Annotated in this window: 58 protein-coding genes (1 of these 58 running past the window's edge); 32 read left to right on the plus strand and 26 right to left on the minus strand. The window is 42.2% G+C overall.

What is annotated here, in order from left to right; all coding sequences use genetic code 11:
- The 3 genes from RJ01_RS10615 to RJ01_RS10625 all read right to left on the minus strand — a co-directional run.
- On the minus strand, positions 1 to 257 hold a 257-nt coding region (locus tag RJ01_RS10615), incomplete at its 3' end, for a KGG domain-containing protein (RefSeq protein WP_034171090.1).
- Positions 258 to 796: 539 nt separating this feature from the next.
- A complete protein-coding gene (gene coq7 / locus RJ01_RS10620) occupies positions 797 to 1432 on the minus strand; it encodes a 2-polyprenyl-3-methyl-6-methoxy-1,4-benzoquinone monooxygenase (protein ID WP_005235962.1) in 636 nt (211 codons plus the stop codon).
- A gap of 3 nt (positions 1433 to 1435) precedes the next feature.
- Positions 1436 to 2755, minus strand: coding sequence for an MFS transporter (locus RJ01_RS10625; protein WP_034171047.1), 1320 nt, complete (start codon positions 2753 to 2755; stop codon positions 1436 to 1438).
- Positions 2756 to 2929: 174 nt separating this feature from the next.
- On the opposite strand from RJ01_RS10625, the gene RJ01_RS10630 reads away from it, so the two are divergent.
- Positions 2930 to 5686: an autotransporter assembly complex family protein gene (locus RJ01_RS10630; RefSeq protein WP_034171048.1), complete on the plus strand. Its 2757-nt coding sequence runs from the start codon at positions 2930 to 2932 to the stop codon at positions 5684 to 5686.
- Between the two features lie 38 nt (positions 5687 to 5724).
- A complete protein-coding gene (locus RJ01_RS10635) occupies positions 5725 to 10248 on the plus strand; it encodes a translocation/assembly module TamB domain-containing protein (RefSeq protein ID WP_034171049.1) in 4524 nt (1507 codons plus the stop codon).
- Positions 10249 to 10356: 108 nt separating this feature from the next.
- On the opposite strand, the gene xseB is transcribed toward RJ01_RS10635, so the two are convergent.
- Together xseB and xseA are read right to left on the minus strand one after the other, a co-directional pair.
- Positions 10357 to 10551 (minus strand): exodeoxyribonuclease VII small subunit, encoded by a 195-nt coding sequence (xseB, locus tag RJ01_RS10640; protein WP_005235956.1) that lies wholly within the window; start codon positions 10549 to 10551, stop codon positions 10357 to 10359.
- Positions 10541 to 11812 (minus strand): exodeoxyribonuclease VII large subunit, encoded by a 1272-nt coding sequence (gene xseA, locus RJ01_RS10645; protein WP_034171050.1) that lies wholly within the window; start codon positions 11810 to 11812, stop codon positions 10541 to 10543. Before xseA ends, xseB begins: the two co-directional genes overlap by 11 nt.
- Before the next feature lie 454 nt (positions 11813 to 12266).
- Here xseA and RJ01_RS10650 point away from each other — a divergent pair, with 454 nt between their 5' ends.
- From RJ01_RS10650 to gltS, 8 genes are all read left to right on the plus strand, one after another.
- Positions 12267 to 12713 carry an I78 family peptidase inhibitor gene (locus tag RJ01_RS10650; protein WP_034171051.1) on the plus strand — a complete coding sequence of 149 codons (447 nt, stop codon included), beginning with the start codon at positions 12267 to 12269 and terminating at the stop codon, positions 12711 to 12713.
- Positions 12714 to 12825: 112 nt separating this feature from the next.
- Positions 12826 to 13185 carry a hypothetical protein gene (locus RJ01_RS10655; protein ID WP_004783806.1) on the plus strand — a complete coding sequence of 120 codons (360 nt, stop codon included), beginning with the start codon at positions 12826 to 12828 and terminating at the stop codon, positions 13183 to 13185.
- 213 nt (positions 13186 to 13398) lie between these two features.
- Positions 13399 to 13668 carry a hypothetical protein gene (locus RJ01_RS10660; protein ID WP_005235947.1) on the plus strand — a complete coding sequence of 90 codons (270 nt, stop codon included), beginning with the start codon at positions 13399 to 13401 and terminating at the stop codon, positions 13666 to 13668.
- Between the two features lie 297 nt (positions 13669 to 13965).
- Positions 13966 to 16605 carry a bifunctional aconitate hydratase 2/2-methylisocitrate dehydratase gene (locus RJ01_RS10665; RefSeq protein ID WP_034171052.1) on the plus strand — a complete coding sequence of 880 codons (2640 nt, stop codon included), beginning with the start codon at positions 13966 to 13968 and terminating at the stop codon, positions 16603 to 16605.
- A 63-nt stretch (positions 16606 to 16668) separates the two neighbouring features.
- A complete protein-coding gene (locus RJ01_RS10670; RefSeq protein ID WP_034171053.1) occupies positions 16669 to 17661 on the plus strand; it encodes a restriction endonuclease in 993 nt (330 codons plus the stop codon).
- 28 nt (positions 17662 to 17689) lie between these two features.
- A complete protein-coding gene (locus RJ01_RS10675) occupies positions 17690 to 18484 on the plus strand; it encodes a hypothetical protein (protein ID WP_034171054.1) in 795 nt (264 codons plus the stop codon).
- A gap of 6 nt (positions 18485 to 18490) precedes the next feature.
- A complete protein-coding gene (locus RJ01_RS10680; protein ID WP_034171055.1) occupies positions 18491 to 18712 on the plus strand; it encodes a hypothetical protein in 222 nt (73 codons plus the stop codon).
- 124 nt (positions 18713 to 18836) lie between these two features.
- Positions 18837 to 20060, plus strand: a complete 1224-nt coding sequence (gene gltS, locus RJ01_RS10685; RefSeq protein WP_004783788.1) for a sodium/glutamate symporter — start codon at positions 18837 to 18839, stop codon at positions 20058 to 20060.
- 152 nt (positions 20061 to 20212) lie between these two features.
- Here gltS and RJ01_RS10690 read toward each other — a convergent pair whose 3' ends face one another.
- On the minus strand, positions 20213 to 21079 hold the full coding sequence (locus RJ01_RS10690; protein WP_034171056.1) for an alpha/beta fold hydrolase: 867 nt from the start codon (positions 21077 to 21079) through the stop codon (positions 20213 to 20215).
- A 116-nt stretch (positions 21080 to 21195) separates the two neighbouring features.
- On the opposite strand from RJ01_RS10690, the gene RJ01_RS10695 reads away from it, so the two are divergent.
- Positions 21196 to 21654: a hypothetical protein gene (locus RJ01_RS10695; protein WP_034171057.1), complete on the plus strand. Its 459-nt coding sequence runs from the start codon at positions 21196 to 21198 to the stop codon at positions 21652 to 21654.
- A gap of 107 nt (positions 21655 to 21761) precedes the next feature.
- Here the strand turns inward: RJ01_RS10695 and RJ01_RS10700 are convergent, their stop codons facing one another.
- Positions 21762 to 21977, minus strand: a complete 216-nt coding sequence (locus RJ01_RS10700; RefSeq protein ID WP_004783783.1) for a hypothetical protein — start codon at positions 21975 to 21977, stop codon at positions 21762 to 21764.
- A gap of 591 nt (positions 21978 to 22568) precedes the next feature.
- Positions 22569 to 23855: a branched-chain amino acid transport system II carrier protein gene (brnQ, locus tag RJ01_RS10705; protein ID WP_034171058.1), complete on the minus strand. Its 1287-nt coding sequence runs from the start codon at positions 23853 to 23855 to the stop codon at positions 22569 to 22571.
- A 352-nt stretch (positions 23856 to 24207) separates the two neighbouring features.
- Between brnQ and map the strand changes: the two genes are divergently transcribed.
- A complete protein-coding gene (gene map, locus RJ01_RS10710) occupies positions 24208 to 25002 on the plus strand; it encodes a type I methionyl aminopeptidase (protein WP_004783779.1) in 795 nt (264 codons plus the stop codon).
- Positions 25003 to 25296: 294 nt separating this feature from the next.
- On the opposite strand, the gene RJ01_RS10715 is transcribed toward map, so the two are convergent.
- The 4 genes from RJ01_RS10715 to RJ01_RS10730 form a co-directional block, all read right to left on the minus strand.
- The gene (locus RJ01_RS10715) at positions 25297 to 26196 is read right to left on the minus strand and encodes a LysR substrate-binding domain-containing protein (protein WP_034171059.1); all 900 of its coding nucleotides are present in this window, start codon (positions 26194 to 26196) and stop codon (positions 25297 to 25299) included.
- An 87-nt stretch (positions 26197 to 26283) separates the two neighbouring features.
- A complete protein-coding gene (locus RJ01_RS10720; protein WP_034171060.1) occupies positions 26284 to 26988 on the minus strand; it encodes an NAD-dependent deacylase in 705 nt (234 codons plus the stop codon).
- 19 nt (positions 26989 to 27007) lie between these two features.
- On the minus strand, positions 27008 to 27940 hold the full coding sequence (locus tag RJ01_RS10725; protein ID WP_034171061.1) for an alpha/beta fold hydrolase: 933 nt from the start codon (positions 27938 to 27940) through the stop codon (positions 27008 to 27010).
- Between the two features lie 14 nt (positions 27941 to 27954).
- Positions 27955 to 28503, minus strand: coding sequence for a PadR family transcriptional regulator (locus RJ01_RS10730; protein WP_034171062.1), 549 nt, complete (start codon positions 28501 to 28503; stop codon positions 27955 to 27957).
- 166 nt (positions 28504 to 28669) lie between these two features.
- Between RJ01_RS10730 and RJ01_RS10735 the strand changes: the two genes are divergently transcribed.
- The 3 genes from RJ01_RS10735 (at position 28670) to RJ01_RS10745 (ending at position 32453) form a co-directional block, all read left to right on the plus strand.
- A complete protein-coding gene (locus tag RJ01_RS10735) occupies positions 28670 to 30694 on the plus strand; it encodes an NADPH-dependent 2,4-dienoyl-CoA reductase (RefSeq protein ID WP_034171063.1) in 2025 nt (674 codons plus the stop codon).
- A gap of 172 nt (positions 30695 to 30866) precedes the next feature.
- Entirely contained in the window at positions 30867 to 31277 is a 411-nt protein-coding gene (locus tag RJ01_RS10740) for a nuclear transport factor 2 family protein (RefSeq protein WP_034171064.1), read from the plus strand.
- Positions 31278 to 31346: 69 nt separating this feature from the next.
- The gene (locus RJ01_RS10745; protein ID WP_034171065.1) at positions 31347 to 32453 is read left to right on the plus strand and encodes a YheT family hydrolase; all 1107 of its coding nucleotides are present in this window, start codon (positions 31347 to 31349) and stop codon (positions 32451 to 32453) included.
- Positions 32454 to 32514: 61 nt separating this feature from the next.
- On the opposite strand, the gene RJ01_RS10750 is transcribed toward RJ01_RS10745, so the two are convergent.
- On the minus strand, positions 32515 to 32970 hold the full coding sequence (locus tag RJ01_RS10750) for a hypothetical protein (protein ID WP_376738169.1): 456 nt from the start codon (positions 32968 to 32970) through the stop codon (positions 32515 to 32517).
- Positions 32971 to 33198: 228 nt separating this feature from the next.
- Here RJ01_RS10750 and RJ01_RS10755 point away from each other — a divergent pair, with 228 nt between their 5' ends.
- The 7 genes from RJ01_RS10755 (at position 33199) to RJ01_RS16460 (ending at position 39898) form a co-directional block, all read left to right on the plus strand.
- Positions 33199 to 34839 (plus strand): CTP synthase, encoded by a 1641-nt coding sequence (locus RJ01_RS10755; RefSeq protein ID WP_034171066.1) that lies wholly within the window; start codon positions 33199 to 33201, stop codon positions 34837 to 34839.
- A 31-nt stretch (positions 34840 to 34870) separates the two neighbouring features.
- Positions 34871 to 35728: a 3-deoxy-8-phosphooctulonate synthase gene (gene kdsA, locus RJ01_RS10760; protein WP_004783756.1), complete on the plus strand. Its 858-nt coding sequence runs from the start codon at positions 34871 to 34873 to the stop codon at positions 35726 to 35728.
- 64 nt (positions 35729 to 35792) lie between these two features.
- Positions 35793 to 37082 (plus strand): phosphopyruvate hydratase, encoded by a 1290-nt coding sequence (eno, locus tag RJ01_RS10765; RefSeq protein WP_034171067.1) that lies wholly within the window; start codon positions 35793 to 35795, stop codon positions 37080 to 37082.
- Between the two features lie 7 nt (positions 37083 to 37089).
- Positions 37090 to 37479, plus strand: coding sequence for a septum formation initiator family protein (locus tag RJ01_RS10770; RefSeq protein WP_004783752.1), 390 nt, complete (start codon positions 37090 to 37092; stop codon positions 37477 to 37479).
- Entirely contained in the window at positions 37448 to 38161 is a 714-nt protein-coding gene (gene ispD, locus RJ01_RS10775; protein WP_034171069.1) for a 2-C-methyl-D-erythritol 4-phosphate cytidylyltransferase, read from the plus strand. Before RJ01_RS10770 ends, ispD begins: the two co-directional genes overlap by 32 nt.
- Positions 38162 to 38261: 100 nt before the next feature.
- Complete coding sequence (gene rodA, locus RJ01_RS10780; protein ID WP_034171070.1) at positions 38262 to 39401, plus strand: rod shape-determining protein RodA; 1140 nt, start codon at positions 38262 to 38264, stop codon at positions 39399 to 39401.
- Between the two features lie 137 nt (positions 39402 to 39538).
- Positions 39539 to 39898 (plus strand): hypothetical protein, encoded by a 360-nt coding sequence (locus tag RJ01_RS16460; RefSeq protein ID WP_227504421.1) that lies wholly within the window; start codon positions 39539 to 39541, stop codon positions 39896 to 39898.
- A 46-nt stretch (positions 39899 to 39944) separates the two neighbouring features.
- Here RJ01_RS16460 and RJ01_RS10790 read toward each other — a convergent pair whose 3' ends face one another.
- From RJ01_RS10790 to RJ01_RS10835, 10 genes are all read right to left on the minus strand, one after another.
- A complete protein-coding gene (locus RJ01_RS10790) occupies positions 39945 to 40247 on the minus strand; it encodes a cyd operon YbgE family protein (RefSeq protein ID WP_004783744.1) in 303 nt (100 codons plus the stop codon).
- 3 nt (positions 40248 to 40250) lie between these two features.
- Positions 40251 to 40352 (minus strand): cytochrome bd-I oxidase subunit CydX, encoded by a 102-nt coding sequence (gene cydX / locus RJ01_RS15845; RefSeq protein ID WP_004783742.1) that lies wholly within the window; start codon positions 40350 to 40352, stop codon positions 40251 to 40253.
- A gap of 24 nt (positions 40353 to 40376) precedes the next feature.
- Positions 40377 to 41522, minus strand: coding sequence for a cytochrome d ubiquinol oxidase subunit II (gene cydB / locus RJ01_RS10800; RefSeq protein WP_004783741.1), 1146 nt, complete (start codon positions 41520 to 41522; stop codon positions 40377 to 40379).
- On the minus strand, positions 41519 to 43138 hold the full coding sequence (locus RJ01_RS10805; protein WP_034171071.1) for a cytochrome ubiquinol oxidase subunit I: 1620 nt from the start codon (positions 43136 to 43138) through the stop codon (positions 41519 to 41521). Before RJ01_RS10805 ends, cydB begins: the two co-directional genes overlap by 4 nt.
- Entirely contained in the window at positions 43138 to 43329 is a 192-nt protein-coding gene (gene cydP, locus RJ01_RS10810; protein WP_004783737.1) for a cytochrome oxidase putative small subunit CydP, read from the minus strand. Before cydP ends, RJ01_RS10805 begins: the two co-directional genes overlap by 1 nt.
- A 428-nt stretch (positions 43330 to 43757) precedes the next feature.
- The gene (locus tag RJ01_RS10815) at positions 43758 to 44810 is read right to left on the minus strand and encodes a porin (RefSeq protein WP_034171072.1); all 1053 of its coding nucleotides are present in this window, start codon (positions 44808 to 44810) and stop codon (positions 43758 to 43760) included.
- A 344-nt stretch (positions 44811 to 45154) separates the two neighbouring features.
- Positions 45155 to 45568, minus strand: a complete 414-nt coding sequence (locus tag RJ01_RS10820) for an HIT family protein (protein WP_034171073.1) — start codon at positions 45566 to 45568, stop codon at positions 45155 to 45157.
- 31 nt (positions 45569 to 45599) lie between these two features.
- Entirely contained in the window at positions 45600 to 45866 is a 267-nt protein-coding gene (locus RJ01_RS10825; protein ID WP_004783731.1) for a YARHG domain-containing protein, read from the minus strand.
- An 83-nt stretch (positions 45867 to 45949) separates the two neighbouring features.
- Positions 45950 to 46822, minus strand: a complete 873-nt coding sequence (locus RJ01_RS10830) for an NAD(P)-dependent oxidoreductase (RefSeq protein WP_034171074.1) — start codon at positions 46820 to 46822, stop codon at positions 45950 to 45952.
- A gap of 55 nt (positions 46823 to 46877) precedes the next feature.
- The gene (locus RJ01_RS10835; RefSeq protein WP_034171075.1) at positions 46878 to 47975 is read right to left on the minus strand and encodes an alpha/beta fold hydrolase; all 1098 of its coding nucleotides are present in this window, start codon (positions 47973 to 47975) and stop codon (positions 46878 to 46880) included.
- 142 nt (positions 47976 to 48117) lie between these two features.
- Here RJ01_RS10835 and RJ01_RS10840 point away from each other — a divergent pair, with 142 nt between their 5' ends.
- The 9 genes from RJ01_RS10840 to trpB all read left to right on the plus strand — a co-directional run bounded on the left by RJ01_RS10840 (position 48118) and on the right by trpB (position 55835).
- Positions 48118 to 49305 carry an O-succinylhomoserine sulfhydrylase gene (locus RJ01_RS10840; protein WP_034171076.1) on the plus strand — a complete coding sequence of 396 codons (1188 nt, stop codon included), beginning with the start codon at positions 48118 to 48120 and terminating at the stop codon, positions 49303 to 49305.
- A 28-nt stretch (positions 49306 to 49333) separates the two neighbouring features.
- Complete coding sequence (locus RJ01_RS10845) at positions 49334 to 49663, plus strand: YbaB/EbfC family nucleoid-associated protein (RefSeq protein ID WP_004783723.1); 330 nt, start codon at positions 49334 to 49336, stop codon at positions 49661 to 49663.
- Between the two features lie 13 nt (positions 49664 to 49676).
- The gene (gene recR / locus RJ01_RS10850; protein ID WP_004783720.1) at positions 49677 to 50273 is read left to right on the plus strand and encodes a recombination mediator RecR; all 597 of its coding nucleotides are present in this window, start codon (positions 49677 to 49679) and stop codon (positions 50271 to 50273) included.
- A 192-nt stretch (positions 50274 to 50465) separates the two neighbouring features.
- A complete protein-coding gene (locus RJ01_RS10855; protein WP_034171077.1) occupies positions 50466 to 51608 on the plus strand; it encodes an HRDC domain-containing protein in 1143 nt (380 codons plus the stop codon).
- A gap of 129 nt (positions 51609 to 51737) precedes the next feature.
- On the plus strand, positions 51738 to 52043 hold the full coding sequence (locus RJ01_RS10860; protein ID WP_004783715.1) for a YcgL domain-containing protein: 306 nt from the start codon (positions 51738 to 51740) through the stop codon (positions 52041 to 52043).
- A gap of 21 nt (positions 52044 to 52064) precedes the next feature.
- Positions 52065 to 52448, plus strand: a complete 384-nt coding sequence (locus RJ01_RS10865) for a hypothetical protein (RefSeq protein ID WP_034171078.1) — start codon at positions 52065 to 52067, stop codon at positions 52446 to 52448.
- A 21-nt stretch (positions 52449 to 52469) separates the two neighbouring features.
- Entirely contained in the window at positions 52470 to 53321 is an 852-nt protein-coding gene (locus RJ01_RS10870; RefSeq protein ID WP_034171079.1) for a MoxR family ATPase, read from the plus strand.
- 13 nt (positions 53322 to 53334) lie between these two features.
- Positions 53335 to 54522 (plus strand): VWA domain-containing protein, encoded by a 1188-nt coding sequence (locus tag RJ01_RS10875; protein WP_034171080.1) that lies wholly within the window; start codon positions 53335 to 53337, stop codon positions 54520 to 54522.
- Between the two features lie 107 nt (positions 54523 to 54629).
- Positions 54630 to 55835: a tryptophan synthase subunit beta gene (gene trpB / locus RJ01_RS10880; protein ID WP_034171081.1), complete on the plus strand. Its 1206-nt coding sequence runs from the start codon at positions 54630 to 54632 to the stop codon at positions 55833 to 55835.
- Between the two features lie 140 nt (positions 55836 to 55975).
- Here trpB and RJ01_RS10885 read toward each other — a convergent pair whose 3' ends face one another.
- The 3 genes from RJ01_RS10885 to RJ01_RS10895 all read right to left on the minus strand — a co-directional run bounded on the left by RJ01_RS10885 (position 55976) and on the right by RJ01_RS10895 (position 57272).
- Complete coding sequence (locus tag RJ01_RS10885) at positions 55976 to 56407, minus strand: CBS domain-containing protein (protein WP_034171082.1); 432 nt, start codon at positions 56405 to 56407, stop codon at positions 55976 to 55978.
- A gap of 100 nt (positions 56408 to 56507) precedes the next feature.
- Entirely contained in the window at positions 56508 to 56882 is a 375-nt protein-coding gene (locus RJ01_RS10890) for a DUF2750 domain-containing protein (protein ID WP_034171083.1), read from the minus strand.
- 156 nt (positions 56883 to 57038) lie between these two features.
- Complete coding sequence (locus tag RJ01_RS10895) at positions 57039 to 57272, minus strand: hypothetical protein (RefSeq protein ID WP_034171084.1); 234 nt, start codon at positions 57270 to 57272, stop codon at positions 57039 to 57041.
- A gap of 220 nt (positions 57273 to 57492) precedes the next feature.
- On the opposite strand from RJ01_RS10895, the gene RJ01_RS10900 reads away from it, so the two are divergent.
- Positions 57493 to 57671: the 5' end (the start) of a hypothetical protein gene (locus RJ01_RS10900; protein WP_081402667.1), read on the plus strand. 184 nt of this gene lie beyond the right edge of the window; the window shows 179 of its 363 coding nt (coding positions 1–179); its start codon is at positions 57493 to 57495; its stop codon lies off the right edge, out of view.

Genomic DNA, 57671 nt, shown 5'->3' on the forward strand with positions numbered 1-57671 from the left:
TCATCACGGCTGCGGCCACGACCTCGACCACCACGACGATCGTCGTCATCATCATAGTCGTCATCACGGCTGCGACCACGGTCATTTATGTGGCTGCGTGAACCAGCTTCGCGAGCTTCTTCTGAAGTAAATTCATGGGCATTACCACTTGCATGAGCAGCTCTCCCGCCTTGGCTTGCAATCTCGCGTTGTTTCTCCGCTTCCATGCCTGCGAATCCACGATTTGAATTATCGGTATCTTTATCTTGATTAGCCATTTTAACCGTCCTTTAAAATTCCGGGGAAGTTGACTGAGTTAACGAATGCATAGATATAAAGCAAATAGTGAATTTACATTGTTGATGGATTATTATGAGTGTAAATATCAAATTTAATCTAACTAATTGCTTATGAAGTAAATGTAATCTTTTAATTATGTAAATCTGTTTTCTATATAAACATAAAGAAACAGAAAGTTATATGAACGATAAATTTTAAAATGAGAGCTGATAAACTAGAGATTTAATTAATCAAAAGTTGACTTAAAATTTCTTATTAAAAAATAGTAATAATTTTTTAAATAGACCTCTTGCGAAAGTATCGTTTTACCTAATTTTTGAATTGGCTAGAACCTTATAAAATGTAGCTTTGGGCTGTTTAAATTTTGACTAACGCAAGAAGTCTAATATAAATTAAATAAAAATAGCAGATAAAATAATGATAAATAAAAAATTTAAAAAAAGAGTTCTTAAAATATTTTTTCCTTAATTATTTTGATCACAATAAAGCCCTCAAAAATGAGGGCTTTATTTGATACTTAAATATAATAACTGGTTTTGGTCATTAACTTGGAAATGCCGGTCATGGCAATCTTGACGGGAAGCGGTAAATCTACGCCGCCCGCAGCCAAAGCTGTATCACGGTGATGCAGTTCATCTTCATTCATCTGTTCTAGAATGCGACGTGAGCGTTCATCCTGTGCTGGCAGCTGATTAATATGATGCTGTAAATGCATACTCACTTGGCGTTCGGTTTCTGCAACAAATCCAAGACTGTATCTGTCACCCGCAATGCCGGCAATTGCACCCATCCCAAAGGAAAGGCCGTACCAGACCGGATTGAGTAAACTGGTATGGCTATCCAGTTCTTGTAAGCGGTCTTCACACCAGGCCAGATGATCTTGCTCCTCAATTGCCGCCTGTTCCATTTCCCGACGTACATTTGGTAATTTCGCGGTTAATGCCTGTCCATGATAAAGCGCCTGTGCACAAACCTCACCACTATGATTCACACGCATTAAACCAGCCACATGACGGGCATCACTCACGGTAAGCTGGGTTTCAACCGGTTTGGCTGGATTTTCCCGTTGTGAGGAAGTCGTTCCTGGAACAAGACTGCGTAATGCCTGGTCAAAAGAATGAATAAGCTTATCGACACCTGTATATTGACGCATGAATTAATCCTCCAAAGGGGCTTTTGCGGTTTTGATCATCGGTTTCAATCTATAGAGCAGCCATAAAGTAAACAGGCCACTCAACACTGCAGTAATACAGAAAAGTATTTTAAGATCAAACTCTAGAACGCTTAAAATAATAATCGAGAATATAGCAGAAGATACCATGAAAACGGCATTCAGGATGTTATTTGCTGCAACCACACGTGCACGATGTGAGCGGGGAGAATGCGCTTGCATCATGGCATACAGCGGCACGATATAAAAACCGCCACTGATGCCCAGTAAAGTTACCGCCAGCATCACATGATAATAGCTCCAGCCTTGCTGGAATACATCTGCCAAGCCGAGTAACGTACCGGTACGTTCCGGAACAAAGGCAAGACTTGCGGCTAGATATAATGCAAAAACCACGAGACCAATAGCGCCAATCGGTACCATTTTAATATTGACCTCAGTACCGCCTAATCTGCGGCATAAATAAGAACCTAAACCGATTCCGACAGAGAAAAAGGTCAGTAGCAGACTGGCAACATTTTCAGAAGCATGCAGGTTTTGTAAGGTAAGCTGTGGAATCTGGGTCAAATAAGTTGCACCATAAAACCAGTACCAGGAGTTACCCAGTAAAATTAAAAAAACCAGCGGTAAACTTTTGGCATATTTAATGGTCTGAAAGCTGGTCCGGAAAAAATTCCAGTCAATATTGATTTCGGGTGCTGGAATGCTCTGCTTTAAAATATAACGACTGGAGAAATAGCCAACCACGGCAATACTTAACACCGTTAGGCTGATCCAGATCAGATTGCCTGTAGAAGCCGCAATGACTGCACCGCCTAAGATCATACCAAACAGAATAGCCAGTGATGTACCTGACTGGAATAGTGCGTTACCTGACATCAATTCATCCGGTTTTAATACTTCAGGCAAAATGGCATATTTAATCGGGCCGAAAAAAGTGGATTGAGTGCCCATTAAAAACAGGGCAAACAGAAGAATCCATAAATGACCGAGCAGGAAGCCAATGGTGCCCAGAATCATGATCACAATTTCAAAAATCTTTAAATAACGAATCAGCTGGGAACGTTCATATTTATCTGCAATCTGGCCTGCCGTCGCAGAGAAAATAAAATAAGGCAAAATGAACAATAGTGCAGCAAGGTTATTTAAGGTGCTAATACTGGCTGATTGTTGCTGAATCCAGCCATAGGTAATCACCAATAATAATGCCTGTTTAAAAACATTATCATTCAGTGCACCAAAAAACTGGGTCAGGAACATGGGTAAAAAGCGGCGGCTCGCTAACAAATGTTCATTGTTGTTCATATAAGACGTGCTACATTAAGATTTATTAAGAAATGTGAGATATACGTAAACATTGAGAAAAATCATGTAAGATACTTTCGTCCATGTAAAGGCAAAACCCAATAATTTAAGTTCTTTAGCTTATCTTTTTCGGTCAAATAATCAATTAAAGAATGTATTCGTTTAGAGTTTGCTATGCCCGCAAAGAGAAAATTTAAACAAACGATGCTAAATCGTAGTATGGGGTCTCTCGTACCGTATCATGGCCGAGCCAGGCTATGTATGAGTATATTTTTCATGATGTTATCGCATCAGGGCATGGCACAAACCGAGCAGACGGAAACTCCGGTAGCACTATCTCAGGCAGAAATGATCGAAGAGTTATCCCAAGAAGCCGTTCGACAAGGGGTAGCTACAACCGAGGCTGAAGCAACAGAAAAAGTTGAAGAAGCTTTAGAACCTGAAACTTCGACTGTAGATAGTATGCAAATGCTGCAAGAACAGCAGGCTATGGGAACGTCTCTGGGTGAATTTCAGCCAATTGAGTTTGATGATTTAGAAAGCCTGCCGGTACAAACGATTGACCAGAGCATGGCAAACGAGATTTATCAGGTTGCGGAAGAAGCGAAACGCGAGGCGCAAGCCTATCGCCAGACCGTGCAAACTAAAACAGTAGTCAATGATATGAATCAGCAGGAACTGGTTGAAATCAATCAGGCACCTGTGAATGTTGATCAGCTTATGCAGTCCATTCAGGCCGATAGCCAGATTATTGTCCAAAGAAATGAGTCGGGTGCGACCTTATCCGAGTTGCCTGCACCAACGACGCCTGAAAATGATAAACGCCCTAATATTTTCAAGCGACTGTTTTATAAAATACGTCCACCTCGCCAGATTATGACCGCCAGTTTGCCTCGGATCAGTGCAGATGTGGTCATTGTGAATGGAAATGGCACTGCACAAAGCAATGGCGGATTGAATCGTAAAGCCCAGTCAGAAGGTTATACGAATCTTAGAAATAATGTAAAAGCTAAACTTTCTAGCTTTACCCAGGAATCCTTTGAAGATTTTTCATCTGCATTACCGCAACTTCGTAATCTGTCCAATCAGGCTGCCCAAGCTGTAGGTTATTACAATGCCCAGTTCAGATTTGAAAAATTATCAGATAGCCGGGTCAGAGTTTATGTAACCCCGAATGAGCCGGTCATTATCAATACCCATAATATTGAGTTTAGTGGGCCAGGTGGTGAACAGCCACAGTTCCAGGTTATTAGTCTTCTACCTGAACAGGAAGAAGGTGATATCTTTAACCATGGGGATTATGAAAAAACCAAGGACCGGATTAATACCGCAGCCAGCGACAATGGTTATTTTGATGCTTACTGGCGCTTGCATGATGTGCGCATTGCCCAACCCGAAAATACAGCCGATGTGAATCTGCGCTTTGAAACAGGTGAGCGTTATAAACTGGGTAATGTAGAGTTCAGGATGAGTGATCCTGAAAAAGAATTTCCACTGAATCGTGATGTACTGGAAAGTCTGGTCACCTGGGAAGATGGTGCTGACTACACCTTCTGGCGTGTGAATAGCTTGGCCAACAACCTGACGAACTCACGTTATTTTAACTATACGCTGGTGGATACAATTCGTCCTGATCCTATTGATCGAGAGCTGGAACTGGCACCGGATATTCAGAGTCTGATAGAAGAACAGAAGTTTTCAGAAGATGAAATAGGTGTGGCCAAGAAAGCTGCACCAGTATCCGATCAGGAAGTTACACAGGATGTGGTGGATGAAGATCAGTTCGCCGGTAGTCGTGATGCAGAAAATCCAAACTTAAGAACTTTGCGGGTTCAGCAGCAGACCAAAGAAGACGAAGAAGAACGTTTAAAGGCTCAGGCTCGTGAAGAGAAAAAAATTCCGGTCATTGTGACACTGAATGCAGACCGTCTTAACAGTGCCGAAGTCGGTCTGGGTTATGGTACGGATACCGGAACACGCTTACGTGGACAATATCGCCGCGCGATCGTAAACAAGCGTGGTCACTCATTTGATGCCAACCTTGAATTGTCACAAATCCGTCAGTCAATTGATGGCCGTTATAATATTCCATACAACCATCCACTTAATGACTATATCAGTATCGTGGGTGGTTATGAGCGTGAAGAACGTGATGGTGTGGCCCAAGGTGATGGCCTGTTAATTGAATCCGCGGTACTTGGTGCTGACCGGATTATTAAAAATCCGCGTGCTAATTGGCAACAAACTTACGGTCTACGTTACCGTCTGGATCGTCTGACGCAGGATGGTTCGGTTGATTTTAGCCAGATTCCGGAAGCATTCAGATTCAATACTGAAGATGAACAGCAGTCTTTACTGGTGGGTTATGAAGTTTCCCGTACTGATAGTGATCGCCGCGTGAACCCGACCAAGGGCTTTAAGCAAACCTATAAAGTCGAATTGGGCAGTGAAGCTCTATTGTCTGATGCCGATATGGCGATTGTGAATGCAGGCTGGCGTTTTATCTATTCACTGGGTGAAAATGCCGATCACCAGTTTGTTGGACGTGCGGATCTGGGTTATATCTTTACTGAAGATTTTGCCAAAGTACCTTATAACCTGCGCTATTTTAGTGGCGGTGATCAAAGTATCCGTGGTTTTGACTATAAGAGTCTTTCTCCGGAAATTGAAGGCTTTAAAGTGGGCGGACAGGCTTTGGGTGTGGCTTCACTGGAGTATAATTATCAGTTCAGGGAAGGCTGGCGCGCTGCAGTATTTGCGGATGCCGGAAATGCCTATAATGAGGATTTTAGTAATCCGACAGAATATGGTGCGGGGCTGGGGATTCGTTGGGCTTCACCGATTGGCCCAATTCGTTTAGATGTGGCGACCGGACTGTCAGATGACAATTATCCGATTCGTTTGCATTTCTTTATTGGCTCGCAGTTATAAAACATTTATTAATTAAAAAATAGTTATTTGGGTAGATCATGGTCGAAAACCAACCACAGCCAGAACAAGAGCAACAACCTGAAGTTGTGCCGAAAAAGCGCCGTATATTTAGAAGTATTCTATTGTCGGTCCTTTTTTCTCTTATTTTTCTGCTGTCTGTACTGGCGATCCTGTTTTCTACCGATAAAGGCAGTAAATTCCTGCTCGATCAGGTGATGCAGCGCCAGGAAATCATTCATTATGAATATGAAGGTGGGAACCTGTGGCGCGGGATTATCCTGAAAAATGTTCTGGTTACCCTGAAACCGGTCGATGTCAAAATTGACCGTGCTGATGTCAAGCTGGGTTGGCGGGCGATTATCAAAAAAGAAATTCATCTGACTGAAGCAGATGTACTGAATTTACAGATTATTAATAAAAATCCGCCAAGTGATGAGCCATTCAAGTTCAATGCTATTCGTTTACCGTTTGTATTGCGGGTTGATCATTTACTTCTCGATCACTTGGTGATTAAGACTCAGACCAATGCAGTTGATTTTTATAATATTGAACTGAATGAAGCATTATGGTCAGGTACCGAGCTGAATTTCGAAGATTCCCGCATGGACATGGGCTATCTGTCGGTACGTGAAGCTACCGGGAAAATGCAGTTTGAAGGTAAATATCCACTAGATGCACGCGGTATTCTAAATTTGCCTTCACTCAGAGAAAGCTTGAATATTCATGATATTCAAGTACGTGCTAGAGGCACACTGGATACCATTCAGGCCGGGGTCGCGACCAACACGCCAGATTTGCTGACAGGCTGGGCAGTTCTGCACCCGATGCGTCCTAATGTACCCATGCGTGGTGAACTCCAGTTCAAGCAATATCACTGGCCAATCCTGACAGAGCAAAAACTGTTTACGAAAGATGGTGTGGCTGAGTTTAATGGGAATACCAAGCGCCTGGATCTGAATGTTCGCACTGATATTGAAGGTGAAAATATCCCGGATGGGCAATATACCGCAGTGATGTACACCGATCTGGTCAATCAGCTCAATATTACTGATCTAAATGGTCAGCTGATGAAAGGTTCGGTAAGCCTGGTAGGTACTGTAGGCTGGGCTAATCAGGTGGATTGGGATCTGACAGGTCGCATGAATGGGATTGATCCAAAACATCAGCGAATTCCACAGGTGGTGCAAGACTTTCTGCCACCAAATCTGGACGGTAATATTGCCTCTACCGGTAATCTGGAAAATGGCCTGCATTTAACAGGACTGGTGGATTTTGACCGCTATGAAACCTGGAATATCAAGCTGGATCAGAAGCCGGTTAAAGACAATAAAGCTCAACCGATGTTACTGGATGTAGCCTGGAAAAATATTGACCGTGCTGTGCCTTATATCGGCTGGTTAAAAAGTGAATCAGGAGATGTCGATCTGGTACTGGTCGAAGGCCAGCAAAATATCCATGTCGCTACCCAGGTTGCTCAGCATGAAGAAGGACTGTTACCTACAGGAATGTATCAGGCACAACTAAACCTGAAAAATAACATCCTGAATGTTCCAAGTTTTAAATATAGTGGAAATGGACAGGCCGGCAGTCTAACAGCTAATGCACGGGTTGAACTGCCAGAAGAAAAACGTCAGCTCAAATGGTCCGCAGTATTAAATGCCCAGAACCTGAATACTCAAACTCTGGCTGCAGCTTCACCAATTGACCGCTTGAATGGTCGAGTAAAAGCCCGTGGTTATGCACGCCCGAATCAGCAGATTATTAACCTCAGCGGTGTAGATCTGACCGGACGACTGGCTGCGCAAAATGAAACCGTTCATCTGACAGGTAACAGTAATATTGCCTTGTTATTCCATGATGAAAAAGCAGGTGGCGGATTCAAAAGTTATGCGGTCAATTATGATGGTGCATTAAGTGCCAGCCAGATCAAGGCCGGTCAGGGATTGTTGAAACTGCGCTTGTCAGGTACGCCTGATATGCTGAATATCAAGGAACTGCGTCATGATGGTGTCGCAGGAAAAATTAATGCCAATGGTCAGGTGAATCTGACAAATGGTATTGGCTGGAATGTAAATGCCTCTCTGGTGCGTTTCAAACCTCAGTATTTCAATGCCAAGCTTAAAGGTGAATTGTCTGGCAATCTGCAAACCCAAGGTGTCTGGTCGGATGCAGTGAAGCGTGTCCAGATTCAACGCTTAAATCTGGCCGGTATGTTGAATAATAAACCGGTACGCGGTAAGGGTAATCTGGCTGTATTGATTGATTCCAAGCAGCGTGGTTTTGTACCGCAGCAGTTTGAAGCCAATAACCTGTTCCTGTCTTATGCCAGCAACCAGATACAGGCCACAGGTAATGCGCAGAATTTGCAACTGAAAGTCAATGCGCCGGCATTATATGAGCTTTATCCGGGGTTAAGAGGCCGGGTGCAAGGCTACATTAATATGCAAGCACAACCGCGTTTACAAGCAACTGCGAATCTGGCAGTGGATAATTTTGCCTTCAAGAACCTGTTTAGCGTAGACAAGATTCGGGTACGTGGCCAGTTACCGACTTCACAAACCACACCGACTTTATTGACTGCGACCATGGATCAGTTGCGTAGTGGCAATAGACAGATTGTACGCGGTGAAGTGTCACTTGCTGGAACGCGCGCCGCGCATGTGCTGCAAGTTCAGGCTGAAAATAAGCTGTCTAAATTCTTTGTTCAGCTCGCAGGTGGTTTTAATGCACAAAATAACTGGTTAGGCCAGATCCAGCGCGGTGATTTCGACTCACTGCGTACTCATCTGGTGCAGCGTCAAAATGCAGCTGTAATTTATAACACTGCACAGTCGGATCTGTTTGTTGGCGCTCATTGCTGGATGAGTCAGCAAAGTCAACTTTGCTTTGACCAGCCAATTCGAGTCAATAAAACTCGAGGTAGTGCTTCATTTATTACCCGTAACCTGGATCTGGCTGACTTTAGTGCCTTCCTGCCAGAAGGCATAGCATTAACCGGTAAAGTGAATGGTTATGCCAAGGCAGCTTGGGCACAAGGTGCTAAACCGAAAATTGATGCTCGTCTGGTAACCCGCAATGGGGTGATCGGCTTATCTTCTGATGATCCGGAATATTTAGGCTCGACTTTAAAATATGATGAAGTGGGGCTGGTCGCAAAAAGCGTGGCCGCTGGATTACAGATTCGTCTGGATGTGAAAACGCCGGATATTGGTACAGGCTATGCCAATGTGATTATTGATCCATATCGTGACAATAAACCAATGCGTGGCGAGATTGCCTTTAACCAGGTTCAGCTGAAGGTCTTTAAGCCATTCATTCAGGATGTGCGTAATCTCGATGGTACCCTGTCGTATGCAGGTAAAATTAGCGGAACGTTAACCGATCCATTACTTGAAGGTGAAATTCGGGTTAAGGACGGGGCGATCAGCATGATTTCATTACCAGTCAATCTAACCAATGTGCAGCTCTATTCATCAGTCCGTCAAAATACCGCGACTATTAATGGTGCATTTAATAGTGGTCGTGGTGCTGGTAAATTAACTGGTTCTGTAGACTGGAAAGGTGATCCTCGCGTACAGCTCAAACTTCAGGGTGAAAATCTGCTGATTCGCCAGGCACCGCTGATTACTGCGGTGGTTACGCCTGATCTGACCCTGGATATGTATCCGTTCAATAAAAAATTGAGCTTGAGTGGTAAGGTCGATGTTCCTCGTGCATTGATTTCTATGCCTGAAGCGTCTGAACCTGTTGTGGGCTTGTCTTCTGACGTACGCGTAGTACGTGAGGGAGATGACCAGCTCGCCATTCTGAAAGCGGCACGTCCATGGGATATTCGCGCAGATGTTGCAGTGTCGTTAGGAAATCAGGTGATCTTCCAGGGCTTTGACAGCCGTATTCCACTCTTAGGTCGTGTCAATCTGACACAACGTGGTCTGGAATCTGCGATGCGTGCCAATGGTGCGATCGGGGTATCACAACGGGTGAAAATTGAAGCTTATGGACAAAGTCTGGATCTGAACCGTGCAATTGCACGTTTCAATGGCCCGTTGTCGAATCCAACCCTGGATATTGATGCCAATAAATCCATTCAAGGTAGCACGGTGGGTGTACGTGTCACTGGTACAGCCTCAAGTCCTGCCATTCAAATTTATAATGATGCTGGCCTGTCTGAACAGGAAGCGTTGAATGCCCTGATTACTGGTCGTATTAATGAAGGGGCTTCAGGCTTGAGTCAGGCAGAAGGTTTCAGATCTGATGTAAATAACACCATTGCAGCCGCAGGGATCAGTCTGGGCTTAGGCGGTACGCGTGCCTTGACCAACCAGATTGGCCGCAGCTTTGGCTTGAGCGGTCTGGCACTGGATGCACAGGGAACCGGGGATGATACTCAGGTGTCTGTAACCGGTTATATTACGCCAGACTTATATATCCGTTATGGGGTTGGCGTATTTACCCCAGTAAACAAGTTGACTTTACGTTATCAAATGAATCAGCGTTTATATCTGGAAGCCAGTCAGTCTTTAGAACGTGCAATTGACTTATTCTATAATTGGCGGTTCTAAGCTAATAAAAAAGCCCTCTAAATGAGGGCTTTTTTATAGGCAAGAGATTTTAAAATAGCCTAAGCATTTAAATCATCAAGCTATACTGATTTAAGGTATTCAATAAAATTAATCCTTAAAGGTCTCGTTCAGTGCATTCTGAACGGCTTCCACTCGGGATTTACAAGCTTTATACGCCTGCATAGACTCTTCAACGATTTTCATCAAATTATCAATATCTGGTTCTTGCTGAGATTCAAGTAATTCAGCATTCTTTTTCAAGATGTCATAGCCTTCCTGAAAGCTCAAAGTATCATGACTCATGGGGAGTTACCTGCGTAAGTTGTGCTGAAAATAGGCCATCGTGTAATTCAACCTGAACGGGTTGTTGCACATCAATTTGATGAATTGAACGAACCACGTGTTCTTGCTGGCGCACAATGGCATAGCCTTTGGACAAAACATGTTTGGGATTTTGCAGTAGTGTTTCCCGCATCAGGGCATCTAGCTGCTGATTAATTAGTTGGGTCTGTTGCTGGGCAAGGTTAGAAGTATTGGACTTGAGCTGCTCTAAACTTTGCAAGGCATTCACAATCTGGTGATTGGCCAGATTTTGGATTAGTTTTAAATATTGCTCATTCTGGTTTTGATAAGCCTGAATTTGCTGTTGAGAAAGTCGCTGGATGCTTTGCAGGTTATTTATAACTTCTTGCGTCAGCTCGACGACATGATTGCGAATTCCAGCAATCACCTTGCTCGGTGTGTCGAAAGAACGATGAGCGATTTCATCCAAAATCGTCCGATCTTTTTCATGACCAATACCAACCCAGACGGGAACTGAACGTTTGCAGAGCAGGGCAGCCAGCGCATAGTCATTCAAATACGCCAGATCATTGATTGCGCCACCGCCACGAATGATCACGATCAGATCAGGCGCGTGATGATACGTTTGTGCCCACTGCTTTAAAGCTTGTGCCAAGCTTTGCATGATGCTTTGCGGTGCCATATTTCCCTGAAAGGTCGCACTGTGATAGATAAATTCGCATACCTGAGCTTTTTGTAAAGCATCAGCATCTTTCTTGAAATCGCCCAGACCGGCAGCCTTTTCTGGAGCAATCACCAGAATCCGGTTTAGGTCAAAAGGTGTAGGGAGATTTTTATTGCGATTAATCAGACCTTCGGTTGTCAGTTTTTCTATAATCTGCTGATAACGTCGGGCTATATCTCCCAAGGTATATCCAGAATCAATCTCTACAATATTTAGGGAAAACCCATATTGCGGATCAAAGCTGGCTTTGACTTTGATTAAAACTTTAAGATCCCGGCTTAGTTCAATACCACTTTCACGTTCAAATTGCGTCACAATTTTCTGCGCAGCAAACTTCCAGATTGTGGCCCGGCAACTGGCAATGACCTGATCATTGTCAGGATCTTTTTCTGCCAGTTCTAGATAATAATGGCCAGCTTTAATATTTAAATTACGAATCTCGGCCTTGACCCACACCGGTGTATCGAAAGTGATTTTTACCACTTCCTGAACCGTAGAAAGGTATTCTTTTAAAGAAAGCTGGAGATCGTCTTGCATGCTGAGATAAAGTTTAAAATTCAATCAAATACTAAAGCAATATGGTCGCTAGTACAAACATCAAGCTTCGTGCATAAAAAAGGCAAGGACAAAGAAGCTGGGCAATAATTAATTTAATAATCTAAAAACAAAATATTAGAATAATACTTGGTTGATGAAGGGTAATAAACACTTTGTATAATACTGTAATGACATTGTCATCTTTAAGCCATTCCAATAGTCAACTAAAACTAAATTTTGGCTATTTGAAAAAAGAAACCACTTTTGAAGGTTGATTATTGGTTAAGGTAAATCATAGGAAATAGTGAGAACTTAAATAGGATTAAACCTAATGATATTAAGAAATGATCCTGCCGCTTTTTACAGAATTACAAACACTCAAGCCTTTTCAGATCTGACGCTATAAGTGGAATATGCTACATTAAAGGCGAATTCCTTTAGAAGAATACCGCTCATGAAAAAAATAATTTTATCTGGTTTGTCCGGATTATTTGCATCCATCCTCCTTGCTGGCTGTAGTACGACCCAGTCGACTGACTCAAACTCAGCGTCATTAGGAATAGCGAATCCAGCGAGTGCCTATTGTATTAATCAGGGTGGAAAGCTGGAAATCCGTAATGAAACTAATGGGCAAGTGGGCTATTGTCATTTAAAAAATGGGCAAGTGGTCGAAGAATGGGAATATTTCCGAGCAAACCAGCCTAAATGTATCGCTGATCAGGCAGCTGCGCTGGTTGGCCAATCCAATTTAACTGAAGCAAAAATCAAAGAGAAAACCAAAGCTCAAATGGTACGCATGGTTGCACCTGGCCAGCCTGTCACTATGGATTATCGTGAAGAGCGCGTGACGGTCACTGTAGATCCAGCCACTAAGAAAGTAGTTCAGGCCAGCTGTGGTTAAGATATGAAATGCTACTTTCGAGTAGGCAGTATCAATAAGAATAGGTAAAAATTTCATTTTAAATGACAAATCTGTGCTGATCTCTTATAGTGCCTCTCGGAAGGAGAAATTCATGAAAAAGTTATTTGCTTTATCGCTGATGGTTGCTCTGGTCGGCTGTGCAGAGAAAAAACCTTTAACCCCTGAAGAGCAGTGGCATGGCTATTGTCGTAGTGTGGGGAATGCTGCACGGACCATTATGCTGGATCGTCAGAATGCGATCGAGAAAGAAAAGGCTGTTGAGCATGCCAACAAGATCGATGATGACATCACTCGCGGTTTTATCCTGAATATTATCGATGAAGTCTATGCACTTCCGGAACAGGAAATTAAGACCGATGTAGATGCAGCCCGTGAGAAAGTCCGCGCTGAATTTACTGAAAAATGTATCGCCACACCGCATGATAAAATGCCAGATTACAAACCGTTCTAAGGAACGGTTTTTTTATATTTGAATGAAGCAAACTAAGGAATATTCATTCAAATTAAATAGTAGTTTATAGATATAAAAATATTCTTCTATAATAAAAATAGCCTAAGCAATATTAAATATAATTTGTGACAATTGCTAAATCTAAAATATAGAAATGCTTATCTTTATATTGAATAATGAATTTAACTCCAAAGCCTTTAGGAGAACAATAATATGGACGTCGTGAAATATTTATATCACTCAGATCTGCTGTTAGAAGATGAAAAAGGATTGGCGATTATCGGTAGCGGACGCTATGTTCTGAGTGTAGGAGACAAGGTCGTGATTAAGCAGATCTTGGTGCAGGACAAAAAACGCTGTTTGGTAGAGATTTCCTTTGCCAGCAACAATCACAGTCAGACCTATGAAGATCAATGTGAATTAAAATTTGAGGGTTGTCGGGACGCTTTTCAGCAATATTTGAACTCGACGACAGTCCACTAAGGTGGAGTATCTTTTTCTAAGTAAATTAGGCAACATCGATGTTGCCTTTTTTATGCGTCGAATTTGGTTAAAAGTTGCCATATCTGTACTTAAATTATGCAAGGCGATGATGATTTGATTATTGAATGATCTTTATAAGCATCATTTAGTTATAAAATAATGAGCATCACAAAGAAACACTGTACTTGCATTAACTTTTAACTGGAATTTTAGTAAAATTTTAGAGTCCATATTATTTGTGAAGCTTTTATAAAGCAGGAATTCACAGGTAATTTTTTAAAAAAGAGGAATAACACCGTGCTAGAAGCTTACCGCCAACACGTTGAAGAACGTGCCGCACTCGGAGTCCCACCGAAGCCACTTGATGATGCTCAAACTGCTGCATTAGTTGAATTATTAAAAAATCCCCCAGCTGGTGAAGAAGCATACTTAGTTGACTTGCTTGAAAACCGTGTTCCAGCGGGTGTTGACCAAGCTGCATACGTAAAAGCTGCGTTCTTAGCTGCATTGGCAAAAGGCGAAGCGACTTCTCCACTAGTTTCTAAAGAACGTGCGGTTTACTTACTGGGCACTATGCTTGGTGGTTATAACGTTGCTCCTTTAGTTGAACTTCTAGAAGACGCAGAGCTTGGTGGTCTTGCTGCTGAAGCTTTGAAAAAGACGCTTCTTGTATTTGATGCGTTCCATGACGTAGCTGATAAAGCACGTGCAGGTAATGCAAATGCAAAAGCTGTTCTTCAATCATGGGCTGATGCTGAATGGTTTACAAACCGTGCAGATGTTCCAGAAGAAATCAAACTGACAGTTTTCAAAGTAACTGGCGAAACGAATACTGATGACTTGTCTCCAGCACAAGACGCTTGGAGCCGTCCAGACATTCCATTGCATGCAAATGCAATGCTAAAAAACGAACGTGATGGCATCAACCCAGAAGTTCCTGGTGAAGTTGGTCCATTAAACCAAATTAAAGACCTCATCGCGAAAGGCAACAAAGTTGCTTACGTAGGTGACGTTGTTGGTACAGGTTCTTCTCGTAAATCTGCAACTAACTCTGTACTTTGGTTCTTCGGTGACGAAATTCCGCACATTCCTAACAAGAAAGAAGGCGGTTACTGCTTAGGTTCTAAAATTGCTCCGATTTTCTTCAACACGATGGAAGACGCTGGTGCGTTACCAGTTGAAATTGACGTAGCAAACATGAACATGGGTGATGAAATCACTCTTAAAATCGACAAAGCTGCTGCTAAAGTAACTGCGTTCAAAGACGGCGCTCAAATCGCTGAAGCTGACCTTAAAACTCCAGTACTTCTAGACGAAGTTCGTGCGGGTGGTCGTATTAACCTGATCATCGGTCGTGGTTTGACAACTAAAGCACGTGAAGAGCTTGGTCTTGAGCCTTCAACTCTGTTCCGTACTCCAGTACAACCTGCTGACACTGGCAAAGGCTTCACCCTTGCTCAGAAGATGGTTGGTCGCGCTTGTGGTCTTCCTGAAGGTCAAGGTATCCGTCCAGGTACTTACTGTGAACCACGCATGACTACAGTTGGTTCTCAAGATACAACTGGTCCTATGACTCGTGACGAATTGAAAGACTTGGCTTGCCTAGGCTTCTCTGCTGACCTTGTAATGCAATCTTTCTGTCACACAGCTGCGTATCCAAAACCAGTTGACGTTCAAATGCAACACACGCTTCCTGATTTCATCATGAACCGTGGTGGTGTTTCTCTACGTCCAGGTGACGGTATTATCCACTCTTGGTTAAACCGTATGCTTCTTCCAGATACTGTTGGTACTGGTGGTGACTCCCATACTCGTTTCCCAATCGGTATTTCATTCCCAGCGGGTTCTGGTCTTGTAGCATTCGCTGCAGCAACTGGTGTTATGCCACTTGATATGCCAGAGTCTGTTCTTGTGAAGTTCAAAGGTAAAATGCAGCCTGGTATCACTTTACGTGACCTAGTACATGCAATTCCTTACGTAGCAATCCAAGAAGGTGACCTGACTGTTGAGAAGAAAGGTAAGAAAAACATCTTCTCTGGCCGTATCCTTGAGATCGACCTGACAGAAATGGAAACTGACCTGACTGTTGAGCAAGCATTCGAACTTTCTGATGCTTCTGCTGAACGTTCTGCGGCTGGTTGTGCGATCACGCTTTCTGAAGAGAAAGTTGCTGAATACCTACGTTCTAATATCACTATGCTGAAGTGGATGATTTCACAAGGCTATGGCGATGCTCGTACTATGGCGCGCCGTGTTGAGAACATGGAAAAATGGTTGGCTAACCCATCACTTCTTAAAGCTGATGCTGACGCTGAATACACTAAAGTGTATGAAATCGACCTTTCTACAATCACAGAACCAGTTCTTTGCTGCCCGAACGACCCAGATGATGCAAAACTTCTTTCTGACGTTCAAGGCGTTAAAATTGATGAAGTATTCATCGGTTCTTGTATGACTAACATCGGTCACTTCCGTGCAGCTGGTAAACTTCTAGACAAAGTTCCTGGTGGTTCTTTATCTACTCGTCTATGGTTGGCTCCTCCAACTCGTATGGACGAACACCAATTGATGGAAGAAGGTTTCTACAATACTTATGGTAAAGCTGGCGCTCGTACTGAAATGCCAGGCTGTTCATTATGTATGGGTAACCAAGCACGTGTAGCACCGAACACAACTTGTGTATCGACTTCTACTCGTAACTTCCCGAACCGTCTAGGTCAAGGTGCGAACGTTTACCTGGCGTCTGCTGAACTTGCATCTGTTGCTGCTGTATTGGGTAAATTACCTTCTCCAGAAGAATACCAACAGTACGCTGCTCAAATCGACAGCATGTCTGCTGACATCTACCAATACTTGAACTTCGACAAGATGAGCGAGTATACAGATGCTGCTAAAGACATCGATACCAAAAAAATTGCTGCTGCTCAATTAGCTTAATTGATCAAAAAGTAGTTTAAAATAAGGGCCGAGAAATCGGCCCTTATTTTTTGTGTGATAAAAATGAAAAAATATTTGATGGTAAGAAGTCCAGAAATTTTAATAAAAGATAATAAAATCGGATATGGGTGGATGCATGTTAATTTCTCAGCACATGAAGAAATTAAAAGCTTAATTAAAGATATTATTGAAAAAAATGGTTCAATTGGTCGTATGACCAATCAAGTAAAAAAATATTTTAGTTTAAAAAATGGCGATATCGTTATTGTTCCTTTAGGCAAGAAAATTGCGATAGGACGAGTTTTAGGTCAAAAATATTATGATCCTTTATTTAAAGGAGGTCATGGTGCAAACCAAGTTACAGTAGATTTCTTTAAAAAAGAGAATAAAGTAATTTATATTCCAAGATCTAAGTTAAAAGAAAATTTAGAAAGTAGATTAAAACTTAGAACGACAATTGGTGACCTATCAAGATTTTCTCAAGAAATCGAACATATTATTCAAAACTTGAATGACTATGGCGGTTTTGATGTAAAAAATAGTTATCAAGAAAAAAGTGATTTATATGAAGCAGAATTTAAGAAAGAGTTATTGGATGCACTTTGGAAAGGAAATACGCGTTTAAAAGCTGGTGGAAGAGGCCTAGAAGAGCTTGTGAAAGAGCTATTGGAAATTGAAGGTTATTCAAATGTGTATATCTTAGATAAAAAGAACGGTGAAGGTATTGCTGATATTGATATTCAAGCAACTTCTGAAAAAAATCCTTTTTTAAAAGATATTCTTGTTCAGGTGAAACACCATAGAGGTGAGACAAGTAAGCATGCAATAAATCAGTTAATAGCTTATGAGAATGAGACCGCAACCAATGCCTATAAATGGGTAATTACAACAGGGCATATTTCTGATGAATCTAAATTGTATGCTGAAGAGAATCAAATCAATATTATGGAGGGTGAGCAATTTGTAGATTGGATATATACGAATTTAGATAAACTTAAAAATATTACAAAAGAAAATTTAGGTATTGTTGATGTGCCAAAGTTGAGTTGGGCATGACATAAAATTACTAGAAAAGAGATAGTTAATGAAAGATCTTCTAGATGCGATTAATACAAGAGTAAAAGAACCATATTGGGGATTTTTTCTTATATCCTTTTTGGCTTTTAATTGGAAAGCGTTATTTCTTCTTTGCTTCGCAATAGGGACAGCACAAGAAAAAATTAATTTATTTGATGTTGAAACAAGCTTTTGGAGTTTAGTAGTCTTCCCAATAGTAACGGCCTTGTCAATTCTCTTAATCACACCTTGGTTAAAAGTGTTATTTGGTATGGTATCAAGAATAGCTTATGAACAATTAAATTCACAAGAATTAGCTAGGGAGCATAAATATATTGCTGAGAAAAATAAATTGGAAAAAGAAAGAGCCGTTGAATTAGCAAATAAAGAAAATGAGCTGATTGATCAAGCTAAACGTGATATTGATATAGAAAAAATTGATGATGAAAATGCAAAAGAAAGTTTGAAAGCTGAAATTGATAAATTACGGCAGGAAAGAAATCAATTAGCTCATACTAACGATATAGTTAAAGATAAAAAATTAAATTCATATGAAAAAGAAATTCTTGATTATCTTGTTAATAATGAAGGTAAATATATCGGTAAAAATGAGGTGTCTTATAAACCTAGTATTACTATCGGTCCTAAAGAATTTTTAGAAGAACAAGCTTTGAGAGAGTATTTGAACTATTCAGAAGCACTTCAATCTCTTAAAGCTGAAGGTTTAATTAAGGATGTAGGTAATAAGGGGAAAATATTTGAATTACAGGATAAAGGAAGAAAGTTTATGATTAAATTTAAGACTAAAGAGTTTAATGGTTGAATATTAATGCTTAAACAATCCCGCTTCCTTTGTATCGGTGGCTTCCTCAATGGAACTCAAGTCAAAGACCAAGGAGATAGCTTTGTCTGTGTCGAAAATGGCCAGCAAATTGGCTATCGTAAACAGGTTATTTTCCATCAAGAAGCATGGGATCATGATTACTATGTGTGTGAAACCACCACTGACCAACAAACCAAAAACTGGGTCTATGATATTCCATTGTATTAATTGCACCTGTTCGAGCTATAAATTAAACAATTACTAGAAACAATAACTTGCATAACATTTCTAAAATTGATTTTTCATACTTTTTTCTTAAAACTGTATAAAAATAAAGCCAACAGGGAATGTTATGAATTATGAGATCGATGCCTTTGGCACTTTGGTAATTGCGGTATTTTTTCTTTTTATTGGGCGGTATTTGGTTAGTAAAATTGGCTTCTTTAGAAACTATAATTTACCTGAACCCGTAATCGGCGGTTTAGTCGCAGCGATTGCGGCTTTTATTCTCTATAAATTTTTTAATATCAGTGCCACATTTGACTCAGAAATCCAAACTATTCTGATGCTGATGTTCTTTACCTCTGTTGGTTTAGGTGCAGACTTTACCAAGCTCAAAGAAGGCGGAAAATCACTGCTGATCTTTCTAGTCTGCGTCATTCTATTTGTAGTCGTGCAAAATGCGGTTGGCATGAGTTTAGCCACAGCACTTGGACTTGATCCATTGATTGGCTTGATTGTTGGTTCTGTTACCTTAACAGGTGGACATGGTACTGCCGGTGCCTGGGGTGAAGTGCTTGAAACTCAACATGGAATCCAAGGGGCAATTGTCCTCGGAATGGCAAGTGCTACTTTTGGTTTGATTATTGGTGGACTTGTGGGTGGTCCGGTTGCCAAATTTTTGATTAAACGAAATCAATTGGCAGAGACAGTAGCGCAAGAGACCAATGAACAACAACTCGATACTAGCATCAACACCGCACCCTTCGAATATCCAAAGAAAACCCGGTTGATTACAGCCAGTAATGCAGTGTCAACTTTGGGGATGTTTGCACTATGTATTTTTGTTGCGAATGAAATGACAGAGATTAGTCAGGGAAGATGGTTTGAACTGCCGACCTTTGTCTGGGCCTTAGGGACAGGGGTGATTGTACGTAACTTCCTGGAGCATGTGCTAAAAGTCGATATTTTCGACCGTGCTATTGATGTATTCGGAAATGCGTCATTGTCTCTGTATTTATCAATGGCTTTACTGTCGTTGCAACTCTGGTTACTGGCCGATTTGGCAGGCCCGCTCATTACCATTTTGTTTGCGCAGACAGCGGTACTGATTTTATTTACCGCAATTGTGACCTTTAGAATCATGGGAAAAAATTACGATGCAGCCGTATTGGTGGCGGGGCATTGTGGTTTTGGTATGGGAGCAACTCCAACTGCGATTGCAAATATTCAGGCGGTCACCAATAGCTATGGTCCATCACATAAAGCATTTTTGATCGTACCGCTATGTGGTGCATTTTTTATTGATATCGTGAATGCTGTGGTGATTCAGAGCATCATTGCATTTTTCGGTTAAATTTTAATACGGCTTCAAAATCATATAGACATTAAAAAGCCCCATGGTTAGGGGCTAGTCGTATGCACATCTGAGGCACATACTGTAAGAGGCTCATCTCATACTGAGCGTATTAAAGCACATTAACCTGTCAATAGCCATTTAAATCATCTTTAGGCAGATAACTGTTGCTCAATGACTGGCCATAAGTTTTGATGTGACTTCTTGAACATCAGCATGTGGCCAATCCCTTTATGACCATATTCTTGGGGTTTTAGCTCAATCATTTCTGTGGCTGCTTTTGGATATAAGCGCAGCAAGTCTTTGACATTCGCTTGAGTGGCGATTTCATCATCCGAAGCCCAGATTGATGTGATCGGGCAGGTGATCTGAGCATGATAGTCATGTGCTGGTGCGATCTTTTTACCAATCGCATTAATTATATAACCTGGTTTACTACAAAATTCTGCCCATTCACGCGCCACATCTTTTGGCAGGTTTTCACCCATACCAATCGCTTGAGTTGGACCATAGCCTTTGGTGATACGTGCCAATGGGAAAATGATATTGAACATCACTGGTGCTAGTAATCTGGTGCGCCCCTTTAAACCTTTAACATGACCCGTCGATCCAGCAATTGCCACGACTTTTTCCACTTTGGCATAGTTTGGGACAATACCCAGCAGCTGTCCACCAGCACTATGCCCAAGTAAGATGACCTTTTCTGTCTGAGTCTTAGCTAATAGCGCATCAATTGCAGCCGGAATGTCCAGTTGTCCCCATTGCACAATACTGGCTTTAGAATGCTTAACCGGACATATTAAGGATTCGCCAATACCCCGAAAATCAAATACCAGCACTGCATAACTCTGAGCTTGCAGCCAACAGCTAAAACTATGATAAAACTGTTTGGTAATGCCAGTCGCAGGGCAGATTAATATAGGAGATTTCTTGCATTCAGCATCAGTAGCTGGATAAAAACGTGCACTTAATTGATAGCCATCCTGGCACTTTAGAGTCAATGTTTCGAATTCAGACATGGGCTACACTATATTTTTGAATCAGAATGAATGCTTAAATTTACCTGACTTCTTCAAAGAAACTTGTTAAAACAATGACTAAAAAGTCATTACGATGATAAAAACGGAATGAAAATATGCAGGGAATCGAACTTGATCTGGCAGTAAAGATCGCGATTATTTTTAGTGGAATATTCTTATGGGTGGGGATGTTAACCGGGGTATGGAAATATTGGCAAATCCGTCAGTCTGTCAATTCACGGGCGCATTATTATGTGGATATTGCTCATCGCAGCAGTCTGCTTTATGCCCCTGCGACATTGATTCTGGCAGTATTGGCTTATTATTCAGCATTATCTTCGCAGATTAATTTGATCTGTGTATTGATCAATGTTCTCTTTTTCAGTTTCTCGATTAGTGCGTATATCTTGCATGGGTTTTTGAAAGATACGACGAATCAGTTTAAGCGACCGCATCAACTGGGTAAATTTCAGTTGCCGGGCGTGCTTATGACTTTGGCAATGGTCAGTTTGATTATTGCAGAATTGGGAGGAACGGGCGTGCTTCTTTATGGGGCGGCGATCGGATTATTCTAATTTTTAATGGGTGATTTTATTTTTCGAGCTTTAAGCTTAATTTATTTCTTTTCTGCCAGATGGATGACTGGCCAGCTCATCCACTGGGGTATAAATTTATTAATAAATTATCGGTATTTCTGGTCAATCACAGCCCATAAGAAAAAGGCTGCCGAAACAATCAAGGCATAACCTACGTACTCAAATTTTAAATTGCCTTGAATTAAACAATGCACAATCAAGGTCAGCATAAGCGCAACCGTGGTGCTTAAGAAAGTCACCAGATTGGTATTTGCCTTAAGAGCGTCAATGAAGACTTGCTTTTTGAAATGTACTGATAACATCTCCATCCCTCCCGTTTATTTGTATAATTGAAGAGTAAATCTTATTGATTTAGTCTGAATTGAATATACAGTTGTACTTCTTAATTTCAACCTTTGCAACTATTTAAGTGAACTTTAACAATTAAAAAGGCCTCCTTTAGTCGTATTACTGCACTAATCAATGATTACATCTGAATCATTATCTTAAACATTTCAGCGAGGGCAGTCCGACTGAAGTTTCAAGCGATCATTCATTGCTACCATTGGGAAAAGCAAATTCTACGCCAAAGATTTGTAGAGATAATCCAGAGAATGTAAGTCTATGTAGAATGATGAAGGTGAGTTGGTTTAATCAGGAAACAATATGTTTAAAAAACAGTAAAATACAGAGTAGTGTTGATCTTCTGCTAAAGAATGAAAATAGAAGTAAGAAAGAAGCTAATTAAAATAATTGATTAAAAGTCTATAAAGCTTTCTAAAATACAATTTGGCTATGATGAGAAGGTGAGGGTGTAAACAATAAATGCCGGTTTGGGTAAAACCTGATAGATATTGATCACGCTAAAACCGGATTTTGGGTAAAAATACGATTTTTATGACCTCTTAGAAAGATTAATTTCTGATACGGTCAATCACAGCGGCAATGACAAGAACAATAAGAGATGGAATCAACCATGCCATATTTTGTTCAGAAAGCGGTAAGTTCTGTAGCAATTCAGGTAATTCAAGGCCAGCAACTTTAAGGCCATCAAAAATACCGAAAATAAATGCAACCAGTGCGGCCGGTGCAACAACTTGAGCAGGCTTTTTAAAGAAATGACCGCAGAAGCTTAGCAGGATCACTGCAATCGCAGGCGGATAAATCGCGCTCAATACAGGCACAGACACGGCAATCAGTTTGGTCAAACCAAGATTTGAAATCACCAGCGAGAAGCCGACCAGTACAAAGACAAAGGCTTTATAAGGCAGTTTGGTAATAGACGAGAAATATTCAGCACATGCGCAGGTCAAACCGATCGCAGTCACCATGCAGGCAACGAAGATCATGGTAGCAAGGAAATAAGCACCCATATCACCAAAAGCATGTTGTACATAGGCATGCAGAATGATCGCGCCATTCGCAGCATTCGGGGCAACATCGTGACTACCTAGGCCTAGTTTAAACAGGCTGAGATACACCAGCGTCAAACCGATACCAGAAATAATCGCTGCATTGACTGCATATTTGGTAATCAGCTTGCGATCCGTTACGCCACGAGAAGTAATCGCACGCACGATCACAATACCAAAGACCAATGCGCCTAAGGTATCCATGGTCAGATAACCATTAACGATGCCTTCAGTTACTGGACTTGTAACATAGTTACCCACTGCAGCAGGTGGTTTGCCGGCAGGAATCAACACTGCAGCACCGCCTAAAATGATCAATGCGATAATTTTTACTGGGGACAGGAAGTATCCAACCGTATCCAGAATCTTATTTGGATAAAGGGAAACCAGAGTCACTACAGCGAAATAGATCACACTATAGATCAGCAGATTGCTAGGTGCATTGCCAAAGTATGAAGAGAAGCCGATTTCATAAGAAACGGTTGCAGTACGTGGTGTCGCAAATAAAGGTCCAACCGTCAGATAACAGACCACAGTCAGTAAAAGACTGGCTGCTTTACCTAAAGGAGAACTTAAGATCTGGATTGAACCTTCAACACGTGACAATGCCACGATGGTGATGACAGGTAGGCCAACTGCCGTAATCAGGAAACCTAGGGCAGCTAACCATACATGCTCACCGGCTTGTTGAGCCACAATCGGTGGAAAGATAATGTTGCCCGCACCAATGAACAGTGCAAAGGTCATAAAACCTAAGGCCACAATATCTCTTGTACGGAGATTTGTCATAGAAGGAGAACAAATAAATAAAAGAAAGCGATTTTAGTGTATATATGATGATTTTTGGAGTTTAATTTAATGCCAAAAGCCTTGATTTTACTGATTTTGACGATCGGATAAAGTGAACTTTAAAAGCTTGGTAGAAATATATCTTTGATATTCAGTTGAAAAAAATATAATTTATTTTTAAATAAATAAATCATTTAGACTTCATTTCATTATATTCGGCTTATTGTTTGTATAAATAAGCAGCATTGAGATTCTCTATAGCAAGTTTTAAGAATTGTCATGCAGACCGAACAAATGCGCATCTTGGCTGAAAAAGGACTATAATTTCCCGATTCACCTTGAGGATAGATCCATGCGAGCTCCAGCGATTACTCTGAAAACCGAACAAGATATCGAAAAATTACGTATATCTGGGCGTTTGGCTGCACAGGTCTTGGAAATGATCGGGGAGCATGTCAAGCCGGGTGTCACGACTGAATATCTGGATGACATCTGTCATGATTTTATCGTCAATACGCTAAAAGTGACGCCTGCCAATATTGGCTATTATGGTTATACCAAAACCACCTGTATTTCACCGAATGAAGTGGTTTGTCATGGTATTCCATCTCCGAATACTGTCTTGCAAGACGGCGATATTATTAATATTGACGTTGCGATTATTAAAGACGGTTATTTTGGCGATACCAGCAGGATGTATTATGTTGGTACACCATCTCCTGAAGCCAAACGTCTGGTCGAAACCACTTATGAAGCTATGGTTGCCGGGATTCATGCCGTTAAACCGGGCGCAACCCTAGGCGATATTGGGTATGCAATCCAGTCTGTTGCACAGCGTGAAGGCTACACCATTGTGCGTGAATATTGTGGTCATGGGATTGGTAAAATTTATCACGAACAGCCAAACATTCTGCATTACGGGCAACCAGGTCAGGGCATCAAACTGGTACCCGGTATGGTCTTTACCATTGAACCTATGGTCAATATGGGCAAAGCACGTGTTAAAGAGTTAAAGGACGGCTGGACAGTCGTGACTGCGGATAAATCCTGGTCAGCTCAATGGGAGCACATGGTAGTCGTGACCGACACAGGTTTTGAGCTGTTATCGCCGTGGCCAGAAGGTACAGGCGAGTATCCAGAAATTTAAATTATTTTTCACGTTATGCATTGAAATACAGTAGCTTACATAAATTACAGCTTGCTTGCTATTGGTGACGAAAGCCTACAAAACACTACATGAAGAAGTGGTTTAACCAGCCAAATTCTCTTAATCTATTTATAGTTAGTTCATGATTGTTCTATTAGATGTCTGATTACTGTGTATTAGATTTGGCTTAGCGGTAGTAGTTTCCTTTCGTTCACTTCATGCTGTAGTGAATTGTTTTTATTAGCTCATTTTTCCCCAAGAATGAGCTATTTTTTTTGCCTGAAATATTTCTATTTATACAAGATGCAGGTGCTCAACCAGATAATCGATAAATACCCGCACAGCCGGTAACAGGCCACGACGGGAAGGATAAACCAGATGAAAAATCCCATGTGCGGTTTTCCAGTCTGAAAGTACCCGAACCAGTTCGCCACGTTCTACATATTGCTGCACGACATTATCGGGCAATAAGGTAATGCCGCAGCTTGAAGCCGCCAGTTGTGCCAGCATATTCAGGTCTGATCCCATTACGGTCGGGTTGATCCGGATTTTTTTCTGTTGCTGCTGCTCATTCTGCAATATCAGGAACTGTTCAGTATGTTCCTCAGCCATGCTTAAAATTTTATGTTCAGAGAGCTGTTCAGGCGTTTTCAGATCGCCAAATTCATTCAGATAACCCTGACTGGCAAACAGATGCTGTTCGATTTTTTCAAACTGACGAATTACCAGATTCGGATCATCATCCAGGCTGGTCCGTACCCGTAGGGCCAGATCAAAGCCTTCGTTAATGATGTCCACACGTCGATTGGTGATCATCATCTGGACTTTAATTTCAGGATATTTTTTCAGGAAATCCGGCAGGATTTTTGCCATTTCATTCTGGGCAATGGAGACGGGCAGGCTGACTTTAATGGTGCCACGCGGTTCAGTACTGAGATGATCTACCAGGTCGTGTGCAGCCTGTGCTGCACTGAGCATCACTTGTGCATGGCGATAGATATTCATGCCTATATCAGTGACTGCAAAATGGCGAGAACTACGCTGAATCAGACGGACGCCAAGACGTTCTTCCAGATTATAAACGCGGCGGCTGAGCTTGGATTTGGGAATATCGGTAGCACGTTCGGCTGCACTAAAGCCGCCATGTTCAACGACCTGCGCAAAACAGTAAAAATCATCCAGATCAGTCAGCATCGTTTAATTCCATTCCTGCAACAATAGACTGATTAAAAAATGATTGTTGCATACTGTCAACTATAGAATACGAATTTTGAACGATGACTAGATCTCGGACTCAAGTAATTTAAGTAAGGTTTTCATGCCTTCTGTGGCCGTCTGGGAAATCTTGTGAAACTGAACGGGTAAATGCTGTTGATCTGCTTTGGGATCAATATAATAAGCTGTGCAGTGAGCTGGAATCTCATGGATTAAACCAGCAACAGGATATACTTGCAGGCTAGTTCCAATGACCACAAAAATATCAGTATCCTGTACACAATCTTGTGCTTCTTCATAAGCTGGTACAGCTTCGCCAAACCAGACCACATGTGGACGTAGTGGATAGCCATCCTTACAGAAGTGTTTAGTTAAATCTAATTCAGTCCCTTCGATTGGATAAAACTCGGTGGTGTACTGGCAATTCGGGCCTGAGGTTTTGGCTAGGCGGATATTGCCATGCAGGTGAATAACCTTAGAACTTCCGGCACGTTCATGCAGATCATCAATATTTTGGGTAATCACATGGACATCAAAATCATCTTCAAGTTCAGCAATGAGTTGATGAGCTGCATTTGGCTGTGCTTCCAGAATATTTTTACGTCGGGCATTATAAAAGCGTTGCACGAGTTCCGGATTTTTAGCCCAAGCTTCCGGTGTGGCCACTTCTTCTATACGATACTGTTCCCAAAGCCCATCACTGTCACGAAAGGTGTTAATCCCACTTTCAGCACTCATGCCAGCACCTGAAAACACCACCAGTTTTTTCATGATTTCTTCTCCTTAATCTTTAAGCCGCTGAAGAGCTGGACTGTAAATTTTCTTTCAGAAAGATGCCGAGCTCCTTGGCAAATTTGAGTGGTTCGGTCAGTAAAGGGGTATGACCAGATTTGTTGAAAAGCACATGTTTAGCCTGAGGCAGGCTTTGGGCAATCAGGCGCTGGCCTTCCACAGGATAAAGTTTGGACTGCACACCGCTAAAGAAAGTCACCGGACAAGTAAGTTTCGCCAGAGCTTCACGATAATCTTCCTGATGATATAAATAATTATTGATGTACCACGTCATATAATCTACCCGACTGGAAGGCAGGAGCAGGCTTTGCAGACGAGGTCGGTTCAGGATGAACTTAAACACTTTTAAACTGGCTGGACGATCATTTTGTAGCTGGATGAAGCGCAGCCATAATGCTGTAATTTGCTGACATACTGCAGTATCCAGATTCCGAATGAGTTCAATCTGCTGATGTTCTGCAAGTAATGTTGAAAGCTGCTGCAAAATTTCAATAAATTCCTGATGGCGTAAACCAAAAAGTCCAAATGCCCAAGCATCATCAACCGGAATCTTCGGTGTTTGGTCAATATGCAAATAAGCTGCTATATGTTTGGCAAAATCCCTATAGCACAAGCCATGCATGGTGGTTGTCGCACCCATAGAGTAAGCAATTACAATGAATTGATTTAAATTAAGCTGCTGGATCACTGATTGAACATCGAGCCAGTGACTGGAAATCGCATCCAGGTCTTGCGGAATTTTGCAGTGACTAGATGCCCCAAACCCACGCCACTCGGGAATAATAAAGCGGAAATTTTTCTGATGTGGATAGAGAAAAGCTGCCCATTGCCAGCTCAACATGCCCAGACCTGATAGGACCAAGACCGGTTGACCCTGACCGTATTCACGTACAAATAACTGTTCGCCATCTGGCATGCTATAGAAGGGCATGCATATCTCCGTATTTATAATTTTTCTACATCGAATTGTTTAAGTTTGGGAATAACCTGTTCCAGCCAGGCAATCCAGCCCAGTTCCTGGTCAATACCTAGTTGCAGAATCATTTTATGAATATACAGGGTTCGGTCATTTTCGTCAGCTTGAGCAAAGTCTTTGGCGAAAATCTGCTGATAGGTTTTAAGCTTCTCTTTATGTATTTCTAGATGGCGTTCCAGTTCAGGTAAGGTGCTGTTGCCGCCCAGCTGGGCTTCTGCACGCAGACGAACCATCAGTTCTTCCCGAAGCTGTGCTGGGGAACTGTGCTCCAGCATCCAGTTAGCCAGTTCTTCCCGGCCGAGTCGCTCTACCTGATAGGTTTTTTTACGGCTATGAGAATCTTCCTCTTCTAGGGTCGAAATCCAGCCTTTTTGCAGCATGGCATTCAATTCACGATAGATCTGCTGATGGGTGGCATTCCAGAAGAAGCCCATGGAGCGGTCAAAACGACGTGCCAGTTCAATGCCAGTGCTCGGTTTCTCAATTAGGCTGGTGAGTAAAACATGTGATAAAGACATAAACGTCTCAAAAAAATGACTCGGGATTATTATGCAACATGTTGCATAAAAATCAATTCTGCACTATAAATTAGTGCAACAAGTTGCATAAGACTGCTGCTTGATGGAAGTAAATCAGTCAGCCTGAATAAAAATAGCCAGCACATCTGCACGCTAAGGAGTTGAAATGTCTAAATATCCGAATTTACTTGCCCCACTGGATCTGGGTTTTACCACGCTTAAAAACCGTGTCTTGATGGGCTCCATGCATGTGGGCTTAGAAGAAGCACCGGGCGGTTATAATCGGATGGCTGCCTTTTATGCAGAACGTGCCAAGGGTGGTGTAGCCTTAATTGTCACAGGTGGTATTTCGCCGAATGATCATGGCGTCACTTTTCAGGGTGGTTCCAAGCTCGATACGATTGAAGAAGCTGAAAAGCATAAAGTGATTACCCAAGCTGTACATGAAGCTGGCGGGAAAATTGCTATGCAGATCCTGCATACCGGCCGTTATTCTTATCAGGCGGAAAATGTTGCGCCGTCTTCAATTCAGGCACCGATTAATCCAGTCAAACCGCATGCTTTAAGCTCGGCTGAAGTGCAGCAGACCATCGATGATTTTGCCAACTGTGCCAGACTGGCTCAGTATGCAGGTTATGACGGTGTCGAAATCATGGGCTCAGAAGGTTACCTGATCAATGAGTTCATCGCAGCACGTACCAATCATCGTGATGATGAATGGGGTGGCAGCTATGAAAACCGTATCCGTTTCCCGATTGAAATTGTACGCCGTACCCGTGAAATGGTCGGTGAGAACTTTATTATTATTTATCGTCTTTCGATGCTGGATCTGGTTGAAGGCGGTTCAACTCTAGAAGAAGTAATCCAACTCGCCAAAGCCATTGAGAAAGCGGGCGCGACGATTATTAATACCGGTATTGGCTGGCATGAAGCGCGTATTCCGACCATTGCTACTAAAGTGCCACGTGCGGCCTTTACCTGGGTTACGCGTAAGCTAAAAGGTCAGGTGAATATTCCTCTTATTACCTCTAACCGTATTAATACCCCGGAAATGGCAGAATATGTCCTGGCTACAGGTGATGCCGATATGGTGTCAATGGCACGTCCAATGCTGGCAGACTCTGAGTTTGTCTTAAAAGCAGAACAGGGCCGTAGTGATGAAATCAATACCTGTATCGGTTGTAACCAAGCCTGTCTGGATCATATTTTCTCGATGAAAATTGCCACCTGTCTGGTGAATCCACGTGCTTGTTATGAAACCGAACTGATCTTTAAAGAAACCACTGTAGCGAAAAATATTGCAGTGATTGGTGCGGGGCCGGCAGGTTTAAGCTTTGCCATCTATGCAGCAGGTCGTGGCCATCATGTCACTGTATTTGAAGCTTCAGCACAGATTGGTGGGCAATTTAATATTGCGAAGACCATTCCAGGTAAGGAAGAGTTTTATGAAACCTTACGTTATTTCAAACGTCAGATTGAGTTGCAACCACGTATTCAATTGAAATTAAATTGCACCGCGACCTTTGATCAGCTGATTTCAGCCGAATTTGATGACATTGTGGTTGCCACTGGGGTGACACCGCGTCAGCTCGATATTCCTGGAATTGATCATCCTAAAGTGTTGTCTTATCTGCAGGTGCTAAGAGAGCGTAAACCAGTCGGCCAGCGTGTGGCGATTATTGGTGCAGGGGGTATTGGCTTTGATACAGCCGAGCTGCTTAGTCATGGGACCGAAAGTGGTAGTGTCAATCCGGAAAAATTCTATGATGAATGGGGAATCGATACTAACTATGAAAATGTTGGTGGACTCAAGACCGCCAATGTAGAACAGCCTGAACGTGAAATTTATTTATTGCAGCGTAAAGCAGCTTCTGTCGGTTCAAGTCTGGGTAAAACCACAGGCTGGATTCACCGTGCTGGCTTAAAGCATCGTAATGTCAAAATGATTGCTGGTGCAAGCTATGAAAAAATTGATGATCAAGGTCTGCATGTGATGGTAAATGATCAACCTGCAGTGTTAGACGTAGATAATGTCATTATCTGTGCTGGTCAGGAATCTTATACTGCCATGTTTGATGAACTGAAAGCTGCCGGTAAAAACGTGCATCTCATTGGTGGTGCGAAAGAAGCAGGTGAGCTGGATGCTAAACGTGCAATCCGTCAGGGTGCTGAATTGGCTGCGGTGGTTTAATTGATAAAACTTAAAAGATGACAGTTTTTGCTTTCATGCGAAATTGTCATGAAAGAAAGTTGATTGTTCCCTCTCCTTTGTTAAAGGAGAGGGTTAGGGAGAGGATTCTATTCTAAAACACCAGAATCCCCCTATTTACAAAGGGGGACTTTACAACAAAAAGGAAATAATAATGACACTACAAACAACCCAAACTGCAATTATGCGTTGGCATGAAATGTTGGAAACACGTGACATGTCCATATTGAATGAACTCCTCGCGGACGATGTCGTATTCCGCTCACCCGTGGCTTTTCATCCTTATCCCGGGAAACAGGTTGTATTTTTTATCTTGACCAATGTGGTTCAGGTCTTTGAAAACTTTAGTTATCACCGCGAATTTCTTAGTGAAGATGGTAACAATGTTGTACTTGAGTTCTCCGCCAATGTCGGCGATAAGAAACTTAAGGGAATCGACATGATTCAGTTCAATGATGAAGGTCAGATCATTGATTTTGAAGTAATGATACGACCAAAATCTGGACTTGAAGCCTTAGCTATAGAAATGGGCCAGCGGATTCAGGCTTATCAGGCTAATACTTAATTTCCTAAAATTGATTCAAGTCGGCATGAAGTTTGTACATCACTGATAGAAAACTAGAGGGGAATACAGATGAAAATGTGGCTTAAAAAAATGAGTCAACTTTCAAGTGAATATCTGGACCGCTTTAGCGGAGCCGATCTTCCAACACTTTATTATAATCCGAATGGTTTATTTTCTGGTGTGATTGAACGTTTACCACTTTTAAAACAGAAATATCGTCCAACACCGTGGTTATCGAATGCGCATGCGCACATTCTATATCTGGACTTGATAAAAAAACACACGATTAAGCTGCAATATGATGTGCTTGAGCAGCTGAATATGTCCGATGGCGGCATTACTGGCATTGCCTGGTATGGTTTAGATTTACCGCCAAGTACACCTACCATTGTGCTATTGCATACCATTACCGGCTCTCCGGAATCCATGCGGGAGCTGGTGCGTGACCTACATAAATATACAGGCTGGCGTGTTGCTCTGTGTTTGCGCCGTGGTCATGCTGACCTGCCAATGCCTGTGCCAAAAATGAACTTGTTTGGTTCAACCCAAGATCTGCGTGAACAGTTGCTCTATATTCAGGACAAGTTTCCTCAATCCGATCTCTATGGTGTGGGTTCCTCTGCAGGGACAGGATTGCTGGTTCGCTACTTGGGTGAAGAGGGCGAGCAGACCCCGCTCAAAGCAGCCTTTGCCTTATGCCCAGGCTATAATACCGAAACCGGTTTTGCCTATGTGCATCCGTTTTATAGCAAAGTCATGGCTAAAAAACTGATCAAACGTTTTATCCATCCTTATCAGGAAACCTGGCAGATTTATCCTTCATGGAAGCAATTGCTTGAGGTGAAAGACTTGTCTGAATTTGAACAGCGCTACTATGAGCTGGCAGGCTTTTCAGATTATGAAAGTTATACCAAGGCCACCAATCCAATTTATGTATTTGAAAATGTCAAAATTCCATTGATGATTTTGAACTCGGAAGATGACCCGGTCTGTCATATCCAGAATCTGGAACCGTATAAGGATGTCATTCGAGCCATGCCAAATATTGTGGTCGTCACCACTAAAAAAGGTAGCCATTGTGGCTTTTATCAGGGCTTAATGCAGACAGAATCATGGGCCACTCGTCTGATGGCAGATTATTTACTGCAACTTTCCGATACTCCAACGGCAGCTTGAAAGAGATTTTTAAACCATAAAAAACCCAGCATAAGCTGGGTTTTTTTGATGAAGGATTATATTAGTTTTCAAGTGCTGGCATAGCAGCAGCAATTGCATCTGCAACTGCATCATCTTCAGACTTACTTGCAGAAGATGAGTTGTTTTTAGGAGCGGCTGGTGTTGCTGCAGGTTTTGCAGGCTGCTCAGTGCTTGAATTTGTTTCAGCTGCAGGCGCAGGCTCTGATTGAGCAGGTTCCGGTTTTTTAACTTCACGGCGAATTTCAGTCGTAGTATTCGCAGTTTGTTCGCGCTGGATTTCAACAGTCGGTGCTGCTGGTGCTTCTTCAACCGGTTCAACTGGTGTTGATTCTAATGGTTCAACAGGCTCAAGTTGTACAGGTTCCGGAGCAACCACTTCAGATGCTGGAGTAACTTCGGTTTGTTCTTCTTCTTTTGGAGCTTCTTTTTTTACACAACCAGTCAGTGTAAGGCCAGTCAGGATCAGGGTACAGATTAAAAGTTTCTTCATCATCATTGCATCAAACAGAATAGTGTAGGGTGTGAATGCTCCTATTATAGCAGCAAAATGCAATATATAAATCATATGAACTTACTGTAATTTTTTTCAGGAATTGCTGTTAGAATAGTCAATTGTTTATTGTTCTTTGATTTGATGCGGATTGACTTTGCTTTATTGGTACAAGGTAAAGTAAAATTGCGCAACATTGCAGGCCGATTTAGGCTCGATTGTACGAGAAACCCAATGACCCATTTTATTTTCGTGACTGGTGGTGTTGTTTCATCACTAGGTAAAGGTATTTCAGCTGCTTCTGTTGCTGCACTTTTAGAAGCCCGTGGTTTAAAAGTGACCATGGTAAAAATGGATCCATACATTAATGTCGATCCAGGGACTATGAGCCCATTCCAGCACGGTGAAGTTTTTGTTACAGAAGACGGTGCTGAAACAGACTTAGACTTGGGTTACTACGAACGTTTCTTGCGTCGTGCGAAAATGACCAAATTGAATAACTTTACATCAGGCCGTGTTTACCAGGATGTTCTGAATAAAGAACGCCGTGGTGACTACCTGGGTGGTACTGTACAAGTTATTCCACACATTACTGACAACATCAAAGAACGTGTACTTCGCGCTGGCGAAGGTTATGACGTTGCGATCGTTGAGATCGGCGGTACTGTAGGTGACATTGAATCTCTCCCATTCATGGAATCTGTACGTCAGTTGATGGTTGAACTTGGTCATAAACGTACGATGCTGATGCACTTAACGTTACTCCCATACATTAAGTCTGCAGCAGAATTAAAAACTAAACCAACTCAACACTCAGTAAAAGAACTTCTGTCTATTGGTATTCAACCAGACATTTTGATCTGCCGTACTGAACATGATGTTGATGCAGATACGACGCGTAAAATTGCCTTGTTCACTAACGTAGAAGCGCGTGCAGTAGTCGTGTGTAAAGATGCACGTACGATCTACCAGATTCCACGTACTTTCTATGAACAGAATGTTGATGATCTCATTTGTGAACGTTTTGGCTATGACAATCTTCCAGAAGCAGACCTGTCTGACTGGGATAATGTGGTAGAAGCTTTACTGAACCCTGAATACACTGTACGTGTTGCAATGGTGGGTAAATATGTTGAACTTCCAGATGCCTACAAGTCTGTGAACGAAGCACTTTTACATGCGGGCATTCAAAACCGAGTGAAAGTTCAGATCGACTATGTCAATGCTGAAGAACTTGAAAGCCAAGATGTCAATGAAGTATTGAAAGATGCGGATGCGATTCTGGTTCCGGGTGGTTTCGGTGAGCGTGGTACTGAAGGCAAAATGAAAGCGATTCGTTTTGCACGTGAAAACGGTGTGCCATTCCTGGGCATCTGCTTGGGTATGCAGCTTGCAGTGATCGAATATGCACGTAACGTGGCGGGTATCCCTGATGCGACTTCAACAGAATTCAACCGCTCAACCAAATCTCCATTGATTGGTCTGATCACTGAATGGTTAGATGAGCGCGGTGAAGTTCAACAGCGTTCAGTAGATTCAGACCTTGGCGGTACCATGCGTCTAGGTGCACAGAAGTCTGAACTGGTACCGGGTACCAAGACTGCTGAAGTGTATGGTTCGGATGAAATTATCGAACGTCATCGTCACCGTTACGAGATGAACAACCGTTATATCCCAGTGCTGGAAGAAAAAGGCATGAAGATTTCTGGTTATTCTCCGGTACAACATCTGGTAGAAACTGTTGAAATTCCTGCACATCCTTGGTTTATTGCAGTACAATTCCACCCGGAATTTACCAGCTCGCCACGTGATGGACATCCATTATTTGCCGGTTTCATTGATGCTGCAAAAAAACAGTACCAAAAAACCAAATAATGCGAGTTTAAGACACAACTAGGAAGTTTAAATGTCACAATTAAAACCACAAGAAATTGTACGTTTAGGCGATATACAAATGGCAAACCACTTGCCATTTGTACTATTCGGCGGCATGAACGTACTTGAGTCGAAAGACTTAGCTTTTGAAATTGCAGAGACTTATGTTGATATCTGCAAGCGTTTAGATATTCCATATGTCTTTAAAGCAAGTTTTGACAAAGCCAACCGTTCAAGCCTGAACTCATTCCGTGGGCCTGGCCTCGAAAAAGGAATCGAGTGGTTAGCCGACATTAAAAAACATTTTAATGTACCAATTATCACTGATGTACATGAGCCGTATCAGGCTGCTCCTGTGGCAGAAGTTGCTGACATTATTCAGCTACCTGCATTCTTAAGTCGTCAGACTGACCTGGTTGAAGCGATGGCAAAAACTGATGCCATCATCAACATCAAAAAAGCCCAGTTCCTTGCTCCGCATGAAATGCGCCACATTTTGCATAAATGTCTGGAAGCAGGGAATGACAAGCTGATTCTTTGTGAGCGTGGTTCAGCCTTTGGTTACAACAATCTGGTTGTAGACATGCTGGGCTTCGACATCATGAAAGAAATGAACGTGCCAGTATTCTTTGATGTAACGCATGCATTACAAACTCCGGGCGGTCGTGCTGACTCTGCCGGTGGTCGTCGTGCGCAGATTACTACACTGGCGCGTGCCGGTATGGCAACAGGTCTTGCAGGTTTATTCCTGGAAGCTCATCCAAATCCAGATGTGGCAAAATGTGATGGTCCTTGTGCCTTGCGTTTATCTCAACTAGAACCATTCCTGGCTCAATTAAAAGAGCTGGATACTCTAGTGAAAGGATTTGAAAAATTAGATACACATTAATTCAATATACATTGATGCGTCTTTTTTGACGCATCATTTTTATTAATCAACTGAGGAATAGTTCATGAGTCAAATCGTTGACATTCGTGCACGTGAAATTTTGGACTCTCGTGGTAATCCAACCATCGAAGCAGACGTTATCTTAGCATCTGGCGTAGTTGGCCGTGCATGTGCACCATCTGGTGCTTCAACTGGTTCTCGTGAAGCTCTAGAACTTCGTGATGGCGATAAAGCACGTTACCTAGGTAAAGGGGTTAAAACTGCGGTTAACAACGTAAACACTCTGATTCGTGATGCGTTAGTGGGTAAATCAGTATTCGAACAGAAAGACATCGACAATACGATGATCGCTTTAGACGGTACTGAAAACAAAGAAAAATTAGGTGCAAACGCAACTTTGGCAGTATCTCTTGCTGCTGCGCGTGCTGCTGCTGAAGAAAAGAAAACTCCGCTTTACCAATATATCGCAGATCTTCGTGGTCAAAAGATTTTGACCATGCCTGTTCCAATGATGAACATCCTGAACGGTGGTGCTCACGCAGACAACACTGTTGATATTCAGGAATTCATGATTGAGCCTGTAGGTTTCACTTCATTTTCTGAAGCGTTACGTGCGGGTGCTGAAATCTTCCATTCTTTAAAATCAGTTTTGAAGAAACAAGGTTTGAACACTGCAGTTGGTGATGAAGGTGGTTTTGCGCCAAACCTTCGTTCTAACGAAGAAGCTATTACTGTGATCCTGTCTGCAATCGAGCAAACTGGTTACAAGGCTGGTTCTGACATTATGCTTGCGCTTGACTGTGCATCTTCAGAATTCTACAAAGATGGTCAATATATCCTGGCTGGTGAAGGCAACAAATCGTTCACAAGCAACCAGTTTGCTGACTACCTTGCAGGTCTAGTAAACCAATACCCAATTATCTCCATTGAAGATGGTCTGGACGAATCTGACTGGGAAGGCTGGTCTTACCTGACTTCGATTCTGGGCGACAAGATCCAGTTGGTTGGTGATGACCTGTTTGTTACGAATCCTAAGATTCTTCAACGTGGTATCAACGAGAAAGTAGGCAACTCAATCCTGATCAAGTACAACCAGATCGGTACATTGACTGAAACTCTGGATGCCATCTACCTTGCGAAAGCAAACGGTTACTCTACTGTAATCTCTCACCGTTCAGGTGAAACTGAAGATTCTACTATTGCAGATCTTGCAGTGGGTACAGCAGCAGGTCAAATCAAGACTGGTTCACTTTGCCGTTCTGACCGTGTAGCGAAATATAACCAATTACTTCGTATCGAAGAATTGACTCAAGCTGCATATCGCGGTAAAGCTGAGTTCAAAGGTTTGAACTAAGCGACTTATGTCAATGTTAAATGTATTCGACTCCTTGATGAGTAAAGTACTGTTGGGCCTTGCGATCGTTCTGATCGCAGGGTTTCAATATTTATACTGGTTTGGTGAGGGTGGTTATAATGACCATCAGGCATTGACCCAGAAAATCCAGCAACAAGTAGAATTGAATGAAGAGCTAAAAGAACGTAATCGCGTTCTGGCTGCAGAAGTTTATGATTTGAAGAATGGTATTGAAGCCATCGAAGAACATGCTCGTCTCGATTTAGGTTTGATCAAGCCGCATGAAACCTTTGTACAAATGAGCACTATTAGTACTCAATATAAACCGATTTATCTTAATCCGAATAAAGTAGACCTGAGAACCAATGAATCAGCTGATGTTCCAACAACACCATAAATTGTGGGTCATTTTACCAGCTGCAGGTTCCGGTAGCCGATTTTCCAAAACCGAACTTAAACAATACCAGATGATTCAGGAACAGACCGTTCTTGAACATACGGTTTCGCGCCTGAATCAATTGCCATTAGCAGGTTATGTCCTTGCAATCGGTGCACAGGATGATGTTGCCAAGACTCTGTCATTTTCTCGTCTGGATAAAGCGCATTTTTGCTTGGGCGGTGCAGAACGCGTCAACTCTGTACTAAATGCCTTGGAATATTTATCTGAGATAGCTTCAGAAGAAGACTGGGTTTTAGTGCATGATGCAGCCCGTCCTTGTGTGAGTCAAAGCTCCTTGATTGATCTGGTCAATACAGCAATTCAAACCGATCAGGCGGCGATTCTGGGTATTCCGGTACGGGATACCTTAAAGCGTGTCGTAAAGAGTCATGATATTGAAACGACGGTAGATCGTTCAACTTTGTGGCAGGCGCAAACACCACAAATGGCGAAACTTGGAACCTTAAAACGTGCAATTCAGCAGGCACTCGCAGATGGTGTTACTATTACCGATGAAGCCAGTGCACTGGAACATATAGACGAACCAGTTCAAGTAGTACAAGGTCGCTCTGACAATATTAAAATTACCTATCCAGATGATCTGGAACTGGCCAAGCTGATTCTGGCTGCACAGCGCTAAATATATTGCAATAAAAATGGAATAAATCAGTCAATGACGATTTATTCCGGAGCACTTTAACTTATAATTTTGCCATCATGAATTTTCTACCCGTGGGCCAATGATCCCTTCACAGCAGTATCGTTTTTTGCGGCAGTCCGCACGCGATGGACGTAGTATTAATCCCCAAAATGCCTCCCGATGGACCAAGTTGCACCTTGATCCATGGCTGCTTTGTTTCCTGATTTTAAATGCGATCTTGGGTCTGATGGTGGTCTACAGTGCCACCTCTGAAGATTCCGGGATGGTGATCCGTCAGGCGATCAGTTTTGGTGTGGGCTTTGTGGTGATGTTTATCTGTGCCCAAGTACCACCTAAGGTTTATCAAGCTGCCAGTCCATATTTTTATATGTTCGGTATCTTTATGCTACTGCTGGTCTTTGTGATTGGTGAGAAGCGTCTTGGGGCAACCCGCTGGATTACGTTGCCGGGTGTGGGGAGTATGCAGCCGAGTGAGGTAATGAAGTTTGCCATGCCACTGATGATGGCCTGGTACTTTGCCCGTAAACCTTTCCCGCCGAAGTTTCTGGACATTGTCGGTGCTTTGGTGATTTTAGGCGTGCCATTTGTATTGGTAGCACTGCAACCCGATCTAAATATCGGTCTGGTGATTCCCGGGATTTTTGTACTATTCCTGAGTGGCATGTCATGGCGCCTAATTGCTGGAGCCTTTGCTGCTTTAGCTATTGCAGTGCCATTGCTGTGGATGTTCTTGTTGCAGGAATATCAAAAGAAACGGATTCTGACTTTATTCGATCCAGAATCGGATGCCTTGGGCGCAGGCTGGAACATTATCCAGTCCAAAATTGCCATCGGTTCGGGCGGGATTATGGGGAAAGGCTATTCGCAAGGTACTCAGTCTCATCTAGGTTATCTGCCTGAACATCATACCGACTTTATTATGTCGACTTATGCGGAAGAATTTGGTTTTATCGGGGTGTTTCTTCTATTCAGCCTGTTTACAGCCATTATTATTCGCTGTCTGATTATTGGCATGAATAGCTTTCATAACTTTGGCCGTTTATACGCCGGTGCGATCGGACTAACTTTTTTCTTCTTTGTATTTTTAAACTCAGGCATGGTCAGTGGGATCTTACCTGTGACGGGTGACCCTTTGCCATTGATGAGTTATGGGGGGACAGCCGTGATTTCCATGTTGGCAGGGATGGGTATTGTGATGTCAATCCATACTCATCGTTAGAAAATTCAATGAAGTAAATTTTCAAAGCCAGACCAGTTCTGGCTTTTTTATTACTCGTATTTGTTAAAAGTAGCTTTATGCTATAAATATTCAATAACTTAGATAAATCATATGCAATTTTTATTGTTGAGGGGGAAATGAATAAATTAATGATAACCATTGGAATTTTCGGGTTATCTGTTTCAGCTTGGGCCAAACCACTGAGTCAGGCTGAATTTAAGGCAAAAACCAAACAAAAATATGATGAGTTGGAGTTAAAACTTGCTGTATTGAACTCATCGGTAGACCAACGTGAGCATCCTGCACTTATAATTGCTAAAGCCTGTGAATATGCAACCGGTTTAAAGCAGTTAAAATATCTATCAGAACAGAATCTGCATCTTGCGGCAGCGCAAGATGAATTCCAGTTTGTGAGTAAACTAGATAATCAGTTTACTCAATCTCTTCAGGATTTGGGAACTACCTATGAAACAGGCTGTGTTTCACAAAAAAAATAAAGAACAAAAAGCCCTCAAATGAGGGCTTTTTGTGGTTGTTTCATACTTAGCTAAGAAACCAGGTGTAATAACCCCAAAGCATTAAAGGCCAAGCCAGAAACGGACTAAATAGCCATTTCCAGAACCAGTACTGAGGGATAAAGCCAACTCCGTGAATAAAACCGCCTGAAATCCCGATCATGATAAACATCATGGCGCGGTGGCTATATTCCCCGTTGGCATCCAGCATCGCAGCAGGATGAACCAGCAACACCGCTGCGAGTGGAAAAGCCAATAGGCAAGAAATCACCATTGCAAAAGGGTTAGATTTTTTTTCTATCTTTACTTGTTCAACTGCAGCGTCTGTCATCTCTTATTTCTCATCCAGGTCTTGATGATTTTCAATATATAGTGCACTAAGTACACCGGCGAAACAGGCCATCAAAATGCCGAGAATCCATGCGAAATACCACATAATTTTATCTCCTAAGACACAGCCTTAGTACAGGCTGTGTGAATTCTCTTGAATATGTTTTTTGGTAATCACGCCCCACATCTTGTAGTAACACCAAGTGGTGTAGCACAGGATCAGTGGAACGAAGATGCATGCAGCTACAGTCATCACAGTTAAGGTATTTTGGCTGGATACCGCATCCCACATGGTTAAGCTTGCAACTGGGTTGATGCTAGATGGCATCAGGAATGGGAACAGGGCAAAACCGGCAGTCAAAATCGCACCGATCACCGCTAAAGATGAACCCAGGAAGCTCAAACCTGCTTTGGCTTTAGATGCAGCCAATACCACAATGATGCCACCTAAAATACCTGCAACTGGTGCCAGTATCGTAATTGGATAATTGCTGTAGTTGTTCATCCAGCCTGGGTTGGCATTGGTCAGTACTTCTTTTGCTAGTGGATTAGCGATACCGTTAGTTTCGTAAGGAGTCACTAGGGTATAACCCTGGATACCACCGAAATATAACCATGCACCGACTGCCAGGAAAGCTACCAGATAAACAATCCCCATGATTTTGGTTGCTTTGGCAGAACGTTCACGTAAATCGCCATCTGTACGTAGCATCAACCATGCACCACCGTGTGCACACAGCATAGATAAGCTGACAACACCACATACCAGTGCAAATGGATTGAGCAGGGCAAAGAAGCTGCCAGAATAAGTCGAACGAACTGTTTCGTCTAATGTAAATGGAACACCCAGGAACATATTGCCGAATGCAACACCGAAAACCAGTGCAGGCACAGCACCACCAACTGCTAGGCCCCAATCCCAGGCATTACGCCATTTGGTATTTTCCAGTTTGGAGCGATAGTCGAATCCTACTGGACGCAGGAATAAGGCAAACAGAACAAGCAGAAGTGCCCAGTACATACCAGAAAAGGCAGTTGCATAAACCATTGGCCAGGCAGCAAACAGGGCACCACCCGCAGTAATAAACCAGACCTGGTTACCATCCCAATGCGGGGCAATCGTATTGATTGCCGCACGACGTTCTTCATCATTCTGACCCACGAATGGCATGATCGCCATGGAGCCCATATCAAAGCCATCAGTCAGGGCGAAACCAATCAGCAAGACACCAACCAGTACCCACCAGATTATTTTGAGGAGTTCGTATTCAATCATGATTGAACCTCGCCAGTTACGCCTTCTGGAAGAGCTGCATCTTCTTGATCGGCTGCTGCTTGAGAATTAGGTTTTTCGAAGTGGTATTTACCGGTATGTAATGAACTTGGACCCAGACGTGAGAATTTAATCATCAGGTACATTTCAATAATCAGCAAGACAGTGTAGAACGCTGCTAATGCAATGATTGAACCCCATACATCGCCTGTGCTTAAGCTTGAAGTCGATAAATGTGTAGGCAGAACCTCACCAATAGTCCAAGGTTGACGACCTACTTCAGCAACAAACCAGCCAGTTTGTGCTGCAATCCATGGAAGTGGTAGTGCAAATAATGCAAATTTTAATAACCAAGGTTTGTTTTCTGCATTGCGTTTAGCCACCGCAAAAGTTGCAAGAACAAATAGAACCAGCATCAGGAAGCCAGAAGCGACCATGGCACGAAATGCCCAGAACAGGCTTGGTACATGTGGAATAGTATCTTTTGCTGCTGCCTTAATTTGCTCGTCAGAAGCATCTACAACATTTGCAGTATATTTTTTCAGAAGCAGACCGTAGCCCAAATCTTTTTGAGTTTCTGCAAATGCAGCTTTCAGCTCAGGAGACTGATCGCCAGCACGTAGTTTTTCCAGTTGTTCATAAGCTACCATACCGTTACGGATACGACCTTCATGTTCAACCAGCAGGTCTTTAATGCCGGTAACAGGGGTATCTACAGAACGTGTAGCGATGATGCCCATGACATAAGGAATTTTCACAGCATAATCGGTAGACATGGTTTCTTTATTTGGGAAGCCAAATAAAGTAAATGCTGCAGGCGCTGGTTCAGTTTCCCATTCTGCTTCAATCGCAGCCAGTTTGGTTTTCTGTACATCACCAATTTCATAACCAGACTCATCGCCCAGCAGGATCACTGAAAGAGTAGACGCTAAACCGAAAATGGCAGCAATCGCAAATGAACGGCGTGCAAATGGCAGGTCACGTTTTTTCAGCATGTAGTAACTTGAAATTGCCAGTACGAAAATGGCACCAGTCACATAACCTGCAGAAACAGTATGTACGAATTTAACCTGTGCAACAGGGTTAAAGATCAGTGCTGCAAAGTCCACCATTTCCATACGCATGGTTTCATAGTTGAATGCTGAACCGACCGGGTTTTGCATCCAGCCATTGGCAACCAGAATCCACAGTGCAGACATGTTAGATCCCAATGCTACTAACCAGGTCACGCCCAGATGCTGTACTTTGGATAAACGGTCCCAACCGAAGAAGAATAAACCAATGAAAGTAGATTCAAGGAAGAAGGCCATCAAACCTTCAATAGCCAATGGTGCACCGAAAATATCACCCACATAATGCGAATAATATGCCCAGTTGGTTCCGAACTGGAACTCCATGGTCAAGCCTGTGGTTACCCCTAAGGCAAAGTTAATCCCGAACAGTTTTCCCCAAAACTTAGTCATGTCCTTGTAAATTTCTTTGCCGGAAATCACATAGGTGGTTTCCATGATGGCAAGCAGAAATGCCAGGCCTAAGGTCAGTGGAACAAAAATAAAGTGATACATCGCGGTCATAGCGAACTGGAACCGCGAAAGATCGACCACGCTTTCAGAAATCATCAACGTGTCTCCTTGATTTGGGAAGGATTGCCGGCGATACGCTCGGCGACTTGAGTGTCAAAATCTTTTGGAATAGTAGGCGCATCAAACCAAATATTTTTAATTACCAGAAGTAGAATGATCTTGATAATTAAAATCGCAGTAATCTCTCTTACTGTTTTTTGGTTTAAATTTTTAGAAACTAAGCTCATGTGAACAAGCCTATTATGTGGTTTGTTATATATTATTAATCGATTGTAACTAAAAAATAAATAGACTAAATAGTTTAAATAAATATATATTTATAGGTTATTGAAAATATTAATAATATACTATTAGAAGTTTGATAATTATTCTAAATATTTGTGATTATTTTGTGTAAAAAACAGATTATTTAAATCTGACTAAAATGCTTATATTTATATTTTAAAGTGGATTAATTTGCTTGGTTTAATTATTAAATAGATAAAATTAATCTGATTAAAATGGTTGGGATTTATTTTTTAATCTTATTAAATCTGACTATTTTGCTGGGGTTTTTATTCGGTTTTTATTCTAATTAAAATAGTCAGGATTAATTAAAAAATAAAAAAGAACCCGCATCAGGCAGGCTCTCTTCTAATATGAAATTGGGGAGGTTTTAGAAGTCGTAACGCATACCTAGAGAAAGACCTAGGCTGTCTTCACCGCGTACGCCACCTACAGCATTGGTACGAGCTTGTGCCCAAGGGGTAAGGTTTGAGTTTTCATCATTTAATACAGTTGCTATGTTGCCATAAACGCGAACTGTTGGATCTAAACGGTGCTCAAGTCCGATTGCCAGTAAAGTTGCATTCGCATCGTCCGCATCGACATCGCGGTGGAATACTTCACCACGGAATGAGGTTTTTGGTGCAAATTTATACTCACCGGCTATACCAAATACTTGTGCATCTGGGTTTGCTTCAGAATTATCGTGTTGAAGGAATTGGTATAAACCACCCAAGTTGAACTCAGGCGTGATTTTGTAAGCACCTGCGATACGGAAACCATCGCGCTCACCACGGGCAGCTTCTTCTTCATAGTGTTCATATGCAGCGGCGAAATCAACTTTACCTTCTTTATAGGTTAAAGCGAGGTCATAAGCCTTATCTTTATCTTTTTCACCATCCTTAGATGCATCCGGGCTGTTGGCTTCATGTAGGGAAAGTGCACCCAGAACATTAAATCCGTTGCCGAATTTTGGTGATTTATATTCAATGGTATTATTATTGCGTTCATCAAAACGTAAGTTGCCAGCACGAGTGACATTACGAACATCACCAACCATATCACCAAAGAAGTTGACCGGGCCACGTGCTACTTTGAATGGGCTGTCAAAACGGCCGATACGCGCTTGACCGAAATCACCTTTTAAACCAACAAAAGTATCACGAGTTGCAAATTCAACATCATCGTTTGCAGAACCACTTGCAAAGTTAATTTCCTGTTCGATTTGACCAAATACGGTCATACCATTTTCTAGTTTTTGTTCAGCTTTAAAGCCTAGGCGTGAAGAGTTTGAAGAAAGACCTACTTCGTTATAATCCTGGCCATCATCCAGATAATCTAAAGAAACGTGTGCACGACCATACACTTTAACATCAGCAGCAGCTGCCATTACTGGTGTTAAAATTGTTGCCCCGATTGCTAATGCAGATAACGTTTTTTTCATGTGTTGCTCCAATAAAGACTTTTTTATTCATCGTCTTAAAAACAAGTTTCAGTATTGTTTTGAAACATCTACTGCTCTATTGGTGCCAAGTATTCATTACAAATAAGTCAATATGATTAAGGAAATATTTCAGAAATATTAAAGACAATCATTGTCTTATTTTTTATAGAATTGTGAGTGGGATAAGCAGGATTGATACAAATACAACTAGGCTCGGTGTTTGCTGTAAAACCTAAAAATAGGCTAGGTTACTTTTATTGATATTTTAGTGGCTTAATTCAAGGTGAAATACATCAGACATAAAAAATGGAGCCGAAGCTCCATTTTTAAATATTAAGAATAGCTTACAGGGCAGCTTTAATTTTCTCTGCCAGTTGCTTGATTTTTTCCTGATCGCCCATTTGTGCAGCATGTTTGCCAAGGTTGTGCAAAGAAGTAGGTACCAGATGGAAATGGACATGCGGAACAGTCTGACCCGCCGCAGCGCCAGAGAGCTGCATCAGTACAATGCCATCTACACCTAAACCTTTTTCAATCGCTTTGGCAATTTTTTGCACCACCTGAATGGTATAGGCTGCAATTTCAGGATCCAGGTCAAGCAAGGTAATTGCGGGTGTTTTAGGAATGACCAGAGTATGACCATCGGCCTGTGGCATGATGTCCATAAATGCAAGAACTTGGTCATCTTCATACACTTTAATTGCTGGAAGTTCACCACGCAGAATTCGTGCAAAAATATTTTGGTCATCGTAAGTCATAAGTGCATTCCTTGAGCAGAATTGAATTGTATTATTTACAATTCAATTCTTTCTGACGTTCTTTGATCGCGTCAAGACGTTGCTGCTCTTTTTCTGAAAATTTTGGCTTGGTTGTGTAGCAATTGTCATTAAACTTTGCTTTTGCTTCAGGATCCTTGAAACAGAAACCTTTTGATGCATAAATGACATCATGGTCATTTTTCAATTTTTTGCATTCCTGTTCAGATGCAAGAACCGATGTTGAAGCCCCAAACAAAGTTGCAGAACCGACGAGTGCTACAACAAATAACTTATTCATAAGAGTTTCCTCAGGTATCACTGCATGTGGCTAGTCTATAGTCACAATATTAGGTTTGTTTATTATTATTCAATGGCGAGATATTACTCAATAGTAATATTACTCCATGATTCATACATTTTTACAGCACTGGAAAAGTCACTGTTTTTATCCGACAGATTGCTAGCGACTTGCACTAGACTTTGACCTAAAGCAAGAAGTGGCACTGCCAGTTTGGCATCACGCGCAAGATCAAGTGCAATACCGGTATCTTTGGCCAAGAGAGGCAGGGCAAAGGTAACAGGGAAGCTACGATTCAAAACACGCTGTGGTAAAACGGTTTCAGTCACATTGCTTTTGCCGCTTGATGCATTGATACAATCCAATGCTTCATTCAGGTCAACACCGTGCGCTTTCAGTGTGGTAAAGCCTTCTGCAGCCGCACACAGGTTTACAGCCAGTAACATATTATTTACCGCTTTTACCGCAAAGCCAGCACCTGATGTGCCCACATGCTTGATCAATTTGCCAAAAGCCTGCATTGCTGGCAGGGCTTTTTCAAAGCCTTCCGCATTACCGCCGACCATCACAGTCAATGTGCCATTTTCCGCACCAATGGTCTGGCCACTCACAGGCGCATCCAGGAAAATCACACCCTGTTCAGCCAGTACTTCTTCTAAACGTCGAGCCGCGTCAGGAACACCACTGGTACAGTCTACCCAGATACTGCCAGCTTTAAGGCTGAGGCCTTGGACTAATACTTCAACATCGGCACTGGTCGGCAGGCATGAAAAAATAATATCTGCCTGAACTGCCTGTTCCAGTGCAACAGCCTGTGTGTCATATTCAGCAGCATGTTCTTCAGCCTTGGCGAAAGTACGGTTCCAGACATAGACTGTCTCAAAATGCTTGGGTAAATGCGCTGCCATGCGATAACCCATTGCGCCTAAACCAATAAATGCCACTGACTGAATCATGTCATACCCTCTGAATAAAATAATAAATACCTGAAAATTGCTGGCTCTTCCGGAATTAAGCATCTATCCGGGTTGAGCGTTGTGCCAGCCAGGTGGTCAGTTTCGGCCAGAATGTATTGGCTGTTTTCTGATTGGACATCAGTCCAAGATGACCACCCGGGATAAGAGTAAACGTCTTATCGGTACTACTTGTCAATTCCATCAAAGGTTTAGCTGACTGTTCCGTAACAATCTGATCGGTTTTCCCAGCCCCGACCAGTAAGGAACAGTTAATATTTTTCAGGTCAATCGTTCGGCCGTTTAAAGTCATTGAGCCATTTTTTAAAGGATTTTGCAGCCATAAGTGCAGCACCATGTCCTGATTGATTCCACCCGGATAATCAATCATCTTGTTCAAAAAATTGCCCATGGTGGCATGTTCATAGACATCTTCAACATTTTCCAGGTTCATCAAAAACTGCTTCTGGCTTTTAAACCAGCCAATCGGATCAAGGAGCTTAAATCCCAATGCATTGATGATGCCGGGCGAATGAATATATTCCTTAGGAATCAATCCTTGATGAATCGCCTGTTGCAGGGTTTTATTTTTGGAAATGAGCTTGTTGGTGGTGCTAAAAAGCTTGCCAACGCGACCGGATGCATAACTGTCAATCGGGCTACCCAGTACAATCAGGTTTTTAACATGTTCAGGGGAATGTAGCGCAGTATAAAGCGTGACAAAAATTCCAGCCATACTCCAGCCATGCAAGGAAATAAACTGACTGCCTGAATGCGAGCAGATTCGTTCAATAGCCTGAGGAATCGCGCCGTCGATAAAAGACAGGAAATTCAAGTGACGGTGTTTATAACGGAAACGTTTCCATTCCACTAAATAGACATCAAAACCGCTATGCTGAAAATGCTTGACCAGTGAACGGTAAGGATACAGATCATAAATATCCATATTAATCGCAAGAGGGGCAACAAAGACTAACGGCTCACGGTACTTTTTTTCAGGCGCTGCATAATAGCGAATTTTGCAGAACTCAGTCGCAGCAATATATTCAAAGGGCGTTTTTTGCGAAAGAATCAGGGAAGACGAGTTAAATAACCGTGCATTCAGGTGTTTTAATTTTTTCTTCTGGCGTTGAATATTTTGTTTTAACTGAATCATGTAAATAATTTATCCGTATACAAAGGAGAATTGGTCGAAGTCTAAGCAATAATTGCTTATTATGCCTTGACCTGAAATAGCTTAGACGCTCAAAATGTTGGCAATTTTTTACAAAAGGCAGCCTTTGGGCTGAAGTAAAGTGATGAGCCAGCAAGACGATTTTAACTATCAATTAGAAACTTTAGCCATCCGTACCGGTCACACCCGCAGCTTTGAGGGTGAGCATGGTGAACCGATTTTTCTAACATCGTCATTTGTTTATGAAAATGCGGCTGAAGCTGCAGCAAAATTTTCAGGCCAGGAGCCGGGTAATATTTACTCTCGCTTTACTAATCCAACTGTTGCCATGTTTGAAAAGCGTCTGGCTGCCTTAGAAGGCGCAGAACGTGCTGTTGCGACCAGCTCTGGTATGGCTGCGATTATGGCAGTGGCGATGGCTTACCTGAAAGCAGGCGATCATGTGATCTGTTCACGCGCCGTATTTGGTTCAACAGTTTCTTTATTTGAAAAATACGTGGCTAAATTTGGTGTCGTAGTTGAGTTTGTCGACTTGACTGATTTGGATGCATGGAAAAATGCCATCAAGCCAGAAACCAAATTACTCTTTGTTGAATCTCCGTCAAACCCATTGGCTGAAGTGGCAGATATTCAGGCTTTGGCAGATATTGCACATGCCAATGATGCATTGCTCGCGATTGACAACAGCTTCTGTACACCAGTGTTACAACAACCACTCAAATTTGGTGCAGACTTAGTCGTATATTCTGCGACTAAATATCTGGATGGCCAAGGCCGTGCACTCGGTGGCGCTGTGGTAGGTAACCACAAACTGCTTGAAGAAATCTTCGGTTATGTACGTACCACTGGTCCTTCTATGAGCCCGTTCAATGCCTGGGTATTCCTGAAAGGTCTAGAAACTTTACGTTTACGTATGCGTGAGCATTCTGCCAATGCACAAAAACTGGCAGAATTCTTAAATGCACATCCGAAAGTAGAAAAAGTTTACTATGCAGGTTTACCTGAACATGTTGGTCATGAACTGGCTGCAAAACAACAAACCGGTTTCGGTGGTATCGTATCTTTCGAAGTGAAAGGTAGCCGTGAAGGTGCCTGGAAAGTAATTGACAATACCCAGTTCATTTCAATCACCGGTAATCTGGGTGATGTGAAATCAACCATTACTCATCCGGCAACAACCACGCATGGTAAATTGTCTCCAGAAGCCAAAGCAGCAGCGGGTATTCGTGAAGGTTTAATTCGCGTTTCTGTTGGTTTGGAAGAGATTGATGATATTATTCGCGACATTACACGCGGTTTAGATCTAATCTAATTTTATAAATATATGTTCGGAGATCTTTATGAACATTAATATGTTGATGCAGCAAGCACAGCGCATGCAAAAAGAAGTCGAAAACAACATGAAAAAAGCCAAAGAAGAGCTTGCGCAAACTGAAGTGCATGCTGAGGCTGGTGGCGGTCTGGTGAAAGTCACCATGACTTGCCGCAATGTGGTGAAACGTATCGAAATTAATCCTGAACTGCTACAGGACGATCCAGATATGATCGAAGATCTGATTGCAGCAGCGATGAATGATGCAGCGCGTCAAGCAGAAGTGATCTCTGAAGAGAAAATGAAATCTGCAAACTCAGGTATGGGCTTACCACCTGGTCTGGCTGGTTTATTCTAAGGAAGTATGCGCAATGTTTAGTGATCGTTTTGATCAACTGGTTCAAGCATTACGCATTTTGCCAAGCGTTGGGCCGAAATCGGCCCAGCGTATGGCTTTGCATTTAATCATGAAAAATCGTGAAGGGGCGATTGGTCTGGCACATGCCTTGACTGAAGCAACCGATCACATTCATGAATGCTCGATCTGCCATTCATTGACGGAAGATGAAGTCTGTAATATCTGTACCTCAGTTGAGCGTGATGATGAACTGCTTTGTGTAGTGGAGTCACCGGCAGATGTCATGGCAATTGAGCAAAGCGGCAGTTTTCGTGGTAAATATCATGTTCTGGGTGGTCATCTGTCACCTCTAGATGGAATCGGGCCTGAAGAAATCGGTATTCCGTATTTACTGCAACGCTTAAGTCAGGGACAGATCAAGGAAGTAATTCTGGCCACCAATGCGACTGTCGAAGGACAAGCAACCGCACATTATCTGGTTGAAGCCAGTAAGCATTTACCAGTGCAAATGACGCGTATCGCTCAAGGGGTGCCTCAAGGTGGAGAACTGGAGTATGTCGATAGTCATACTCTGAGTCAGGCAGTGCATAACCGGATGCGAATTAAGTGAAATATTAATTATATTCTCTTAATATATAATATAAAAAATATATTAGTAAAAATATAAAATGTTTACTAGATAAGCTATGTTCGAAAAAAATATGGAACAAAAAGTATGATTTGGTTGTCACATTTTTATATAAAAATTCTATATATCGGGTAATATAGCTTCATCGAGCATCTAATTTTAGACTCAGTCTTTATGTTTCAATTTATTCAACATCAGTACGACTTAAATCATGTCCTGAACCTTATGGATCAAAATCCGGTCTATGGCCTGGATACAGAATTCATTAAGGTAGACACCTTGTGGCCAAAACTTGGTGTTTTTCAAATCAATGTCAATAACAATGTCTATTTGCTGGATGGAACAACACTGGATCTGAGTGAATTTCTGAACAAGATTTTTAATGCTCAACAGAATATTTTCCATGCCTGCAGTGAAGACATTGACCTGATTTACCATTACACCCAGAAAAAAGCCCTGAGTAATGTCTTTGATACACAGGTCGGTATGTCTTTCCTCGGACATGGTTTGCAGGTCAGCTATCAGAATGCCTTGAAACAGATGCTGGATGTCGATATTGAAAAAGATCAGACTCGCTCTAACTGGCTGGCACGTCCTTTAAGCTCTGAGCAGTTGCTGTATGCAGCCAATGATGTGCATTATCTGGTGCAACTGTCGGATAAAGTCAAACAGGATCTGGAAAGCAAGTATCTGCTCGATTTCGCTCTTGAAGATTGCCGTTTTTTGACCCATGAAATTGGTGAAGAAACACCGACTGCCTTGCTTTATCAGGATGTCGGTAATTATCGTCATTCACGCCGTCAATTAATGCAGTTACAACAACTGGCTGTATGGCGTGAGCAGATTGCCAAGGCGCTGAATCAGCCACGCAGCTTCATTCTGAAAAACTCGACCATGATTGATCTGGTAGAGAAATTCCCTCGCAATAATTTCCAGCTCAGTCAGATAAAAGACATCCGGGCCAATATTGTCCGCGAACATGGCAAGACCATTTTGGATCTGTTGAAATTCCTGCCTGATCAAGCCGAATGGCCGCTGCGTCTGGCACGTCCAATTCGCCATTCATCCAGAGAGATTGGCGAGAAGGTCGAAACAATGATCCAGAATATATCCAATGAAATCTCTGTACCGAAAGAAGTGCTGATGCGCAAGAAATGGCTGAATGCCTTATATCAGCATGTGGTATGTCATAAGGATGAACAGGATCTGCCAAACTACTTGCTCGGCTGGCGCTATGAGTTATTAACTCTGCCACTAATTAAGGTATTGCATCAGGATGAGTCTTATTTGTCGACCCAGATGAAAGTAGTTGAGTGATTTTTACTGGATTGATTAAAGATAAAGCAATTATACAAAATCATGACTGATGCATTTGAAGCGGCTAATGTTTCTGTCGTTTTTTTGATGTATCCTTGCGATTGTTTTTTCAGAAAAGTCGTTTGAAACATGCAAGTGTCTATCTACAAATCTAGCAAAAAAGATGAAATGTATCTTTATGTGGCGCGTCCTGCAGATGAGAACGAAGCCGAAACATTTGAACCACTAGAGGTATTGGCTGAACCGGTACGTGTTGCGTTTGGTCGTGCGACTTTTGTCATGCATCTTGAACTGAGTGAATCGCGTAAACTGGCACGTGCTAATGTTTTACATGTGATGGATTCAATTTCTACCCGTGGTTTCTTCCTGCAAATGCCTCCAGAAGGTTTAATTAACCCGAATGCGCCAGCACCAGAAGGTCTTCGTGGAGCTTAAGCTCAGTTCAGGAGTTGTGAAATGAATGGTTTTGTAGCTGTATTGGACTCAATTCCTGACCAGAGTATTGCGTTTGCAGTGTATCTGCTGGGCAGTCTGATTGCGTTAGGCTGCTGGTATGGCGTGACCAAGCGCATGCCAAAGGCAATGGGCGGTTTTTTATGGCTATTGGCCTTTGCCGTGCTGTTGACTCCAACCGTTTCTGAAGGCAGTAATGCTTCAGTTGCGCCCGCTATTTTCGGGCTGCTGTTTGGTATTCTGACCAAGGAATATGAACTCGTTTGGATTAATGCGTCACTTATTTTATTTGTCATTGGTATCGGGTCTGTGATTGGCTATTGCTGGTCGACCTATGCATCCAGTAAAACGGGTCTTGGGTCAAACAAGAAAAGTTCACCGCTGTAAATAAAAAAATAAGGTTCAATCATGTCTGCTGATATTCAACAATTCTCAGGTACGGATCAGTACATTGCCACTGACAGTTTAAAACTGGCTGTGAAAGCTGCGCGTAGTTTGCAAAAACCCTTGCTGGTCAAAGGTGAGCCGGGTACAGGTAAGACCCTGTTGGCTGAACAGGTGGCACAAAGTCTGGGACTGAAGCTGATTACCTGGCATATCAAGTCAACGACCAAGGCACAGCAGGGACTGTATGAATATGATGCGGTATCACGCTTACGTGATAGTCAGTTAGGTGATGATCGCGTTTATGACATCAAGAACTACATCAAGCCGGGTAAACTCTGGGAAGCGTTTACTAGTGAAGAACGCTGTGTGTTACTGATTGATGAGATCGATAAAGCAGACATCGAGTTCCCAAATGACTTGCTGCATGAACTCGACAAGATGTCTTTCTTCGTTTATGAAACGGGTGAAACCATTACTGCGACCCAGCGTCCGATTGTCATCATCACTTCAAATAACGAGAAAGAACTTCCAGATGCCTTCTTGCGCCGTTGTTTCTTCCACTATATCGAGTTTCCGGATGAAGCGACCATGCGTAAAATTATCGATGTGCATTTTGAGAATATTTCGGCAACACTGGTGAATGAAGCTTTGCAAGTTTTCTTCAAGTTACGCCAGATTCCAGGCTTGAAAAAACCACCTTCAACTTCAGAACTGATCGACTGGTTAAGTCTGTTAATGGCAGATGATATGCCGGAAGACATTTTAAGAAATACCGACAAGTCCAAAGCGATCCCGCCTTTGTACGGTGCGCTGATCAAAAATGAGCAGGATGTACAGCTGCTTGAACGTCTAGCCTTTATGTCGCGTCGCTAAGGGAGAAACACGCATGTTTGTGCGATTGTTTTATACCCTCAGAAAATATGGCGTACCAGTTTCCACACGTGAGTTGATCGATCTGAATCAGGCGGTAGCGGCAGGCGTAGTTTTTGCCGATCAGGACGAGTTCTATCAGCTTGCTAAAACTGTGATGGTCAAAGACGAGCGCTACTTCGACAAGTTCGATCGTGCCATGAAAGACTACTTTGATGGTATCGTGACCTTTGATCTGGATGAACTGCTGAATCAGGTGCATAAACTGCCTAAAGACTGGTTTGATCTGGAACTTCTAGAAAAGCACTTAACCCCTGAACAGCGTGAAGAACTGAAAAAAGCCGGGTCGCTGGAAGAACTGATGAAAATGCTGGAAGAGCGCTTGCGTGAACAGCATAAAAAACATCAGGGCGGGAATAAGATGATTGGTACTGGTGGCACATCGCCATTTGGTGCCTATGGTGATCATCCTGAAGGTGTGCGCATTGGCGGGCCGGGGCGTAAACGTTCCGCCGTCAAAGTCTGGGAACAGCGTCAATACCGTAATCTGGATGATGATCAGATTCTTGGTAGTCGTCAGATGCAGATGGCACTGCGCCGTTTGCGTAAGTTCGCCCGTCAGGGTGCGGCTGAAGAACTGGACATTGATAGCACTATTCGTGAAACTGCCAAACAGGGGATTCTGGATGTGCAATTGGTGCCGGAGCGTCGTAACCGTATTAAAGTACTCATGCTGTTTGATATCGGCGGATCGATGGATGCGCATATCGCTCAGTGTGAAAAACTGTTTAGCGCCGCCAAGAGCGAATTTAAGACTCTAGAATATTTCTATTTCCATAACTGTCTGTACGACTATGTCTGGAAAGATAATGTCCGTCGTTCCAGCTCGCGCATGAATACCTGGGATCTGTTCAATACCTATGGACGGGATTACCGGGTGATTGTAGTGGGTGATGCCAGCATGGCACCCTATGAGTTGAACTCCGTCGGTGGTTCGGTCGAATATATGAATGATGAGGCAGGACAGGTCTGGTTACAGCGTCTGCGTCAGCATTTTGATAAAACCGCCTGGCTCAATCCTGAAGAAGAAAAATACTGGCATTACACGCATACTATTGGCCTGATTAAGCAAATCTTTGAAGATCATATGTTTCCAATGACCTTAAAAGGTATTGAGGATATGACCAAATATCTGGCGCGTTGATTCCATTTATCTATAAGTGACTTTATCTATAGTTATTAGTGCTTTAAAACGAATTATTCTAGTATAAAGTCACTTGTTATACCTTATTCCAATATTCAGGAATTATTATGGCTCATCAAATTAATGGTATTGCGTTGCCCAACGAAGAAGGTTTCTTTGGTCAATATGGCGGTCAGTTCATTCCACCAGAGCTAAAACAGGCCATGGATGACATCAATGTTGCCTATCAGGAAATCCGTCAAACTGAAGAATTTCAGAATGAATTAAAAGACCTGTTTGCTAACTATGTCGGCCGTCCTAGCCCTTTGTTTCATGCTAAACGCCTTTCTGATCAGTTAGGTGGAGCACAGATCTATTTAAAACGTGAAGACCTGAATCATACCGGTGCACATAAAATCAATCACTGTCTGGGTGAAGCACTGCTGGCGAAATATATGGGTAAAACCAAAGTGATTGCAGAAACCGGTGCAGGTCAGCATGGTGTGGCATTAGCCACTGCATGTGCTTTGGTGGGTATTCCATGTGAAATTCATATGGGCCAGGTGGATATCGAAAAAGAACATCCAAACGTCGTAAAGATGAAAATCTTGGGTGCTAAGCTGATTTCTGTGACTCGTGGTACAGCAACCCTTAAAGATGCAGTCGACAGTGCTTTTGAAGAATACTTGAAAGATCCGAAAAACTATATCTATGCGATTGGTTCGGTGGTAGGACCGCATCCATTCCCAATGATGGTGCGTGATTTCCAGTCCATTATTGGCGATGAAATCAAGGTTCAAACCAATGAACGCTTCGGTGCAAACCCAGACTATGTGGTGGCATGTGTGGGTGGTGGTTCAAATGCCATGGGTGCATTCACGGCATTCCTGAATGATCCAGACGTGAAACTGGTAGGGGTAGAACCTGCTGGTCATGGCCTAAATACTGATAAGCATTCCGCAACGCTGACTTTGGGTAAACCAAGCCAGTTGCATGGTATGGCATGCTATGTGCTTGAAGATGAGCAGGGTGAACCTTTAGCTGTGCATTCGATTGCTTCTGGCCTGGATTATCCAGGCGTAGGGCCACAGCACAGCCTGCTTAAAGATCTGGGTCGTGTGGAATACACTACGGCAACAGATCAGGAGTGTCTGGATGCCTTTATGACCCTGTCACGCGTTGAGGGAATTGTGCCAGCATTAGAAAGTTCACATGCAATGGCTTGGGCAATTCGTGAAGCGGGTAAATTGCCTAAAGAGACTAAGATTGTAGTGAATCTTTCAGGGCGTGGTGATAAAGACTCTGATTATGTCGCAGAGAAACTCGGTCTTTAATTTGATTTATAGTCATAATCAAAAAAATCCCAGTCTTAAGACTGGGATTTTTTATATCTGATCTGGTTTTGATATTGCATTGTTATTTGTTTGTAATGACATTTTGGAATTTAATTCACGTATTGAAATAAGAAAGAATTTTAGCCTGAAATATATTGTTGTAACTGATCAATCAGTTTACGTTGATCTTCCATTGCAGCTTTGACCAAGTCACCAATCGAAATCAGACCAATCAGTTTGCCATTTTCAACTACAGGTAAGTGACGTAAATGGCGGTCAGTCATTAATGCTAAGCAGTCTTCAACAGAAGTTGCAGAAGTCACAGTTATGACTTTAGGTGTCATAATTTCATTGACCGTGGTATCAAAAGAGGTTCTTTGCATCAATGCGATTTTACGGGTGTAATCACGCTCTGACAAAATGCCGACCACACTGTCTTCGTGGGTAACGACCAGCGCCCCAATTCCTTTTTCTGCCATCAGGCTAATTGCTTCTAAAACTGTAGAGTTTGGACGGATAGTATAAACTGCCTGATGTACTTTATCACCGAGCACTTGTGCTACGTTGGTCATTCTATTGAGTCCTTTTTATCTAATTATTATTAGTCCTAGAGTATGTATCCAACTGAACATCTCTAGGTGTCTATTTTATGTCTTTATAAATAACATGTTTTTAGGCAAAGTGCAGTCTTTGTTGTGAGAAAAACAGGTGGCGCATCTGTGGAATTGATAATTTTAGTTTAGTGCCATTACCGCTACATAAAGTAGGTGTCACGGCTAATCGGGACAGTGTTGGTAATAAGTTGTTTTCAAAATCTTCGGGGTTGATTCTACGTGGTACATAACCTGGCCAATGTTCCTTGGCATAATTTTTGGCATCCAGAGAATTAAGCCAGAATGGAAAAATATAATCTTCCTGATCGCGCATCATCGCCCAACCCTGATGATAGACGCCCCACAAAACGCCACAATACATCATGGATTTGAGGATGGTGAGCCTCAAAAGAAAGTTTTTACATATCGGGTCGTATTGAATAATTTTTCGCATTGTCGTTAAAATAAAGTGCTATTAGAGTTCAGCTCTATTCTAGAAAGTTCCAGTGAAATTACTGTTTCAGCTTTGCAAGCAATCGTAATAAATTATGTCTTAATTGCAGTATTTCGAAAGAATGGCATAAAAAAACGTCACCGAGGTGACGTTTCTTCAAGCTTGCATGGTAGCCATGTTCTGCCAGTATTGTGCTTTGAGTGAATCTCGTTCTACACGAAAACCCTGATAATACAGTTCAGCTAAAAAGAGTGCTGCTTTACCGTGACCGGCGCGCGCTGCATCTTCTAATTGTTTTACTGCATCGACAAAGTTCATTTGCGATTGAATGGTATTCACTGCATCTGCATACAGATGTTCCAAATCATGTTGAGAGATATTCTGCATAATATAAAAACTCCTTAATTTTAATTATGATTTCGGATAGACTTTTAAGTCTAAATACAAATATAACTTAGTATTATTAAACTAATATTACAAAATAATGGAAAAGTCAACTATATCAGCTTTCTTGTTTACTTAATTTATAGTTTGTACGATCAAACTATACACAATTGGAAGTTTGGTTGGTATAGATTTTAACAATAGAACAAAAGAAAAGGAGAACAACATGATGCAAAGAACTCTTGAAGGGCTCAGTTTTGATATGCCCCCAACAGCCAGTCAGATTACAGAATTGGCGCATGTACACCGTAAAAAACTAGATGAGGCAATTTATGACAAATATACCCATCTAGGTGATTACAGTCTGGCTCAACGTAAAGAAGTTTATGATTTTACCCGCGCTCT

Source organism: Acinetobacter sp. YZS-X1-1 (assembly GCF_000804305.1).
GTDB lineage: Bacteria > Pseudomonadota > Gammaproteobacteria > Pseudomonadales > Moraxellaceae > Acinetobacter > Acinetobacter variabilis.

Excerpts from the sequence above, each read along its gene's own strand:
- coq7 (WP_005235962.1), bottom strand. The coding sequence starts at position 1,432 with ATGCGTCAATATACAGGTGTCGATAAGCTTATTCATTCTTTTGACCAG.
- RJ01_RS10735 (WP_034171063.1), top strand. The coding sequence starts at position 28,670 with ATGTCTAAATATCCGAATTTACTTGCCCCACTGGATCTGGGTTTTACC.
- recR (WP_004783720.1), top strand. The coding sequence starts at position 49,677 with ATGTTTAGTGATCGTTTTGATCAACTGGTTCAAGCATTACGCATTTTG.
- RJ01_RS10860 (WP_004783715.1), top strand. The coding sequence starts at position 51,738 with ATGCAAGTGTCTATCTACAAATCTAGCAAAAAAGATGAAATGTATCTT.
- cydB (WP_004783741.1), bottom strand. The coding sequence starts at position 41,522 with ATGATTGAATACGAACTCCTCAAAATAATCTGGTGGGTACTGGTTGGT.
- RJ01_RS10630 (WP_034171048.1), top strand. The coding sequence starts at position 2,930 with ATGCCCGCAAAGAGAAAATTTAAACAAACGATGCTAAATCGTAGTATG.
- RJ01_RS10755 (WP_034171066.1), top strand. The coding sequence starts at position 33,199 with ATGACCCATTTTATTTTCGTGACTGGTGGTGTTGTTTCATCACTAGGT.
- RJ01_RS10770 (WP_004783752.1), top strand. The coding sequence starts at position 37,090 with ATGTCAATGTTAAATGTATTCGACTCCTTGATGAGTAAAGTACTGTTG.
- RJ01_RS10830 (WP_034171074.1), bottom strand. The coding sequence starts at position 46,822 with ATGATTCAGTCAGTGGCATTTATTGGTTTAGGCGCAATGGGTTATCGC.
- gltS (WP_004783788.1), top strand. The coding sequence starts at position 18,837 with ATGAATTATGAGATCGATGCCTTTGGCACTTTGGTAATTGCGGTATTT.
- RJ01_RS10730 (WP_034171062.1), bottom strand. The coding sequence starts at position 28,503 with ATGTCTTTATCACATGTTTTACTCACCAGCCTAATTGAGAAACCGAGC.
- map (WP_004783779.1), top strand. The coding sequence starts at position 24,208 with ATGCGAGCTCCAGCGATTACTCTGAAAACCGAACAAGATATCGAAAAA.
- RJ01_RS10805 (WP_034171071.1), bottom strand. The coding sequence starts at position 43,138 with ATGATTTCTGAAAGCGTGGTCGATCTTTCGCGGTTCCAGTTCGCTATG.
- xseA (WP_034171050.1), bottom strand. The coding sequence starts at position 11,812 with ATGCAAGACGATCTCCAGCTTTCTTTAAAAGAATACCTTTCTACGGTT.
- RJ01_RS10835 (WP_034171075.1), bottom strand. The coding sequence starts at position 47,975 with ATGATTCAGTTAAAACAAAATATTCAACGCCAGAAGAAAAAATTAAAA.
- RJ01_RS10695 (WP_034171057.1), top strand. The coding sequence starts at position 21,196 with ATGCAGGGAATCGAACTTGATCTGGCAGTAAAGATCGCGATTATTTTT.
- RJ01_RS10725 (WP_034171061.1), bottom strand. The coding sequence starts at position 27,940 with ATGCCCTTCTATAGCATGCCAGATGGCGAACAGTTATTTGTACGTGAA.
- RJ01_RS10890 (WP_034171083.1), bottom strand. The coding sequence starts at position 56,882 with ATGCGAAAAATTATTCAATACGACCCGATATGTAAAAACTTTCTTTTG.
- eno (WP_034171067.1), top strand. The coding sequence starts at position 35,793 with ATGAGTCAAATCGTTGACATTCGTGCACGTGAAATTTTGGACTCTCGT.
- cydX (WP_004783742.1), bottom strand. The coding sequence starts at position 40,352 with ATGTGGTATTTCGCATGGATTCTCGGCATTTTGATGGCCTGTTTCGCC.
- RJ01_RS10650 (WP_034171051.1), top strand. The coding sequence starts at position 12,267 with ATGAAAAAAATAATTTTATCTGGTTTGTCCGGATTATTTGCATCCATC.
- RJ01_RS10660 (WP_005235947.1), top strand. The coding sequence starts at position 13,399 with ATGGACGTCGTGAAATATTTATATCACTCAGATCTGCTGTTAGAAGAT.
- RJ01_RS10655 (WP_004783806.1), top strand. The coding sequence starts at position 12,826 with ATGAAAAAGTTATTTGCTTTATCGCTGATGGTTGCTCTGGTCGGCTGT.
- RJ01_RS10700 (WP_004783783.1), bottom strand. The coding sequence starts at position 21,977 with ATGTTATCAGTACATTTCAAAAAGCAAGTCTTCATTGACGCTCTTAAG.
- RJ01_RS10815 (WP_034171072.1), bottom strand. The coding sequence starts at position 44,810 with ATGAAAAAAACGTTATCTGCATTAGCAATCGGGGCAACAATTTTAACA.
- rodA (WP_034171070.1), top strand. The coding sequence starts at position 38,262 with ATGATCCCTTCACAGCAGTATCGTTTTTTGCGGCAGTCCGCACGCGAT.
- RJ01_RS10720 (WP_034171060.1), bottom strand. The coding sequence starts at position 26,988 with ATGAAAAAACTGGTGGTGTTTTCAGGTGCTGGCATGAGTGCTGAAAGT.
- RJ01_RS10820 (WP_034171073.1), bottom strand. The coding sequence starts at position 45,568 with ATGACTTACGATGACCAAAATATTTTTGCACGAATTCTGCGTGGTGAA.
- RJ01_RS10675 (WP_034171054.1), top strand. The coding sequence starts at position 17,690 with ATGAAAGATCTTCTAGATGCGATTAATACAAGAGTAAAAGAACCATAT.
- RJ01_RS10670 (WP_034171053.1), top strand. The coding sequence starts at position 16,669 with ATGAAAAAATATTTGATGGTAAGAAGTCCAGAAATTTTAATAAAAGAT.
- ispD (WP_034171069.1), top strand. The coding sequence starts at position 37,448 with ATGAATCAGCTGATGTTCCAACAACACCATAAATTGTGGGTCATTTTA.
- RJ01_RS10745 (WP_034171065.1), top strand. The coding sequence starts at position 31,347 with ATGAAAATGTGGCTTAAAAAAATGAGTCAACTTTCAAGTGAATATCTG.
- RJ01_RS10870 (WP_034171079.1), top strand. The coding sequence starts at position 52,470 with ATGTCTGCTGATATTCAACAATTCTCAGGTACGGATCAGTACATTGCC.
- RJ01_RS10855 (WP_034171077.1), top strand. The coding sequence starts at position 50,466 with ATGTTTCAATTTATTCAACATCAGTACGACTTAAATCATGTCCTGAAC.
- brnQ (WP_034171058.1), bottom strand. The coding sequence starts at position 23,855 with ATGACAAATCTCCGTACAAGAGATATTGTGGCCTTAGGTTTTATGACC.
- RJ01_RS10865 (WP_034171078.1), top strand. The coding sequence starts at position 52,065 with ATGAATGGTTTTGTAGCTGTATTGGACTCAATTCCTGACCAGAGTATT.
- RJ01_RS10750 (WP_376738169.1), bottom strand. The coding sequence starts at position 32,970 with ATGATGATGAAGAAACTTTTAATCTGTACCCTGATCCTGACTGGCCTT.
- xseB (WP_005235956.1), bottom strand. The coding sequence starts at position 10,551 with ATGAGTCATGATACTTTGAGCTTTCAGGAAGGCTATGACATCTTGAAA.
- RJ01_RS10635 (WP_034171049.1), top strand. The coding sequence starts at position 5,725 with ATGGTCGAAAACCAACCACAGCCAGAACAAGAGCAACAACCTGAAGTT.
- RJ01_RS10690 (WP_034171056.1), bottom strand. The coding sequence starts at position 21,079 with ATGTCTGAATTCGAAACATTGACTCTAAAGTGCCAGGATGGCTATCAA.
- RJ01_RS10885 (WP_034171082.1), bottom strand. The coding sequence starts at position 56,407 with ATGACCAACGTAGCACAAGTGCTCGGTGATAAAGTACATCAGGCAGTT.
- RJ01_RS10790 (WP_004783744.1), bottom strand. The coding sequence starts at position 40,247 with ATGACAGACGCTGCAGTTGAACAAGTAAAGATAGAAAAAAAATCTAAC.
- RJ01_RS10845 (WP_004783723.1), top strand. The coding sequence starts at position 49,334 with ATGAACATTAATATGTTGATGCAGCAAGCACAGCGCATGCAAAAAGAA.
- RJ01_RS10875 (WP_034171080.1), top strand. The coding sequence starts at position 53,335 with ATGTTTGTGCGATTGTTTTATACCCTCAGAAAATATGGCGTACCAGTT.
- RJ01_RS10680 (WP_034171055.1), top strand. The coding sequence starts at position 18,491 with ATGCTTAAACAATCCCGCTTCCTTTGTATCGGTGGCTTCCTCAATGGA.
- RJ01_RS10740 (WP_034171064.1), top strand. The coding sequence starts at position 30,867 with ATGACACTACAAACAACCCAAACTGCAATTATGCGTTGGCATGAAATG.
- RJ01_RS10625 (WP_034171047.1), bottom strand. The coding sequence starts at position 2,755 with ATGAACAACAATGAACATTTGTTAGCGAGCCGCCGCTTTTTACCCATG.
- RJ01_RS10825 (WP_004783731.1), bottom strand. The coding sequence starts at position 45,866 with ATGAATAAGTTATTTGTTGTAGCACTCGTCGGTTCTGCAACTTTGTTT.
- cydP (WP_004783737.1), bottom strand. The coding sequence starts at position 43,329 with ATGAGCTTAGTTTCTAAAAATTTAAACCAAAAAACAGTAAGAGAGATT.
- kdsA (WP_004783756.1), top strand. The coding sequence starts at position 34,871 with ATGTCACAATTAAAACCACAAGAAATTGTACGTTTAGGCGATATACAA.
- RJ01_RS16460 (WP_227504421.1), top strand. The coding sequence starts at position 39,539 with ATGAATAAATTAATGATAACCATTGGAATTTTCGGGTTATCTGTTTCA.
- trpB (WP_034171081.1), top strand. The coding sequence starts at position 54,630 with ATGGCTCATCAAATTAATGGTATTGCGTTGCCCAACGAAGAAGGTTTC.
- RJ01_RS10715 (WP_034171059.1), bottom strand. The coding sequence starts at position 26,196 with ATGCTGACTGATCTGGATGATTTTTACTGTTTTGCGCAGGTCGTTGAA.
- RJ01_RS10840 (WP_034171076.1), top strand. The coding sequence starts at position 48,118 with ATGAGCCAGCAAGACGATTTTAACTATCAATTAGAAACTTTAGCCATC.